Origin of the sequence: Phycicoccus sp. 3266 (assembly GCF_031456495.1) — a bacterium.
In the GTDB taxonomy this organism is placed as follows: domain Bacteria; phylum Actinomycetota; class Actinomycetes; order Actinomycetales; family Dermatophilaceae; genus Pedococcus.
In genome coordinates this window covers 561,830-618,689 of record NZ_JAVDUW010000003.1, presented here as the reverse complement: position 1 = coordinate 618,689, position 56,860 = coordinate 561,830, and the positions used below count along the sequence as shown (strand labels likewise).

Sequence of the window (56,860 nt, the reverse complement as noted above, 5' to 3'; positions counted from 1 at the left end):
GCGCCCACGACGCCACCGACCGCGCCGACCGCCATCACGGCACCGACGGCTCCCTCGTCGAGGTGGACGTCGCGCACGAGGAAGAGCACGAGCAGCGCGCCGTAGCCGGTGAGGCCGAAGTTGCTGGCCCCGCCCATGAGGGTGAAGAACCGCAGCATCCGGTCGTGGCGGATGTAGTCGATGCCCTCGCGGATCCGGGTCCACAGCGAGGCGGCGTCGTCGCGGCCGGCGTCGTCGCGGCCGGCGTGGACCGGCTCGGTGCCGGGTCGGTCGAGCCGCAGCCGCAGCAGGCAGGCGGCCGACACCAGGAAGCTGAGCGCGTCGGCGGCCAGCCCCCAGGCAGCCGAGAGCAGCTGGGCGAGCAGGCCCCCGAGGCCGGGCCCGGCGACCTGCATCGCCGACTCGGTGCCGAAGAGGCGGGCGAAGGCGGACTCCTGCTGGTGGCTCGGGGCGACCTGCCGGACCAGCGACGGGTACGCGGCCCGGAAGAAGACGGTGCAGACGCCGTTGGCGAACGCGGCGGCCGCGAGGTGCGGCAGGGTCAGCAGGTCCAGGGCCCAGGCCGCGGGGACGCTGGCCAGGGTCAGGGCGGCGACCACGTCGCTCGCGACCATGACGCGCCGCGCCGGGAGCCGGTCCACCCACGCCCCGGCCGGCAGGCCCACGAGCAGCCAGGGCGCCCAGGCGGCGGCGGTGAGCAGGCCCATCCACCCGGGACCGGCGTCGAAGCCCACCACCGCGAGCAGGGGCAGCAGGACGGACGTGGTCGCGTTGCCGAGGACGCTGACGCCCTCGCCGAACCAGAGCAGGCCGAAGTCCCGGTTGCGCGACAGCGGGGGAGCGGGCGCAACCGGTGCGGGACGGGTCGTCACGGCTGCGCCGGGAAGCCTCGGGCGAACACGAGCACCGGTTCGCGCTCGGCCCCGTCGTCGGGGACCTCTCGGTTGCCCCAGCGCATGAGCACGTCGACGATCTCCTCGGCCACCTGCCCGAGCTCCTCCGGCGTGAGGCGGAGCCAGTTCTGGGTGGCGAACGACGCCGCGTCCCACTCCGGCACGTCGGGGGCCTGGGCGTTCCACTGCTGCACGCGCTCGAACTGCCTCTGCACGTGCAGGGCCTCGGCGGCGTGGGCCGCCGTCACCGCGGCGGTGTCGTCGGCGAAGTCCGCCCGGGACCACCGCGTGCCGGCGTCGACGAGCCGCCACCACCGCTCCCGCCGGTCCCGGGCCAGCTCAGGGGCCTCCTCGACGAGGCCGGCCTCGGCCAGGACCTTGAGGTGGTGGCTGGCGCTGCCGACGGCCTGGCCGGTGCGCTGGGCGAGGTGCGACGCGGTCGAGGGTCCGTCGACCTTGAGCGCGTCCATCATGCGCGCGCGGAACGGGTTGGCCATGGCCGAGAGCGCCTTGGCGTCGGTGACCGCCCGGACGCCGGGGCGAGGGGGACGCGGGGTGGGAGAGGCTGGCATACCCGCGAGAGTAGTTGTGCAAGGTGAGTTGCACAAGAGGTCTTGTGGACCGTTCAGGCGGGAGACGTCTCCGTCGCGCGCAGGGCCACGACGGCCCGGGTGAGGGCCACGACCAGCAGGGTGGCGAGCAGCATGTGCACGAGCACGACACCCCACGGCAGGCCGGTGAAGTACTGCGTGTACCCGACGACCCCCTGCAGGGCCGTCACGCCCAGCACGGCGAGCCAGGCCTTGGCCGAGGCCGTCTCGGTGCCTGTGAGGCGCGCGGCCAGCCAGACGGCCAGCACGAGCCCCACGAAGAGCATGACGGTGTCGGCGTGCAGCCAGGAGACGGTGCGCGGGTCGAACCCGAACCGGGCGGGCTCGTTCGCGTCGCCGGAGTGCGGCCCGCTCCCCGTGACGACCGTCCCCAGCACCAGGACCACCGCGCCGACCGCGCAGGTCAGCCAGCCGAGGCGCTCGACGACCGGGTGCACCACGAGCGGTCGGGGACCGGCCGGGGCCGGGCGGCGCGCGACCAGGTAGGCCGCGCTGGCCACGAGCACCATCGACACGAGGAAGTGCAGCGAGACCGTGATCGGGCTCAGTCCGGTGAGCACGGTGATGCCGCCCAGCACGGCCTGGACGACGACCCCGCCCAGGACGACCAGGGCCGGGACCATGAGCTCGCGCCGCGAGCCGCCGCGCTCCCACACGGCATACCAGCGGGTGCGGGTGGGGCCGCTCCAGCGCCACACGGCGTACACGGCCAGGAGGGCCACCACACCGACCACGCTGGTGAGCGTCCGGTTCCCGAACTCGATGAACCGGTGGTATCCCTCGGCCTGGTGCGGGACTGGAGTGTAGGAGCCCGGGACGCACTGCGGCCACGTCGGGCACCCCAGGCCGCTGCCGGTGAGGCGGACGAGGCCGCCGGTGACGACGATGAGCACCTCGACCACGAGGTTGAGCAGGAGGATGCGCGCGAGCCACTCCGACCCGGGGGTCGTCACCGAGGGGGCGCGGGGCGGTGCGGGTGCTGCTGTGGCCACCCCACGAGGGTACGTCTCAGGGCCGTCCCCGAGGCCGCTGGGGGTCGGCTCCGGGGTCCACCTGATGGTGCGCGCCCTCCGCGGCTGGCTGACTGGTCCCATGCTGAGGAACGCGTGGCGGGGGAGTGCCGGGTGGATGCTGCTGTTCGCGGCGGTCCACACCTACTGGGGGTTCGGCGGGACGGCGCTGCTGCCGGCGGGGGTCTCGGTGCTCGACAGCACGGCCCTGTTCGTCATCGACCTGCTGGCGATCCCGCTGTGCCTGGCCGGCGCCGTCGTGTCGTGGCTGCTGCGGCCCGACCAGCGGGCCGCCAAGCTCGCCTCACGCTCGTGGCTGGTGTGGCCGGCGACCCTCGGGTACGTCGTGATGCTGGGGCACGTGGCCTCGACCGCCGTCTTCGCGGGCGGGACGAGCGGCGTCCCCGACGGGGTGCGGTGGTCGCTGGGCGTCTACGAGCCGTTCTGGCTCGTGGGCGGGCTCGCCCTGCTCGCGACCGTGACGGCCTTCCGGCGCGCCCTGGGGGCTCAGTCGCTCCAGCGGAACAGCCGGCGCGCGAGCGCGGTCGCGGCGACCGCCCAGACGAGCAGCACGAGCCAGGCGCCGGCGTCGACGCTGCCGTGGGCCAGCGCGGCCCGCAGGCCGTCGCCGAGCGCGGCCGACGGGAGCAGGCGCACCACCCCGGCATACCGGCCGGGGAGCTCGGACCCGGCGACCATGACGCCGCCGAGGCCGAGGAACGCGATCCACAGCAGGTTCGCCAGCGCGAGCACCCCCTCGGCGCGGACGGTGCCGCCGAGCAGCAGGGCGAGCGCGGCGAACGCCCAGGTGCCCAGCAGCGTGGTGAGCACCGCAGCCGGTATGCCGGCGGGCGCCGGGTGCCAGGCCATGGCCAGGCCGACGCCGCCCACGACGACGACCTGGAGCGCGACGACCGAGAGCACGGCCACGGCCTTCGCGGCGAGCAGGCCGGTGCGACCGAGCGGGGTGACGCCGAGCAGGCGCAGGACGCCGTAGCGACGGTCGAACCCGGTGGCGATGGCCTGACCGGTGAACGCCGATGAGATGACGCACAGGGCCAGCACGCCGGGCACGGCCAGGTCCACGCGCGCCCCGCTGCCGAGCGAGACGGCGCGCACGTGCACGACGGCGACCAGCACGGCGACGGGGAGGACGAGCGCGACGAGCAGCTGCTCGCCGTTGCGCAGCAGGCTCCCGGCCTCGAACCGGGCCTGGGCCAGCACACGCTGCAGCGGCGGGGCGGCCTCGCCGCCGCCGGTGAGGGCCGGGCTGGGTGCGGTGGCGCTCACGCGGCGGACCTCCGGGTCAGGTCGAAGTAGCGACGCTCGAGGGTCTCGCCCGCGGCGACCTCGGCGACGGTGCCCTCCGCGACGGTGCGGCCGGCCGCCACGATGACGACGCGGTCGGCGAGCCGCTCGGCCTCCTCGAACGAGTGGGTCGTCAGCACGACGGCGGCACCGGCGTCGGCCACCGAGCGCACCAGATCCCAGACGTCGAGGCGGGCGTGCGGGTCCAGGCCGGCGCTGGGCTCGTCGAGGAAGGCGACCTCGGGCCGGCCGACGAGCGCGGCGGCGAGGGCGACCCGCTGGCGCTGGCCGCCGGACAGCCGGCGCACCGAGGTGCCCGCGAACCCGCCGATGCCGAGGCGCTCGGTGAGCTCGGCGACCGATGCCGGCGCGGCATACATCCGGGCCAGGTGGTCGAGCAGCCGCACGGGCCGCGCGGAGCCGGGGAGCCCGCCGTCCTGGAGCATGACGCCGACGCGGGCGCGGTGGGCGGCCGAGGCGTGCCAGGGGTCGGTGCCGAGGACCCGCACCTCGCCCGAGTCGGGCCGGCGCAGCCCCTCGCAGCACTCCACGAGCGTCGTCTTGCCCGCGCCGTTTGGCCCCAGGACCGCCGTGACCTGCCCGGACCCGGCGGTCCAGGTGGCGCCGTCGAGGGCGCGGACGGAGCCGTATCGCTTGGCGACGGCGGTGACGGAGACGGCGGGCTGCACGACCTCGAGTCTAGGTCGGTCCCGTTGCGGCCCCCGCCCCGGGCGGTGGTCCCGTGACGAGCGCCACGTGAGGTCCCGGCCGCCGCGGGACTGGGCATCCGCCCCATGTGGCGGGGGGCCTCAGGGACGGAGCGTGGACGACGTCGCCCACCCCGGGCGGCGCCAGCGACAGGAGAGTGCCATGAACCTCACCGCCCATCCCCTCACGGTCGCCGCCGAGCTCGCCTGGAAGCAGGAGTCTCTGGGGCACGCCAACGCCGCCCGTCCGCGGACGCCGGGCCGCCGCTCCTCCGCGGGGTGGCAGCTGCCCTGGCGGCGGCGCCCCGGCCGCCGGCCGGCACGCCCGACACCGCGTCCGGCCTGAGCCGCCGCCCGGTCGGGCGCCGCCCGGTCGGGCGCCTAAGGCCCCCCACGTCCGGCCCGTCGTAGGGATAAGGCATCCGCCCCATGTGGCGGTCCACCTCAGCCGACGAGCGTGGAGCCATCAGCACAGGAGCAGGAACACCGAAGGAGCAGGAACCATGAGCACCACCGCAGACCCCATCTTCCTCCAGGCCGAGATCGCCTACCGCCGCGAGAGCATGCTGGCCGGAACCGGCGCGAGCGCCCACGCGGCCGCGGGTCGTCACCACGCGGGCCGCATCCGCGAGGCACTGCGGGGCGTGCGAGCCGGCCACCGGCACGGCCGCACCAGCCCGCGACCGGCCTGAGCGTGGCCCCGACCTCCGGCACCGTGTCGGACCGCTCCGACATAATCGGGGTCGTGGGTCTGGACGGTGCCGCCGGGGGAGTGTTCGTGGGGCGCGAGGCGGATGCCGCGCGGCTCACCGACCTCGTCGGCCTCGGACCGCGCGACGACGCCTCCGGCCTCGTCCTGCTCTCCGGCGACGCCGGCATCGGCAAGACCCGGCTGCTCGCCGAGGTCGCGGGCCGGGCCCGCGGGGCCGGCTGGGCGGTCCTCGTGGGCCACTGCCTCGGCGAGGCGGGCCAGGCGCTCCCGTACCTGCCCTTCAGCGAGATGCTGGGCCGCCTCGAGGTGCACGAGCCCGAAGCCGTCGAGGGCCTGCTGCTCTCGCACCCGCACCTCGCCGGCCTGTTCCCGAGCCGCCGGCGCCGGGCCGACGAGCTGACCGCCGGGCCGGGGCGCGAGGTCATCGACCGCGGCGAGCTCGTCGAGGCCGTGCACGCCGCGCTCGAGGACCTCGCCCGGGAGCGCCCGGTCCTCGTCGTGGTCGAGGACGTCCACTGGGCCGACCAGTCCTCCCGCGACCTGCTGACGCTGCTCTTCACCCGGGGATTCAGCGGTCCCGTCGCCGTCGTCGCCTCCTACCGCAGCGACGACCTGCACCGGCGTCACCCGCTGCGCGCCACCCTGGCGCACTGGTCCCGCCTCGGCGACCTGCACCGGCTCGAGCTCGAGCCGCTGCCCGACTCGGCGGTCCGCGAGCTGGTGCACGGGATAGCACCGCAGCCCCTGACCGAGGGGCAGGTCCGGGCCGTGGTCGAGCGCGCCGAGGGGAACGCCTTCTTCGCCGAGGAGCTGGTGGCCGCGAGCTCGCTGGGGCACCAGGGCGTCGCCGAGGACCTGTCCCGGCTGCTGCTCGTCCGGTTCGACCAGCTCGGCCCGCACGGCCAGCACGTCGTCCGCATGGCGTCGGCCGCCGGCCGCCAGGTGCACCACCTGCTGCTCGCCGCCGTTGCGGGGCTCGACGAGGCGGAGCTCGACCAGGGCCTGCGCGACGCGGTCGAGCAGCACGTCCTCGTCCCGACCGAGACCGGCGGCTACGCCTTCCGGCACGCCCTGCTCGCCGAGACCGTCTACGACGACCTGCTGCCCGGGGAGCGCGTGCGCGCCCACGAGCGCTACGCCGCCGCGCTGGGCTCCGACCCCTCGCTGGGCACCTGGGCCGACGTGGCGCGGCACGCCGCGGCCGCCGGGGACCGCGAGGTCGCCCTGACCGCCAGCATCAACGCCGGCGACGCGGCGATGTCGGTCGGCGGCCCCGACGAGGCGTGGCGGCACTACCAGCGCGCGCTGGCGCTCATGCCGGACCAGCACCCCGACGCCGACCGCGTGGTGCTGCGCGCCGCGGCCGCATCGACCGCGCGGGGCCGGGCCCTCAAGGCGCTGGCGCTGCTCGAGGAGCGGCTCGGGCGCAGGAGCCCGGAGGCGGGCCCGCTCGGCCGGGCCGAGCTGCTCGCCGCGCTCGCGACCACGGCCCGCCTCACCGAGAGCACCCTCGACACGCTGGCCGCGACCAAGGAGGGGCTGGGCCTGCTCGACGCGTCCGGCACCGCGGACGACTCCCGGGCCGCTCAGGTCCGGGCCCGGCTCCTCGGTGCCCGCGTTCAGGCGCTCGTCGACCGGGGCCGTGACGAGGAGGCCGTGGGCGCCGCGAGCGAGGCGGTCGAGGCCGCGACCGCTGCGGGCCTTCCCGAGGTGGCGGACGAGGTGCGGGTCGTCGAGGCCCGCGTGCTCGAGCGGGTGGGCGACCCCGACGCCAGCCAGGCCACCCTCGAGCGGATCATCGCGACGGGCGGCGCGGCCGGCGACGCCGCGCTCGTGCGCGCCCTGCACCACCTGGGGTCGCTCCACCACCGGGCGGGCCGCCTCGACCGGGCCGTCGAGGTCTACCGCCAGGGCGCGGAGGCAGGGCGCCGGGCCGGCCTCGGCTGGGCCCCCTACGCCTTCGACGCCCGGCTGCTCGCCGGCGTCGCCGCCTACGAGGCCGGTCGCTGGGCCGAGGCCGACGCCGTCCTCGACACCAGCGAGGAGGAGCCGCCCCAGCCCGCCGGTGCGCTGCTCGCCGCCGCCCGCCTGTTCCTCGCCGCCGCGCGGGGCGAGCGGGCCGATGACGACGCGGTGCGGGCCACGCGTCCGTGGTGGGAGGAGGAGGGCCTCGTCGCGGTCTTCGCCGGCGGCGCGGCGGTGGACCTGTACGGCCACTGCGGCGACCTCGCCGCCGCCGTTGCAGTCCACGACGAGGCGGTGGAGGTCCTCACCGACGTCTGGCACCGGCACTTCCAGGCCCAGACGCGGCTCAGTGCCCTCCTGCTGGGCCAGCTCGCGAGCCACGTCGCGACCGTGCCGACCGCCGAGCGGGGCGAGCTGCTCGCCCGGGGTCGCACGGCCGCCGACGACGCCGAGCAGGTGTGGGCCCGCGTGTCCGAGACGCCGGGGCAGCACGGGCCCGAGGCCCAGGCGTGGATCGCCCGCGCCCGCGCCGAGGAGCTCCGGCTGCGCTGGCTGGGTGGCGAGGCGGTGGACAGGGACGCGCTCGTCGCCGCGTGGCGCCGGGCGGTCGAGGCGTTCACCGGCTACGGGCACCGCTACGAGACGGCCCGGTCGCAGGCGCGGCTCGGGGCCGCCCTCCAGGCGGTCGGCGACCCGGCGGCGTCGACGGTCCTGCAGGCCGCGCTGGCGACCGCGCGCGACCTCGGGGCGGAGCCCCTGCGGGCCGAGATCCGGGCGGGTGGGGGAGCCCGCGGGTCCTCCTCGACCCGGCCGGCCGACCGCCACGGTGAGGCGCTGACCCCGCGCGAGCGGGAGATCCTGTCCCTGGTGGCGCTCGGGCGCAGCAACCGCCAGATCGGCACCCAGCTGTTCATCAGCGCCAAGACCGCGAGCGTGCACGTCTCGAACATCCTCGCCAAGCTGGGCGTGGCCGGCCGCGGCGAGGCGGTGGCCGTCGCGCGCGACCGCGGACTGCTCGACGAGGCGCCCCACGGGTAAGGGTGGCCTTCCTTTCCCTCATCCGAGGTAATTACGTAACATCGGTGTTGTGAATATCGCGGTCGCCCCCCAGGTGCTCGAGTCGCGCACGCGCGACCGGGTTCTCCAGGCGATCAGCGAGCACGGCCCGATCACCGCCGGGACGCTGGCCGAGGACCTCGGCCTCACCGTCCCGGCCGTCCGCCGCCACCTCGAGAACCTCGCCGACGCCGGCCTCATCGCGGAGCGGGAGTCGGCCCACGGCTCCCGTGGCCGTGGCCGCCCGGCCCGTGCGTACGTGCTCAGCGACGCCGGCCACGCAGCCCTCGAGTCCGACTACGACCACCTCGCCACCCAGGCGCTGCGCTTCCTCGCAGCCGAGGCCGGCGACGGTGCCGTGCGCCGGTTCGCCGAGGCGCGCGTGGGCGAGCTCGAGCAGCGGTATGCCGGCGAGCTCGCCGAGGCCGGCGAGGACACGGGCGCGAGGGTCGACGCCCTGGTCGCCGCCCTCACCCGCGACGGCTTCGCCGCGACCGCCCGCCCCGTCGGCGAGCCGGGCAGCGCGAGCCCGTTCACCGGCATACAGCTCTGCCAGGGGCACTGCCCGGTCCAGCACGCGGCACGGGAATTTCCTGAGTTCTGTGACGCTGAGACTGATGCCTTCTCGCGGCTGCTGGGCGTCCATGTCCAGCGCCTGGCGACGCTGGCCCACGGCGACCACGTGTGCACCACCTTCGTCCCCACCCCGGCAGTCCCCGCTGCCACCCGACCGACTGCAGTCACCTCAACAGAAGGGTCTTCACGATGAGCACCATCGAGGAGCTGAACCCGGGTCTGAAGGACCTCGGGCGCTACGAGTACGGCTGGGCCGACAGCGACACGGCCGGCGCGTCGGCTCGCCGTGGCCTCAACGAGGACGTCGTGCGCGACATCTCCGGGCGCAAGAACGAGCCTCAGTGGATGCTCGACCTGCGGCTGAAGTCGCTGCGCCTGTTCGACAAGAAGCCCATGCCGAGCTGGGGCAGCGACCTGACCGGCATCGACTTCCAGAACATCAAGTACTTCGTGAAGTCCACGGAGAAGCAGGCGACCACCTGGGACGAGCTGCCCGAGGACATCAAGAACACCTACGACAAGCTCGGCATCCCGGAGGCGGAGAAGCAGCGCCTCATCGCCGGTGTCGCGGCCCAGTACGAGTCCGAGGTCGTCTACCACCAGATCCGCGAGGACCTGGAGGAGAAGGGCGTCATCTTCGTCGACACCGACACCGGCCTGCGCGAGCACGAGGACCTGTTCCGCGAGTACTTCGCGTCCGTCATCCCCGCCGGCGACAACAAGTTCGCCGCGCTCAACACCGCTGTCTGGTCGGGTGGCTCGTTCATCTACGTCCCGCCGGGTGTGCACGTGGACATCCCGCTGCAGGCCTACTTCCGGATCAACACCGAGAACATGGGCCAGTTCGAGCGGACGCTGATCATCGCCGACGAGGGCTCCTACGTGCACTACGTCGAAGGCTGCACCGCGCCGATCTACAAGTCCGACTCGCTGCACTCCGCGGTCGTCGAGATCGTCGTGAAGAAGAACGCCCGTGTCCGCTACACGACCATCCAGAACTGGTCGAACAACGTCTACAACCTCGTCACCAAGCGGGCGACCGCGGCCGAGGGCGCGACGATGGAGTGGATCGACGGCAACATCGGCTCCAAGGTGACGATGAAGTACCCGGCCGTCTTCCTGCTCGGCGAGCACGCCAAGGGCGAGACCCTGTCGATCGCGTTCGCCGGCGAGGGCCAGCACCAGGACGCCGGCTCCAAGATGGTCCACGCGGCCCCCAACACCTCCTCGACCATCGTGAGCAAGTCGGTGGCGCGCGGCGGTGGCCGCACCTCCTACCGCGGCCTCGTGCAGATCCTCGAGGGTGCGCACGGGTCGAGGAGCTCGGTGGTCTGCGACGCGCTGCTGGTCGACACCATCAGCCGCTCGGACACCTACCCGTACGTCGACATCCGCGAGGACGACGTGACCATGGGCCACGAGGCGACCGTCTCGAAGGTGTCCGAGGACCAGATGTTCTACCTGATGTCCCGCGGCCTCACCGAGGAGGAGGCCATGGCCATGATCGTGCGCGGGTTCGTCGAGCCCATCGCGCGCGAGCTGCCCATGGAGTACGCCCTCGAGCTGAACCGCCTGATCGAGCTTCAGATGGAAGGAGCAGTGGGTTGAGCCTGCTGGCCCAGAAGAACCCCGCCGCAGGGGCCCACACCGACTCCGCCGAGGCGTTCGTGCCCGACCAGTCGCGGGCCGAGCGCAAGACGTCCTACGAGGTCGACGACTTCGCCGTCCCGGGTGGTCGCGAGGAGGAGTGGCGGTTCACCCCGGTCGACCGCCTGTCCTCGCTGTTCCAGCCGGGCGCGACCGAGGTCGACAAGATCTCGCTCGACGTCCAGGCGCCCGAGGGCGTCACGACCGACCGGGTCGAGCCGCGGTCCACCGGCGTCCTGGTCCCCGCCGACCGCGCCGCCGCGATCGCCTGGGCCGGTGAGCCCAAGGCCACCCGCGTCAGCATCCCGGCCGAGGCCGAGCTGACCGAGCCGGTGCGCATCACCGTCGAGGCGCGCGAACTGGCCCGGGTCAACGGCCACCTGGTCGTCGAGGCCGGCCACCACTCGAAGGCGACCGTGGTGCTCACCCACCGCGGGTCCGCGGAGTGCGGCGCCGCCGTCGAGATCAAGGTCGGCGACGGGGCGGACCTCACGTTCGTCACCGTCCAGGAGTGGGACGACGACACCTTGCACGTCACGCAGAACGACGCGCTCATCGGGCGCGACGCGCGGCTGCGGCACATCGTCGTCACCCTCGGCGGCAGGATCGTGCGTGTCTCCACCAACGCCCGGTACGCCGGGCCGGGCGGGTCCTTCGAGGGCCTCGGCGTCTACTTCGCCGACGCCGGCCAGCACCAGGAGCACCGGCTCTTCGTCGACCACGAGGCGCCGCACTGCCACTCCAACGTCGAGTACAAGGGCGCGCTGCAGGGCGAGACCGCCCACACCGTCTGGGTCGGCGACGTCCTCATCCGCGCCAGCGCCGAGGGCACCGACACCTACGAGCTCAACCGCAACCTCGTCCTGACCGAGGGGGCGCGGGCCGACTCGGTCCCGAACCTCGAGATCGAGACCGGTGAGATCGTCGGGGCCGGCCACGCGTCGGCGACCGGCCGCTTCGACGACGAGCAGCTGTTCTACCTGCAGGCCCGCGGCATCCCCGAGGACGTCGCCCGACGGCTCGTGGTGCGGGGCTTCTTCGCCAGCATCGTGGCCCGGATCGGTGTGCCGGAGGTGTCCGACCACCTCATGCAGGTCATCGACGCCGAGCTCGCCGGCACCGAGCGCCCCTCGGTGACCGACAACCCGTCCGCCGAGGTTTCCGCGTGAGCAGCGCCGCCGAGGTGACCGAGTCCGACGACGTCGACTTCGTGCGGGTCTGCCGGGTCGACGAGCTGCCCGCCGTCGGCGCGGCGGCGGCCGACGTCTACGGCCAGCTCATGGCGATCGTGCGCACCCGCTCCGGAGAGGTCTACGCGCTCGACGACACCTGCAGCCACGCCAACGTCTCGCTCTCCGAGGGCGAGCTCGACGACCACACGCTCGAGTGCTGGCTGCACGGCTCGCGCTTCGACGTCCGCACCGGGAGGCCCTCGGGCCCGCCCGCGACGGTCCCGGTGAACGTCTACCCCGTCAAGGTCGAGGGCGACGAGGTCTTCGTCGGCACGACCCCCCTGAACGCCTGAGCCTCCCGAGAAGAAGAACGAGGAACACACCGCATGTCCACTCTTGAGATCCGCAACCTGCAGGTCACGGTCGAGACCGAGAACGGCACCAAGGAGATCCTCCGCGGCGTCGACCTGACGGTGACGTCGGGGCAGACCCACGCGATCATGGGCCCCAACGGCTCGGGCAAGTCGACCCTGGCGTACTCCATCGCCGGTCACCCCAAGTACACCGTCACCGGCGGCACCGTCACCCTCGACGGCGAGGACGTCCTCGCGATGAGCGTCGACGAGCGCGCCCGCGCGGGCCTGTTCCTGGCGATGCAGTACCCCGTCGAGGTCCCGGGCGTCACGGTCTCCAACTTCCTGCGCACCGCAAAGACCGCGGTCGACGGCGAGGCCCCCAAGCTGCGCACCTGGGTCAAGGACGTCAAGGGCGCCATGGCCAACCTGCGCATGGACGAGGCGTTCGCCGAGCGCAACGTCAACGAGGGCTTCTCCGGTGGCGAGAAGAAGCGCCACGAGATCCTCCAGATGGAGCTGCTCAAGCCGAAGATCGCCGTCCTCGACGAGACCGACTCCGGCCTCGACGTCGACGCGCTGCGCATCGTCTCCGAGGGCGTCAACCGGGCCAAGGAGTCGACCGAGGTCGGCGTCCTGCTCATCACGCACTACACGCGGATCCTGCGCTACATCAAGCCCGACTTCGTGCACGTGTTCGTCGACGGCAAGGTCGTCGAGGAGGGTGGTCCCGAGCTGGCCGACCGCCTCGAGGCCGAGGGCTACGACCGCTACGTCGCCGCGGCCAAGGCCTGAGCGAGCATCCGCCCCACCAGCGACCCACCTGACGAGAGCGACCGCATGAGCACCCCCTTCGGTGACGAGGAGCTGGCCCGCATCCGGGCCGGCTTCCCGATCCTGTCGCGCACCGTGCGCGACGGGAAGCCGCTGGTCTACCTCGACTCCGGTGCCACCTCGCAGCGGTATGCCGGGGCCCTGGACGCCGAGCGCGCGTTCAACGAGCACGTCAACGCCGCGGTGCACCGCGGGGCGCACCAGCTCAGCGAGGAGGCCACCGACGCCTACGAGGGCGCCCGGGCGACGGTCGCCCGCTTCGTCGGCGGGGAGCAGGACGAGGTGGTGTTCACCAAGAACGCCACCGAGGGCCTCAACCTCGTCGCGTACGCCTTCTCGGGCACGGTGGCCGGCCAGGCCAAGGACCCGCGCCTCACGCTCGGCGAGGGCGACGAGGTGCTGGTGACCGAGATGGAGCACCACGCCAACCTCGTGCCGTGGCAGGAGCTCTGCCGTCGCACCGGCGCCACCCTGCGCTGGGTCGGCGTCACGGACGAGGGCCGCCTCGACCTCGACGGGCGCCACGGCCCGGCGCTGGGGGAGCTGCTCACGGAGCGGACCAAGGTCTTCGCCTTCACCCACGTCAGCAACGTCCTGGGCACCATCAACCCGGTGCGCCGGCTGGTCGACGCGGCCCGCGGCGTCGGCGCCCTCACGGTGCTCGACGCCTGCCAGTCGGCTCCTCACGTCGCGCTCGACGTGGCCGACCTCGGCGTCGACTTCGCGGCCTTCTCGGGCCACAAGATGTTCGGCCCCACCGGGGTCGGTGTGCTCTGGGGTCGCAGCGAGCTGCTGCACGCGATGCCGCCGTTCATCACGGGCGGCTCGATGATCGAGACCGTCCGGATGGAGGGCTCGACCTACGCGGCACCGCCGCAGCGGTTCGAGGCCGGGTCGCCCAATGCCGCGCAGGCCGTCGGCCTCGGCGCCGCCATCGACTACCTCGGCGAGCTCGGCATGGACCGCATCGCCGCCCACGAGCACGCGCTCACGGAGCGGCTCCTCGCCGGCCTGGCGGAGCGCCCATGGGTGCGCGTCGTCGGACCCGCGGAGGCCGTCGACCGGGTCGGTGCCGTCGCCTTCGACGTGCAGGGCGTCCATGCCCACGACGTCGGGCAGGTGCTCGACGACCAGGGTGTCGCGGTCCGCGTCGGTCACCACTGCGCGTGGCCGCTGCACCGCCGGATGGGCGTCACCGCGAGCACGCGCGCCTCGCTCGCGGCATACACGACCCCGGCGGAGGTCGACGCCATGCTCGACGCGCTCGACCGGGTGCCCGACGTCTTCGGGGTGGCGGTCTGACGTGGACCTCTACCAGGAGCTCATCCTCGAGCACTCCAAGCGCCCGCACCACGCCGGGCTGCGCGAGCCTTTCGGCGCCGAGGTGCACCACGTCAACCCGACCTGCGGCGACGAGGTGACCCTGCGCGTCCAGGTCGAGGGCGAGGGCGCCGACGCAGTGATCCGCGACGTGTCCTACGACGCCCTGGGCTGCTCGATCTCGACCGCGTCGACGAGCGTGCTCACCGACGAGGTCATCGGGCACACGGTCGCCGAGGCCATGGCGACCCACGAGGCCATGCGCAGGATGCTGACGTCGAAGGGGCAGGACCCCGGGGACGAGGACGTGGTCGGTGACGGCGTCGCGTTCGCCGGCGTCTCGAAGTACCCCGCGCGCGTCAAGTGTGCTCTGCTGGGATGGATGGCCCTCACCGACGCGTTGCACCAGGCAGGGACCGACACCACCGCGGTCACGAGCCGCAGCCAGAAGGACGAGGACAAGGTAGGACGATGAGCGAGACCACGACCACCCAGCCGAACGTCGCGGACGTCGAGGAGGCCATGCGCGACGTCGTCGACCCCGAGCTCGGGATCAACGTCGTCGACCTCGGCCTCGTGTACGGCATCACCGTCGACGCGCAGAACCACGCCGTCCTCGACATGACGCTCACGTCGGCGGCCTGCCCGCTCACCGACGTCATCGAGGACCAGACCGCCCAGGCGCTCGAGGGACTCGTCGCGACGCACCGGATCAACTGGGTCTGGATGCCGCCGTGGGGCCCGGACAAGATCACCGACGACGGCCGCGAGCAGCTGCGCGCGCTCGGCTTCAACCTCTGACCTGCCGACTGCGGGCCGCTCGGTGAGCACTCGCGTCGTCGAGGTGGACCCCGAGCGGTTCGAGGGCTGGCTGGAGCGGTTCGCCGCCAACAACCCCGGTCCCGACGCACCCCAGCGGGTGGTCGGGACCGAGCGGTTCGACCACGCGCCGCTCGCCGTGGTCCTCGTGCGCCGCGGCGGGTATGCCGTGGGGCTGGCCGAGGGCGCGGCATACGCCGCGTCGAAGGTGGGGACCCGGCACGTCCAGTCGCGCACGGCGGCCGGCGGGTGGTCCCAGCAGCGGTTCGCCCGCCGCCGGGGGAACCAGGCGGACGAGCTCGTGCGTGCCGTCGCGGACCATGCCGTGCGCCTGCTCGTGCCCCGGGCACAGGGAGGCGGGTCCGACGCGGCCGCGCCCACGGGGCTCGTCGTCGGGGGCGACAAGGCCCTCGTGCGTGACGTGCTGGCCGACCCGCGCCTGGCTCCTCTGGACGGGCTGCCGCGCCGCGAGCTCTACGACCTGCCCGACCCGCGGCGGTCGGTGCTCGAGGACGCCCTGCGGCGGGGCCGGGCCGTCCGCGTCACCGTCGAGGACGGCCCAGCCGCCGGTTGACACCGCGGCCCAGCCACCGGCTGACACCGCGGCCCGGCCGCCGGCTGAGACCGGGGCCAGGCGGCCTCACTCGACCTTGTCGACGCTGAAGGTGTCGCACTGGTTGAGGTCACCGGACCTGTAGCCGGTGGTGAACCACTTCTGCCGGGCGGCGGCCGACCCGTGCGTCCACGTCTCGGGGCTCACCTGGCCCTGCGTCTTCTGCTGGATCCGGTCGTCGCCGACCGAGGAGGCCGCGGAGAGCGCATCCTTGATGTCCTGCTCGGTGAGCGGCTTGAGGAACGCCACCTGGCCGCCGCTCGTGCTCTCGCCCTTGGTCTCGGTGGCGTGGTTGGCCCAGACGCCGCCGAGGCAGTCGGCCATGAGCTCCACCCGCACGCCACCGCTCTGAGCGCCCTTGGGGTCCTGCTGCGCGCGGTCGAGCAGGCCGAGGATGTCCTGGATGTGGTGGCCGTACTCGTGCGCGACGACGTACTCCTGGGCCAGCGGGCCGCTGCTCGAGCCGAACTGGTCGGACAGGATCTGGAAGAAGCTGGCGTCGATGTAGACCTGCTTGTCCAGAGGGCAGTAGAACGGCCCGACCTGGTTGGAGGCCGTGCCGCACGCGGACTGCGTCGAGCCGCTGTAGAGGATCGTCTTGGCCGGCGTGTAGTTGCGGCCGTAGCGCGGGAGCTCGGTGCTCCAGAACGCGTTGACCGAGTTCACCGTGGCGATGACCCGGCAGGTGTCGTTGCGGTTGGCGTCGGCGCCGGTCTTGCACTGGGAGAACTGCGAGGGATCGGTCGAGCCGCCGGGCTGCACGGACCCGCTGCCGCCGTCGCTGCCCGAGCCGGGGCTGCTGGGCACCGAGCCGGGGTTGATGCCGAAGATCAGCATGATGATGAGCAGGATGATGCCGCCCACCCCACCGCCGACCACCAGGCCACCGGGGGCGCCGCCGCCACCGCCGCCCCCGACCTGCGAGGTGTCGAGTTTGACGTCGTCGTTGAAGCTCATCGGTCCTCCACGGCCTGTGGGCGTGTGCTCAGTGCCGGCGCACGCTCGCTAGACTAGGAATCTCAGTCCTCAGTCGGCGCCCACGCAACTTCGCGGAGGGCGCCCCCTTGTGCCGTGCGAAGAGCCATGGCGCCCGTCGACGTCAGGAGCCCCGTCGTGATCGCCGCCAGTGGAGTCGAGCTGCGCGCCGGTTCCCGCCTCCTCCTCGACGGAGCCACCTTCCGGATCGCCGCGGGTGACCGCGTCGGCCTGGTCGGGCGCAACGGCGCCGGCAAGACCACCCTCACCAAGGTCCTGGCCGGCCAGGGGCAGCCCGCCGCCGGCTCCGTGACCAGCTCGGGGGAGGTCGGCTACCTGCCGCAGGACCCGCGCACCGGCGACCTTCAGGTCCTGGCGCGCGACCGGATCCTGTCCGCGCGCGGCCTCGACCGGATCGTCCGCGAGATGCGGGCCGCCGAGGGCGGCATGGCCAGCGCCGACGACGAGACCCGCGAGAAGGCCATGCGGCGGTACGCGCGGCTCGAGGGCGAGTTCACCACGCGTGGCGGGTATGCCGCAGAGTCAGAGGCCGCCTCGATCGCCAGCGCGCTGGGCCTCGACGAGCGCATCCTGGGGCAGACGCTCGGCACCCTCTCCGGTGGCCAGCGGCGGCGGGTCGAGCTGTCGCGCATCCTGTTCTCGGGCGCGGAGACCCTGCTGCTCGACGAGCCGACCAACCACCTCGACGCCGACTCGATCGCGTGGCTGCGCGACTACCTCAAGGGGTACTCCGGTGGCCTCGTGGTCATCAGCCACGACGTCGAGCTGCTCGACGCGGTCGTCAACCGGGTCTTCCACCTCGACGCCAACCGGGCTGAGCTCGACCTCTACAACGTCGGCTGGAAGGCCTACCTGCAGGCCCGCGAGACCGACGAGCGCCGCCGCAAGCGCGAGTACGCCAACGCGACGAAGAAGGCCGCGGCCCTCATGGAGCAGGCCGAGAAGATGCGCGCCAAGGCCACCAAGGCCGTCGCCGCCCAGAACATGATCAAGCGCGCCGAGCGGATGCTCGCAGGCATCGAGGGGGAGCGGGTCACCGACAAGGTGGCACGCCTGCGCTTCCCCGACCCGGCGCCGTGCGGGCGGACGCCGCTGCGCGCGAGCGGGCTGTCGCGGTCCTACGGGTCGCTCGAGATCTTCACCGACGTCGACCTCGCCATCGACCGCGGGTCGCGCGTCGTCGTGCTCGGCCTCAACGGCGCGGGCAAGACCACGCTGCTGCGCATGCTGGCAGGGGTCGACGAGCCGGACACCGGGCAGGTCGAGCCGGGCCACGGCCTCAAGCTCGGCTACTACGCCCAGGAGCACGAGAACCTCGACGTCAGCCGCTCGGTCCTCGAGAACATGAAGTCGGCGGCGCCGGCGAGCTTCGGCGAGACCGAGGTGCGCAAGGTGCTCGGGTCGTTCCTGTTCAGCGGCGACGACGTCGACAAGCCGGCCGGCGTGCTGTCCGGTGGCGAGAAGACCCGGCTGTCGCTCGCCATGCTGGTGGTCTCCAGCGCCAACGTGCTGCTGCTCGACGAGCCGACGAACAACCTCGACCCGGCGTCGCGCGAGGAGATCCTCGGGGCCTTGCGCACGTACAAGGGCGCTGTCGTCCTCGTGACGCACGACGAGGGTGCGGTCGACGCGCTCGAGCCCGAGCGGATCCTGCTGCTGCCCGACGGCGTCGAGGACCTCTGGGGCCAGGACTACCGCGACCTCATCGCCCTCGCCTGATCTCCGCCACCCCGACTTCTTGCCCGGGAGCGACCTCCAGAGGCCTGCTGACCGGCGAAACCGGTCCGGAACGAGCACGAAGTCGGGGGAGTGACGGGTCGGCTGCAAATCCTGCCGGCTCCGTGGGAATTGCGGTCGGATAATGGACGGTTATGCGATCCATAACGAACGGTGCAGAATAGGTCGGGTGACGCAGACCCCCACCCGACCCCGGCGGCAGGCCGGCAAGGCCACCGGCGCTTGGGCCGACGGCGACCGCACCCCGCTCAACGCCAACGAGGAGCTCAAGCAGGCCGACGACGGCCTCAACGTGCGGGCGCGGATCGAGCAGGTCTACGCCAAGGAGGGCTTCGCCAGCATCCCCGGTGAGGACCTGCGCGGGCGGATGCGCTGGTGGGGCCTGTACACCCAGCGCAAGCCGGGCATCGACGGCGGCAAGACGGCCAGCCTCGACCCGGCCGAGCTCGACGACGAGTACTTCATGCTGCGGGTCCGCAGCGACGGCGGTGCTCTCTCCGGCGAGCAGCTGCGCACCGTCGCGGGGATCAGCCGCGAGTTCGCCCGCGACACCGCCGACATCACCGACCGCCAGAACATCCAGCTGCACTGGATCCGCGTCGAGGACGTCCCGGAGATCTGGCAGCGGCTGGAGGCAGTCGGGCTCACGACCGCCGAGGCCTGCGGTGACACGCCCCGCGTCATCCTCGGGTCGCCGGTGGCCGGGATCGCTGCCGACGAGGTGGTGGACGGGACGCCGGCCGTCGAGGAGATCCGCAGCCGGTACATCGGCAGCCCCGAGTTCTCCAACCTGCCGCGCAAGTTCAAGACCGCCATCTCGGGCAGCCCCAGCCTCGACGTCGCCCACGAGGCCAACGACGTGTCCTTCGTCGGGGTCGTCCATCCCGAGCACGGCCCCGGGTTCGACGTGTGGGTCGGCGGTGGCCTGTCGACCAACCCGATGTTCGCCCAGCGCCTCGGCGCCTGGGTGCCGCTGGCCGACGTGCCCGAGGTGTGGAAGGGCGTCGTCTCGATCTTCCGCGACCACGGCTACCGGCGGCTGCGCAACCGCGCCCGGCTGAAATTCCTCGTCGCCGACTGGGGTGTCGAGCGGTTCCGTGAGGTGCTCGAGCAGGAGTACCTGGGTCGCGCGCTCGTCGACGGCCCGGCGCCCGAGGCCCCGAGCGCCCACCGGCGCGACCACGTCGGCGTGCACACGCAGCAGGACGGTCGCTTCTGGGTGGGAGTCGCCCCGCTGGCCGGTCGCGTCAGCGGGACCACGCTCGAGGCCGTCGCCGACCTCGCCGAGCGCCACGGCTCCGGCCGGGTGCGGCTGACCGCCCACCAGAAGCTGCTCGTCCTCGACGTGCCGCAGGCCGAGGTCGCTGCGCTCACCGAGGGCCTGGACGCCCTGGGGCTGCCCTCGGACCCTTCCGAGTGGCGCCGCGGCGTCATGGCCTGCACGGGCATCGAGTTCTGCAAGCTGGCGCTCGTCGAGACCAAGGGCCGCGCGAACACCGTCATCGCCGAGATGGAGCGCCGCCTCCCGGACTTCGACGTGCCCTTCACGATCCACGTCAACGGCTGCCCGAACTCCTGCGCCCGCTTCCAGGTCGCCGACGTCGGCCTCAAGGGCATGGTGCAGACCGACGAGGACGGCACCCTCGTCGAGGTCTTCCAGGTCCACCTCGGCGGTGGCCTCGGCACCGAGCCGCAGCTGGCCCGCAAGACCCGTGCGCTCAAGGTCCGCGCGCTCGACCTGCCCGACTACCTCGAGCGCCTGGCCCGCACCTTCCTCGCGCAGCGTGACGGCGAGGAGTCCTTCGCCCACTGGGCTCACCGCGCGGACGAGGACGACCTGCGATGAGGACGCCCCTGGGCACCATCACGATGGACGAGGACGACCTGCGATGAGCGACAGCCCCCGCGGGGTCGTCCGGCACTGCCCCTTCTGCGCCGAGGAGGACCTCTGGCCGGTCGAGGAACCAGCCGGCGGCTGGGAGTGCCGGGCCTGTGCCCGCGTCTTCACCGTGCGGCTCGACCGGGTCGAGGCGCAGCACATCCCCGGGCGGGTGGCCGAGGAGGCCGCCCTCGGACGAGAGGAGCAGCCGTGAGCATCGACGCAGCAGCATCCGACGCAGCAGCATCCGAGGCCGCAGCACCCGACGCCGCCACGCGCCGGGACCCGGCCGAGCTGGAGGCCCTCGCCCTCGAGGCGCAGCAGCGCTTCGCCGCGCTGGAGCGCGAGCCGGAGCACGCGGCATACGAGGGACGCGTGAGCCTGGCCGCGCAGGCGCTGCGCTGGGCGCACGAGACCTTCGGCGAGCACCTCACCGTCGCGTCGTCCATGGGTGACGAGGTGCTCGTGCACCTCGTCGGCACCACCCTCACCGGCGCGGACGTGTTCTTCCTCGACACCGGCTACCACTTCGTCGAGACGCTCGGCACGCGCGATGCCTACCAGGCGATGCTGCCGATCGAGATCCGCACGATCCTGCCGTTGCTCACCGTGCCGCAGCAGGACGAGGAGTACGGGGCGAAGCTGCACGACCGCGACCCCGACGCCTGCTGTGCCATGCGCAAGGTCGAGCCGCTCAACCGCGCGCTCGAGGGGTACGAGTCGTGGGTCACCGGCATGCGACGGGCCGACGCCCCCACCCGCACCGACATCGACCTGGTCACCTGGGACGCCCGGCGTGGCCTGGTCAAGCTCAACCCGATCGCGGCGTGGAGCGACGACGACGTCGACCGCTACGTCGCCGAGCACGGCGTCTTCCTCAACCCGCTGCGGCAGGAGGGCTACGCGTCGATCGGCTGCGCGCCCTGCACCCGGCCGGTGGCCGAGGGCGAGGACGCACGGGCCGGGCGCTGGTCCGGCAAGGACAAGACCGAGTGCGGGCTGCACACATGACCACGACCGAGACGGAAACCGTTGTGACCACGACACATCCGGCCACCGACCCCACTGCCCGGGCCAGCGCCGCGCCGCTCGTCCTCGACCACCTGGACCACCTCGAGTCCGAGGCGATCCACATCTTCCGTGAGGTGGCGGGGGAGTTCGAGCGCCCGGTCATCCTCTTCAGCGGCGGCAAGGACTCGGTCGTCATGGTGCACCTGGCGATCAAGGCGTTCGCGCCCGCGCCGCTGCCCTTCGCGCTGCTGCACGTCGACACCGGGCACAACTTCCCCGAGGTGCTCGAGTACCGCGACGCGACGGTCGAGCGCCTGGGCGTGCGGCTCGTCGTCGCGAACGTCCAGGACTACATCGACGACGGCCGGCTGCGCGAGCGCCCCGACGGCACGCGCAACCCCCTGCAGACGGTCCCGCTGCTCGACGCGATCGAGGCGGGGAAGTTCGACGCCGTCTTCGGCGGCGGCCGCCGCGACGAGGAGAAGGCCCGGGCGAAGGAGCGGGTGTTCAGCCTGCGCGACGCGTTCGGCGCGTGGGACCCCCGACGCCAGCGGCCCGAGCTCTGGGACCTCTACAACGGCCGCCACGCCCCGGGCGAGCACGTCCGTGTCTTCCCGCTCTCCAACTGGACCGAGCTCGACGTCTGGCGCTACATCGAGCGCGAGCGCATTGCGCTGCCGGAGCTGTACTACGCCCACGAGCGCGAGGTCTTCCGCCGCGACGGCATGTGGCTGACCCCGGGCGAGTGGGGCGGCCCGAAGGACAGCGAGCCGGTCGAGACGCGGCGGGTCCGCTACCGCACCGTCGGCGACATGAGCTGCACCGGTGCGGTCGAGTCCGACGCCGGTGACGTCGCCGGGGTCATCCTCGAGCTTGCCGCCTCGCGGCTCACCGAGCGCGGGGCGACCCGCGCCGACGACCGCCTCTCCGAGGCCGCCATGGAGGACCGCAAGAAGCAGGGGTACTTCTGATGACCGTCGACGCCGACCAGGAGGCCGCCGTGACCGCTCCCGGAGCCGCAGCGCCCGCCGACACCCGAGCGCCCGCCGGCACCGCAGGGCCCGCCGCCGAGGCGCCCGCCGCCCGGCACGACCTGCTCCGGCTGGCCACGGCCGGCTCGGTCGACGACGGCAAGTCGACCCTCGTGGGCCGGCTGCTCTACGACACCAAGTCCGTCCTCGCCGACCAGCTCGACGCGGTCGAGCGGGTCAGCCGGGAGCGCGGCCTCGACGCCGCCGACCTGGCGCTGCTGACCGACGGCCTGCGGGCCGAGCGCGAGCAGGGCATCACGATCGACGTCGCCTACCGGTACTTCTCGACGGCCACGCGGTCGTACGTGCTCGCCGACACCCCGGGACACGTCCAGTACACCCGCAACATGGTGACGGGCGCCTCGACCGCCGAGCTCGCCCTGATCCTCATCGACGCCCGTCACGGCGTCGTGGAGCAGACCCGACGGCACCTCGCGGTCACCGGTCTGCTCGGCGTGCGGCACGTCGCGGTCGCGGTCAACAAGATGGACCTGGTCGACTGGTCGCAGGAGCGGTACGACGCCATCGTCGCCGAGTTCGCCCGCCACGCAACGCGTTTCGGCATCGAGGACGTCGTCGCCGTACCGGTCTCGGCTCTCTTCGGCGACAACGTCGTCGACCGGTCCGACCGCGCGGCCTGGTACACCGGCCCCACCCTGCTCGAACACCTCGAGTCCGTGCCGGTCGGCACCGACCCCTCGACGCAACCCCTGCGGCTGCCGGTGCAGTACGTCATCCGCCCGCGGACGCCCGAGCACCCCGACTACCGCGGGTATGCCGGGCGGCTCGCCTCCGGCGTGGTCCGCCCCGGCGACCGCGTGACGGTCCTGCCCTCCGGTCGCACGACCACGGTCGAGGCCATCGACCGCACCCGGCCCGACGGCTCGCTCGAGCAGCTGGACGTCGCCTTCGCGCCCCAGTCGGTGACGCTGCGGCTGTCCGACGACGTCGACGTGTCGCGGGGCGACCTCATCGCCGCCGCCGACGAGCCGGGCCTGCTGACGCGGTCCATCGCCGGCACGGTCGCCGTGCTCTCGGACCGTCCGCTGCGCCAGCGTGACCGGGTGCTCCTGCGCGTCGGCACCCGGACCACCCGGGCCCTGGTCGAGGACGTCGTCGACCAGCTCGACATCGAGACGATGGAGCACCGCACCGCCCCGGACGGCCTGCCGCTCAACGCGATCGGGCGCGTCCGCATCCGCCTCGCCGAGGACGTGCCGGTCGACGACTACCGAGTCCTGCGCCGCACCGGCGCCTTCCTGCTCATCGACGAGTCCGACGGCGCGACCCTCGCCGCCGGCATGGCCGACGCGCCGGACCGCGCGGTCGGCGAGGGCATCTGATGACTGCCGCGGCGGACTACCCGCTGACCCTCGACCTCCACGGCCGTCGCGCCGTGGTGGTGGGCGGGGGTCCCGTGGCAGCGCGTCGGGCCCGCGGGCTCCTGGACGCCGGCGCCGACGTCCACGTCGTGGCGCCCTGGGCGTGCGAGGACCTTGCCGCTGCAGCCGCCGCCGGCCAGGTCCGGTGGCACCAGCGCGAGTACGTCGCCGGCGACCTCCTGGAGCCCGAGTCGGCCTGGCTCGTGCACACCGCCACGGGCGACCCTGTGACGGACTCGCAGGTGGCTCGCGAGGCCGAGGCGGCGCGGATCTGGTGCGTGCGGGCCGACGACGCCGCGGCGTCGAGCGCCTGGACGCCCGCCGTCGCCCGCGGTCGCGAGGGCACCGCGGCCGAGGGCCTCACCGTCGCCGTCAACGCCGGGGGAGACCCGCGTCGCGCCACGGCCGTGCGCGACGCGGTCCTGGCCGCGCTCGACTCCGGCACGCTGCCCGTGCGTCGCCACCGCGTGCCGGGGGCGAACGCGGCCCCGTCCCGTCCGGGCCGCGTGGCGCTCGTCGGGGGCGGCCCCGGCGCCGACGACCTCATCACCGTGCGGGGACGCGCCCTGCTGGCAGCCGCCGACGTGGTCGTCACCGACCGGCTCGGCCCCCGTGGGCTGCTCGACACGCTGGCCTCCGACGTCGAGGTGGTCGACGTCGGCAAGACGCCCGGGAACCACCCCACCAGCCAGCAGCGGATCAACGAGATCCTCGTCCACCACGCCTCGCAGGGCCGCAACGTCGTCCGGCTCAAGGGCGGTGACCCCTTCGTCCTCGGTCGGGGTGGCGAGGAGGCGCTGCACTGCGCCGAGCACGGCATACCGGTCGAGGTGGTCCCCGGCGTGACCTCGGCGGTCTCCGTCCCCGCCGCCGCCGGCATCCCCGTGACCCACCGCGGCATCACCGCGTCGTTCGTCGTCGCCTCCGCCCACGAGGGTGCCGACCACGTCCTGTCGGCAGCGGCCGACGCCGCACCGGACGCGACGCTGGTGCTGCTCATGGGCGTGACGCGGCTCGCCGAGACCGCGGAGGCCCTCATCGCCGCCGGTCGGCCCGCCACCACCCCCGTAGCCCTGGTGGAGCGTGGCTGGACGCCGGAGCAGCGCACCACCGTGAGCACCCTCGAGCACGCCGCCGCTGACGCGGCCCGGGCCGGTGTCCGCGCCCCCGCGGTCGTGGTCGTCGGCGACGTCGTGTCGGTGCGTAGCCGCCTCGGTGACCTCGCAGGGGAGTAGCGTCCCTACGGTGAGTGCACCCGACATCGTGCTGCTGGCCCACGGCTCGCCGGACCCCCGGCACGCCCGTGGCGTGGAGGAGCTGGCCGGACACGTGCGGGCGCTGGCGCCCGCGCGGCCGGTCCACACGGCATACCTCGACCACCACGAACCGACCCCCACCGCGGCGGCGTCCGCCCTCGGTGACCACGCGGTCGTGGTGCCGGTGCTGATCACCCCGGCGTACCACGCACGTGTGGACGTGCCGGCCGCGGTCGAGCAGATCGCGTCGACGTCCGGCGCCCGGGTCGCCCTCGCCGAGCCGCTCGGGCCCCACCCGATGCTGCTCGACGCCGCGGAGGAGCTCCTGCTCGCGCACGGCGTCGCGCCCGACCCGCACACCGCCGTGCTGCTGTATGCCGCGGGGTCCAGCGACAGCGACGCCGTCGCCGCCGTGACCCACGTCGTGCAGGAGCACCCCCGCGAGGGCTGGGGGCGCTGGGACGTCGCCGCCCTCGACGGGGGTGCCACGCTGGAGCAGGTGCTGCGTCGGCTGCCCGACGAGACCGACCGCACGGTCGCCGTGTCGTTCATGGTGGCCGAGGGCATCCTGCGCGACCGGATGGCCCAGGAGTGCGGGCGGCACGGTGTCACCATGGTGCCGGGCGCACTGGCGCAGACCGACGCGGTGGCGCAGCTGGTGCTGACCCGCGCCGACAGCCTGGCCGCCGATAGCCTGCCCGGGTGAGCGACACCCCCGACCGGCCGCACCCGCACCTGCACGTCGCCCGCGTGGGCGACGTCGTGACCGTCAGCCTCGACCGGCCGGAGCAGCGCAACGCGCAGACGCCGAGCCTGTGGGCAGCCCTCGCTGGCGTCGCCGAGGCGCTGGACCCCTCCGTGCGGGTCGTGGTGCTGCGCGGGGAGGGCCAGTCGTTCTCGGCCGGCCTGGACCGCGGCATGCTGCGTCCGGGTGGCATCGAGGGGGAGCAGGACATCCTCGCCCTGGCCGTCGGCGGCCCGGACGCCGCGGCCGACGCGATCGAGGCGTTCCAGCGCGGGTTCACCGCGTGGGCGTCGGTGCCGGCCGTGGTCGTGGCTGCCGTCCAGGGCCACGCGATCGGGGCCGGGATGCAGCTCGCCCTGGCCGCCGACCTGCGCGTCGTCGCCGACGACGTCCAGCTCGCCATGCGGGAGACGTCCCTCGGTCTCGTGCCCGACCTCGGCGGCACGGGACCGCTCGTGCGGCTCGTGGGCCCGGGCCGGGCGCTGGAGATCTGCGCGACGGGGCGCTTCGTCGGGGCGCAGGAGGCCGTCGCGACCGGTCTGGCCAACGTCGCGGTGCCCCGCGCCGAGCTCGAGGCCACGACGGCCGACCTCGTCGCCGCGCTGCTCGCCGCCCCGCCCACGGCGCTGCGCGAGCTCAAGCCGCTGCTGGCGGCCGCCGCGACGAGCGACCGCGACACCCAGCTCAGGCTCGAGCGCGAGGCCCAGGGCCGACTGCTGCACGGCATGCTCCAGCGCGCGCGGAGCTGACCCACCCGCCGGCCTGTCGGTGCCGGGCGGCACCATGGGAATGCGACCCGGGGCGTGGGCGTTGTCCCGCCGGAACGATCGGAGGTGGCGCATGAGCATGTCTGGCTGGATGGCCATGCGTTCGCTGACCCGTGACGACTCGGTCAAGGACCGCAAGCTGGCCCCCGGAACGGCCCGGCGCACCCTGTCGTACGCCCGGTCGTTCAAGCGCGAGATCGCCGTCTTCGTCGTGGTCGTCGTGCTCGACGCGGCGCTCGTCGTCGCCACCCCGCTGCTGCTCAAGGACATCGTCGACCGCGGCATCATCCCCAAGGACCGCGGCGTGGTCGTCGAGCTGGCCCTGCTGGTCGCGGTGATCGCGCTGGCGGACGGCGTCCTGACGCTGGTGCAGCGGTGGTACTCCGCCCGGATCGGCGAGGGGCTGATCTACCACCTGCGCACCGAGGTGTTCGCGCACGTGCTGCGCCAGCCGATCGCGTTCTTCACCCGGGCACAGACCGGTGCGCTGGTGAGCCGGCTCAACTCCGACGTCCTCGGCGCCCAGCAGGCGTTCACGTCCGTGCTGTCGAGCGTCGTCAGCAACGTCGTGTCGCTCGCCCTGATCATCGGCACGATGGCGACGCTGTCCTGGCAGCTGACGCTGGCGTCGCTGGCGCTCGTGCCCTTCTTCATCATCCCCGCGCGCTGGATGGGGCGCCGGCTCGCCGGCCTCAGCCACGCCCAGATGGGGCTCAACGCCGACATGGGCACCCGGATGACGGAGCGGTTCAACGTGGCCGGCGCGCTGCTCGTCAAGCTCTTCGGCGACGCCCGCCGCGAGGACGAGGAGTATGCCGTGCGTGCCGCCGGCGTGCGCGACATGGGCGTCAAGATCGCCATGAACCGCAGCATCTTCTTCGTGGCGCTCACCCTCGTCGCCTCCCTGGCGACCGCGATGGTCTACGGCTTCGGCGGCCTCATGGCCGTCAGCGGCACCCTCACGGTGGGCACGCTGCTCGCCCTCACCGCGCTCCTGGCCCGCCTCTACGGGCCGCTCACCGCGATCTCCAACGTCCGCGTCGACATCATGACGGCCCTCGTGTCGTTCGAGCGGGTCTTCGAGGTGCTCGACCTCGAGCCCCTCGTGCAGGAGCGGCCGGGCGCCCGCCCGCTGCCCGACGGCCCGGTCTCGGTCGAGCTCGACGGCGTGGGGTTCCGGTACCCCTCGGCGGACGACGTCTCCCTGGCCTCACTGGAGAGCACCGCGGTCGGCGACCGCAAGGGCTCGGGGCCGGTCCTGCGGGACGTCACGTTCACCGTCGAGCCGGGGCAGCTCGTCGCCCTCGTCGGCCCGAGCGGCGCCGGCAAGACGACCATCACCAGCCTCGTCGCGCGCCTGTACGACCCCAGCACGGGCGCCGTGCGCATCAACGGGCTCGACCTTCGCGACGCCACGCTCGACTCGGTCCACGCGACCGTCGGGGTCGTGACTCAGGAGGCGCACCTCTTCCACGACACCATCCGGGCCAACCTCGCCTACGCCGCCCCCGACGCCACCGAGGAGCAGATGGTGGCCGCCCTGCGGGCCGCGCACGTCTGGGCCCTCGTCGACGCCCTGCCAGAGGGCCTCGACACCGTGGTCGGCGACCGGGGTCACCGCCTCTCCGGCGGCGAGAAGCAGCGCCTCGCGCTGGCCCGCCTGCTGCTCAAGGGCCCGGGCCTCATCGTCCTCGACGAAGCGACCGCGCACCTCGACAGCGAGTCCGAGGCGGCCGTCCAGCGCGCCCTCGACACCGCCCTGACCGGCCGCACGGCGCTCGTCATCGCGCACCGCCTGTCGACTGTCCGCGGCGCCGACCAGATCCTCGTCGTCGACGGCGGCCGGGTCGTCGAGCGCGGCACGCACACCGAGCTGATGGCGCGGCGCGGCCTCTACCGCGACCTCTACACGACCCAGTTCGCGGACCAGGAGTCCGACGTCCCGGCCTAGGACGCCATCGCCCGGCCCGGGACCGCTCACGTCCCGCAGGCCTCCTCAGCGCGAGGGCACCACGTCGGGCGCGGAGGCCGCCTGGTCGGCGCCGCGGCGGACGGGCCGGGGACGGCGTCGGGTCAGGACCACGCCGACGACGCACAGGGCGCCGCCCACGTACGCGCCCGCCGGGGGCAGCTCGTCGAGGAACAGCCAGCCCAGGCCGGTGGCGATGACCGGCACCAGGAACGTCGTCAGGGCAAGCGTGCCGGCGTTCGTCCGCGAGAGCGCGAACGCCCAGAGCAGGAACGCGACGGCCGTGGGGAAGACCCCGAGGTAGGCGACGAGCAGCAGCGTCGTCGCGCTCCCGTGGCGCACGGTGTCGACGAGCTGCGGGGTGAAGGGCAGGCACACGACCGCGCCGATGACGCAGGCGAGGAACGTCACCTCGAGCCCGGGCAGCCGTGACAGCAGCGGCTTCTGCGTGACCACACCGGCCCCGTAGGTGAGGGCGGCCACGACGGCGAGCAGCACCCCGCCCAGGTCGCCGCCGGCGTGGCCGGACTTGGCGAGGCCGATCACGACGACGCCCGCGAAACCCACGACCGCCCCCGCCACGAGCCACCGGGTGAGCTGCTCGCCGAGGAAGACCGCCGCCAGCAGGGCCACGACGATCGGGCCGATCTGCACCAGCATCGCGGCAGTCCCGGCGTCGATGCGGCGCTCCGCGGCGTTGAGCGTGATGTTGTAGACGCCGAACCACAGCACCCCGCACGTCACGAGCAGCGGCAGGTCGCGCCGGCTCGGCCACGTCCGGGGACGGGTCAGCATCATCGCGCCGAGGACCACGGACGCGACCAGCAGCCGGCCGAGCGACAGCGCGCCGGGGGAGACCGACGGCCCGAGGTGGCGGATGGCGACGAACGCCGACGCCCACAGGACCAGGACGACCGGGACGGTCAGGAGGCTGAGCGTGCGGGTGCGGTCGGGCGTCGTCACAAGCAGGACCGTATGCCGTGCCGCGCGCGGCCACGACGGCGCCGGTGCCAATCTGCGCGCAATGCCTGCCAGTTCCCGCTCAGCAGGTGCCGGGCGTCCGCTCAGCCGTCCTCCTCGTCCCAGATGCGCACCTTCTTCGGCTTGGCGGGACGGCCGCCGCGAGCAGTCCGGGCGCCCACCGGCTCTGCCGACCTGTCGCCCGCGGGGGAGTGCGCCGCGGGGTCGCCGGTGCCGACCCCGTCAGCCTTCGCTGGACCGTCGCCGTCGTCTCCGCCCGGGCCGCCGGCGGGGGCGACGGGCTCCAGCGACTCGAGGTACTCGCGCCGGGCGCCGAACCAGACGAGGACGAAGCCCGCGACCATCGCGAGCCACCACTGGAACGCGTACGCCTGGTGCGGACCGAGGTCGGTGTCGGGGGCCTCGAGGGCAGCCGGCCGTGGTGGGGTGCTGCCGTCCGCCGCCCGCTCGCTCTGGACGATGACGTACCCCCCGAGCAGCGGCGTGCCGGCCGCGGCCGACGCCTCGCGCAGGTTGATGCTGGCGAGCTGGCCCGGCTGCATCTTGCGGCCCAGCGAGGGCTCGCCCTGGCGCGCCCACCCGGTCACGGTGACCTGCCCGGTCGGCACGGGGGGCACGTCCGGGCGCGTCTCCGCGGTGGCCCCGTTGGGCACCCAGCCCCGGTCGAGCAGGACGGTGCCGGCGCCGTCGGCCCGGAACGGCACGACGACCTCGTAGCCGTAGACGGACTCGTGCGGGCGGTTGCGCACGAGGAGCTGGCTGTCCGCGGCATACGTCCCGGTCATGGTGACGCGGGTCCAGTCGGAGGCCAGGGGCATGGGCGACGCGCTCAGCACCTGCCCGACCGGGCGCGGTGTGGCGCCGTAGTGGGAGTGGATGCGGTCGGCCCGCGCGGACTTCGCCTCGTACCGGTGCCACTGCCAGCGGCCGAGGAAGAACGCCGCCACGGCGAACACCGCGGCCACCGCCAGGGCGCCCAGCCAGCGCCGCGAGGTGAGCGTCCTGAACACTTCTTCACGGTACCCGGCCTAGGCTGGGGGGCATGACCGGCCTCCCCTTCCCGACGGTGCGCGACAGCGCGCACCCGCCGGCCGACCTGCCGGGGCTGCCCGACCGGCACGGACGGGTGGCCCGGGACCTGCGCGTCTCGGTGACCGACCGGTGCAACCTGCGCTGCCGCTACTGCATGCCGGCCGAGGGGCTGCCGTGGCTGGCCAAGCCGGAGATGCTCACCGACGACGAGCTCGTGCGCCTCGTGGGCATCTTCGTGGGGCTCGGCGTGCGGCAGGTCCGGCTGACCGGCGGTGAGCCGCTGCTGCGCCGCTCCCTGGTCGACGTCGTCCGCCGGATCGCCGCCCTGGAGCCCCGCCCCTCGATCGCGATGACCACCAACGGCGTCGGCCTCGACAGGCTCGCCCAGCCCCTGGCCGACGCGGGCCTGGACCGCATCAACGTCAGCCTCGACACCGTCGACCCGCGCGAGTTCGCCGACCTGACCCGCCGCGACCGCCTGCACGACGTCGAGGCAGGGCTCAAGGCGGCCGCAGCCGCGGGCCTGACCCCGGTGAAGGTCAACGCCGTCGCGATGCGCGGCATCAACGACCACTCGGTCGCCGAGCTCCTGCAGTGGTGCCTCGACCGCGGCTACGAGCTGCGGTTCATCGAGCAGATGCCGCTGGACGCCCAGCACGGCTGGGACGCCTCGACCATGATCGGCGCGGAGGAGGTGCGCGAGCGGCTGGCCGAGCGGTTCACCCTGACGCCGCTGCCCGCGGAGGACCGGGGGAGTGCACCGGCCGAGCGCTTCCTCGTCGACGGCGGACCCGAGACCGTGGGGATCATCGCGAGCGTGTCGGCGCCGTTCTGCGCCGCCTGCGACCGCACGCGGCTCACCGCGGACGGGCAGGTGCGCAACTGCCTCTTCTCGCAGAAGGAGACGGACCTGCGGGGTCCGCTGCGCGACGGCGCGACCGACGAGGAGGTCGCCGGCCTCATCCGTGGCGAGATGTGGCGCAAGGCACCGGGGCACGGGATCGGCACGGACGCGTTCGTGCAGCCGGCCCGCCCCATGTCCTCGATCGGCGGCTAGCTGTACTGCCCTGGCAGGTTGGTCGGGCGGGTGATGGCTGGCTTGTTCCTGCGAGGACGCCTAGCCGGCGTCGGCGGGGATGGCGTCGGCCGCGACGGTCTGCTTGAGGAAGCCCCGGACGGACAGGAACTCACCCAGGGAGTCCCGGTGGTCCTCGCACGCCAGCCAGACCTTGCGCCGTCCGGGGGTGTGCAGCTTCGGGTTGTTCCACAAGTGCGCCCAGCTGGCCTCACGGCGGCAGCCCTTGGCGCTGCAGACGAGGTCGGTCACCGCGGCCGTCACCGTGGCCCGATCTGCGGGGGGCCGTCGCCGCGGGGCAGGACCGGGCTGGTGCCGCCCGGGGCCCGGGGGCGCACGGCGTTCGCCATGACGACCGCGACGTACGGCAGCAGGATCGCCGCGATCGACAGGGTGCCCCACACCCACGGGGACGCGCCCTTGGTGGCCGTGACCGCGGCACCCACGAAGCACACGGTGCGCACGGCCATGGTCAGCAGGTACCGCTTGATCCGGTGGGCCTGCTCCTCGGCCAGCGACTCGGGGGCGGAGGTCACCGACTGGACGACGGGCTCGTCGTGGTGGTGGCGGTGTGGACGGGGCACCCTTCAACGATAAGCCGGGACGGACGACACCACCGATCTGCCCCCGGACGTTCCGGATGCGGCCTACCGATGGGTAGTCGGTAGGGTCGCAGCGGGCCCCGGACGGGGCCCGTCGCACGACCGACCGACCGCCGCGAGGCACGGAGGAGATCGATGGCTGGGCGCAACATCCTCGTCACCGGGGGCAACCGCGGCATCGGGCTCGCGATCGCCCGAGCGCTCGACGCGGCCGGTGAGAACGTCGTCGTGACGAACCGCTCCGGGGAGGCCCCCGAGGGCCTGCGGGCGGTCCGCTGCGAGGTCACCGACACCGCCAGCGTCGACGCCGCCTTCACCGAGGCCGAGGAGCTGCTCGGCGGCCCCGTCGAGGTGCTCGTCGCCAACGCGGGCATCACCCGCGACACCCTCCTGATGCGGATGAGCGACGAGGAGTTCGACTCCGTCGTCGACACCAACCTCGCCGGCGCCTTCCGGTGCGCCCGTCGCGCGGTCAAGGGCATGATCCGCGCCCGCCGCGGCCGCATCGTCTTCATCTCCAGCGTCGTGGGCCTCTACGGGTCGCCCGGCCAGGCCAACTACGCCGCCAGCAAGTCCGGCCTCGTCGGCCTCGCCCGCTCCATCTCGCGCGAGCTCGGCGGCCGCGGCATCACCGCCAACGTCGTCGCCCCCGGCTTCATCGAGACCGACATGACCGCGGCCCTGCCCGAGGACCGGCAGAAGGCCTACCTCGCCAGCATCCCGGCCGGCCGGTTCGGCCAGGCGGACGAGGTCGCCGCCGCGGTGCGCTTCCTCGCCGGCGACGACGCGGCATACATCACCGGCGCCGTCATCCCGGTCGACGGCGGCCTCGGCATGGGCCACTGACCCGACCCGACCTGTCCGACCCCCTGCAGGACCCCCACTCCACGAAGGAGAACCCCCATGTTGCTCGAGGGCAAGAAGCTGCTGGTCACCGGCGTCCTCATGGACTCCTCGATCGCGTTCCACGTCGCCAAGCTGGCGCAGGAGCAGGGGGCCGAGGTGGTCCTGACGTCGTTCGGGCGCACCTTCAAGATCACCCAGACCATCGCCAAGCGGCTGCCGACGACCCCGCCGGTCATCGAGCTCGACGTCACCAACCAGGACGACCTCGACAGCCTGGCCGAGCGGCTCGGCGAGCACGTGGACTCCCTCGACGGCGTGCTGCACTCGATCGGGTTCGCGCCGCAGGGGGCGTTCAACTTCATGGAGGGCACGTTCGAGGACGTGTCGACGGCCATGCACGCCTCGGCCTACTCGCTGAAGTCGCTGGCCGTCGCGGCGCTGCCGCTGATGCGCGAGGGCGGGGCCATCGTCGGGCTCACCTTCGACGCCAAGTTCGCCTGGCCCGTGTACGACTGGATGGGCGTGGCCAAGGCGGCGTTCGAGTCCACCAACCGCTACCTCGCCCGCGACCTCGGCCCCAAGGGCATCCGCAGCAACCTGGTCTCCGCCGGGCCGATCCGCACCACCGCGGCCAAGTCGATCCCGGGCTTCGTCGCCTTCGAGGACACGTGGGGCCAGCGGGCGCCGCTGGGCTGGGACGTCAACGACCCGGTGCCGGCTGCCAAGGCGTGCGCGGCCCTTCTGTCCGACTGGTTCCCGGCCACGACCGGCGAGATCGTGCACGTCGACGGCGGCGTGCACGCCATGGGCCAGTAGCCGCGGCGCGCGTCCCCCGGACGGGCAGTAGCGTCTGACGCCATGACGTCCGCATCCGGCGTGGCCGAGACCGTCACGGTCGACGAGGTCCGCGTCCTCGAGGGGCCGAACCTCTACTTCGCCAAGCCGGCGGTCAAGGTCACCCTCGACCTCCCGGGCTTCCTGGCGGCGGCCGAGCCCGACCTCGGTCGCCTGGCCGAGCGCGTCGGTATGCCGGGTGCCCGGCCGGGTGCGGCCGGCACCCAGGCGCGCCAGCGGTTCGTCATGCGCCTCGTGGAGCGCGCCGTCCGCGCGACCGCGGCGGCCAGCGGGACCACGCGCCTCGGCGTGCGGGTGCGGGCCGGCTCCAGCCCCGCGCAGGTCGTCGTCGCGTTCGTCTGGCGCCGCCGGGGCCGGGCGAGGGCGCTGGGCGAGGCGACCGGCCCGGTCCTGCAGGCCTGGCTCGAGGGCCGGGACGCGGTCGCCGAGCAGGCTGCCGTGGTGGCCGCGGCCGCACCCGGCGACCGTCCCGCCATCGTCCGGCCCACCATCCCCGTCGCGTCCGTGACCGGCACCAACGGGAAGACGACCACGACGCGGCTGCTCGGGCACATCGGCATGACCGCGGGCCTGCGGACCGGCTGGTCCTCGACGGACGGCATCGTCGTGCAGGGCGAGCTCGTCGAGGCCGGCGACTACTCAGGGCCGGCCGGGGCGCGAGCGGTCCTCAGTGCGCCCGGCGTCCAGCTCGGGATCCTCGAGACGGCACGTGGGGGCATGCTGCTCAAGGGCATGGGCGTCAGCCACAACGACGTCAGCGTCGTGACGAACGTGTCGGCCGACCACCTCGGCATGCAGGGCATCGACACCGTCGACCAGCTCGCCGAGGTGAAGGCCATCGTCACCAAGGCCACGCGCCCCGGCGGCTGGGCCGTGCTCAACGGCGAGGACCCCCGGGTCTGGGCGATGCGGACCGGCACCCGCGCCAAGCCGTGGGTCTTCACCCTGCGGTCCGACGCGCCGGCGATCCGCCAGGCGCTGGACCTCGGTGGTCGCGCCGTCACCGTCCTCGACGGTGACGTGACCGTGCTCGAGGCCGGCCGCGACCCCGACCGCCTCGTCAGCGTGCTCGACGTGCCCGCCACGCTGTCGGGCCTGTCGCAGCACAACATCGCGAACGTCCTGGCGGGTACGGCGGCGGCCCTCGGGCTCGGCATACCGCGCGATGCCGTCGTCGAGGGGCTTCGGACGTTCGCGCCCGACGACCGGCTCAACCCCGGGCGCATGAACACGTACACGCTGCGGCGCCCCGACGGCGCCGAGATCACCGTGATCGTCGACCTCGCGCACAACGAGGCCGGCCTCGAGGCGCTGCTCGACGTGGCGCACGGCCTGACCGTGCCCGGCGGCCAGGTGCACCTCGGCCTCGGCCTGGCCGGCGACCGCACCGACGAGCTGCTCGAGGCCATGGGCGAGATCGCCGGGCTGCGGGCCGACCGGGTCGTCGCGGCGCACAAGGCGCACTACCTGCGCGGGCGCACCATGGAGGAGCTCGAGAGCCACCTGCGCGCCGGGCTGGCCCGGGCCGGCGTGGCCGACATCGAGTCCTACGACACCGAGCTCGGCGGCCTGCAGGCGCTGGTGCCGGGGGCCGCCGACGGCGACGTCGTGGCCCTGATGTGCCACTCGGAGCGGGCGCAGGTCGCGGCGTGGCTGGGGGAGCAGGGCGCCACTTCCGACACGGCCGCGGACGTGCGGCGCAAGGTCGTGGCAGCCCGGGGTGAGCACGAGCAGGAGGCCGAGATCACCGCCCTGTGGGCGCTGGAGGACGACACTGCTCGCGTCGAGGCCGCCCGGTCCCTGCGCGACCGTCGCCCGGAGGACCCGCGGCTGGTCTACGAGTACGCCTCAGCCCTCGATGCGGCCGACCGCGAGTCCGAGGCAGTCGTGGCGTACCGCGCCGCCCTCTCGGGAGGCCTGCGGGAGCCGCACCGGCACCGGGCCCGGATCCAGCTGGCCTCCAGCCTGCGCAACACCGGTCAGGCCGAGGCGGCCTACGACCTGCTCACCGAGCTCGAGTCGGAGCGTCCGGGTTCCGCTGCGGTGGCGGCGTTCCGGGCCCTGGCGGCCTTCGACTGCGGCCGCCCCGGCGAGGCCGTGGCGGACCTCCTCGAGGTCCTGCTGCACCACGCCGGGGACGACGACACCCAGGGCTACCGGGGCGCGCTGTCGCGGTATGCCGCGGAGCTGCGCGGGCGCTGAGGCACCCCACCGCAGCCCTCAGGCGGTGACCGGCTCGCCCTCCGCTCCCTCGGCGGCGGCCTCGTTGCCGGCCACCTCCGCCTCGCTCTGGAGCTCGACCGGGTCGAGGTCGGGGTCGCTCACGCCGTCGCGGTTGTGCGCGCCCGCCTGGGCCGACTGCGTCATCGTCTCGAGCTCGGCCAGCACCTCGGCGTGCTGGTCCACGCAGAGCACGACGACGTCGCCGGGGTTGGCGCGGGCCATGCAGTGCCGCACGGCGTCGACCTCCGCCAGCACGACCTCGACCTGGCGACAGCGCACACCCTCCTTGCCCATCTCGGCGCGCACGCCGTCGGCGATGAGCTCGGCCGTCTCGCCGAGCGGCCGGCCCCGCAGGCGCTTGTCCTCGCGGACGACGACGACGTCGAAGTGGCGTGCCGCGATGGCGCCCAGCTCGCGCATGTCGTCGTCGCGGCGGTCGCCGGCGGTCGACACCATGCCGATCCGCGAGACCTTGCCCAGGTCCGCCTGACCGGACTTCTGCTCGGCATACCGGTCGACGAACTCGCCGAGCACCCGCATGCCGGGGGCGTTGTGGCAGTAGTCGACGAACACGTCGACGTTGTGCACGTTGACGAGGTTCATCCGGCCCGGGGAGAGGTAGTAGCTCGTCGTGAAGGTGCGCAGGCCCTGGCGGATCTCGTGCAGCCCGGCCCCGGCGGCGAAGGCGGCACCCGCTGCCGCCATGGCGTTGGCGACGTTGAACTTCGCGGTGCCGCCGAAGGTCGCCGGCAGCAGGTGCGTCCAGGCGAGCTGCATCGAGCGGCGCCCGTGCTTGATGGTGATCATGTCGCCGCGGTCGGTCGGCTCGAGCACCACGGCCCTGCCCCCACGGCGGCAGTGGTCGTCGATGTACTCGCGCACCTTGGTGCCCGGCGGCTGGAGCGAGAACCACACGACGCTGCCGGAGCAGCGCCGGCGCATCTTGCGCACGAGGTCGTCGTCGGCGTTGAGGACCGCGAAGCCGTCCCGTGGCACGGCCTCGACGATGACCGCCTTGACGTCGGCGAGCTGCTCGAGGGTGTCGATGCCCTTCATGCCGAGGTGGTCCGGCGCGATGTTGGTGACGACGGCGACGTCGTTGCGGTCGTAGCCGAGCCCCTCGCGCAGGATGCCGCCGCGGGCGACCTCCATGACGGCGAAGTCGACGCGCGGGTTCTGCAGGACCATCCGCGCGGACCGCGGGCCGGAGGCATCGGCCTTGTAGACGAGCCGCTCGTCGATGACGATGCCGTCGGTCGAGGTCATGCCGACCTTGCGCCCGATCCCCTTGAAGATGTGGGCGATCATGCGCGACGTGGTCGTCTTGCCGTTGGTGCCGGTGACCGCCACGATCGGCACGCGGGACGGGGAGCCGGGCGGGAAGAGCAGGTCGACGACGGGTCGCGCGATGTACTGCGGCTCGCCCACGGTCGGGTGGGTGTGCATCCGGAACCCGGGCGCCGCGTTGACCTCGCAGATGGCACCGCCGGTCTCGCGCACGGGTGAGGCGATGTCGGGGCAGATGAAGTCGATGCCGGCGACGTCGAGCCCGATCATCCGGGCCGCCTCCTCGGCGATCTCGACGTTGTCCGGGTGGGCCTCGAAGGTGCGGTCGACGGAGATGCCTCCGGTCGACATGTTGCCGGTGAGCGCGAGCTTGACCATCTGCCCCTCCGGCGGCACCTGGTCCATCTCCCAGCCCTGGTCGCGGACGAGCGCCACGGCTGCGTCGTCGACCTTGATCCGGGTGAGCACCTTCTCGTGGCCCACGCCGCGACGGGGGTCGGCGTTGGTGAGGTCGACGAGCTCGGTGACGGTGTGCAACCCGTCGCCGACCACGTGGGCCGGCACGCGCTCCGCGATGGCCTGCATCTTCCCGCCGACGATGAGGCAGCGGTAGTCGCGGCCGGTGATGAACGACTCGACGATGACGTAGCCGCGCCGCGACTCGCCCTCGGCGACGACGAATGCGTCCCGGACCTCGTCCTCGGACTGCAGGTCGAGGACGACACCGCGGCCGTGGTTGCCGTCGAGCGGCTTGACCACGACGGGGAAGCCGATACGCCGAGCGGCGGCGGCCGCCCCATCGGCCGACCGCACCGTCTCCTGCTTCGGGACCGGCAGCCCCGCGGACCCGAGCAGCCGCGTCGTCATGTCCTTGTCGGAGGCGATGTCGACGGCCAGCGCACCGGTCTTGGAGGTCATCGTCGCCCGGATCCGCTGTGCGTGGACCCCCTGGCCGAGCTGGACGAGGGAGGCGCTGTTGAGGCGGATGTACGGGATGTCCCGGGAGATGGCCTCCTCGAGGATCGCCTGCGTCGAGGGCCCGAACGCTGCACGTTGGGCCTGGCGGAGGAACACGTCGAGCGCCTCGGCGAAGTCGAAGCCCTCCTCGGCGCGCACGAGGTGGTTCACCAGCCGCACCGCCAGGGTGCCCGCGGCCAGGCCCACCGTCTCGTCGTTGTAGTCGTAGATGACGTTGTAGCGGCCGGGCTGGCCCTTGACCGCGCGCGTCTTGCCGCGTCGCAGGTCGTGGCCGGCCTCCTGCTGCAGCTGCAGGGCGACGTGCTCGGCGACGTGCCCGAGCCAGGTGCCCTCACGCAGCCGCTCGATGAACCCGCCCTTCACCCCTCGGGAGCACGTGTGGTTCTCCAGGCCGGGGAGCAGCTCGACCAGCCGGTCGGTGAAGCCCTCGATCGTGTCGCTGGGGTACCCCTCGAGGACGCCGAGGTCGACGACGAGGTGGATCGCCGGGTTGTACGACCACACGTTCCCACCGCGGTAGACCCGCGACTCGACGATCCGCAGGTCCGGGGCGGCGGGTCCGGTCGGGGTGGGACGGTCTGCCATGGGCACTCCTCGCTGGTCAGCAGGACGGACGGGGGCAGTGACGTCGTCGGCACGCGCTCCGGTGGCGGTCAGGCCTTGGCCGTCGCCAGGGCGACCGCGGCGTCCGGGTGCTTCTCGACGAACTCGACGAGCCGCACCTCGGCGAGGTCGAACGTAGCGCCTGCGGGCAGCGAGTGCACCACCGCTCCGGAGACCATGAGCGGGGCGCCCCGGCGGGCGTCGGGGGCGTCGGACTGGGCGGTGCGGCAGTCGAGCACGAACACCGCACCCGAGCCGTGCACCGTGAAGGTGCGGCCGTCGACGAGCTCGACGGCGGTGTCCTCGTCGATGCCGATCCCGAGCAGGCTGGGGGAGGCCGCCACCATCGACATGAGCCGCCCGTAGCGCGACCGCTGGGCGAAGTGCTGGTCGATGATCACGCCCTCGACGAGGCCGAGTCCGGCGCTGAGCTGGCTGTGCCGCTGGCGAGGGGTGATGCCCTCGTCGCCCATCGAGATCATGAACTGGCTCATGATCGACGCGCCGGCCGAGGTGCCGCCGACGACCGCGCCCCGGGCGTGTGCCCGGTGGATCGCCTCGCCGAGCGGGGTGCCGGGGAAGCGCTGGCTCAGCTTGAGCTGGCTGCCGCCGCTCATGAACACGCCGGTGGCCCCGTCCACGAGGGCGACGAGCTCCTCGTCGTGGGCCGCCGTCCGGTCCTGGGGGTCGACGACCGAGGGAGCCGGGGCACCGAGACGGGTGAAGACGTCGGTGTACGAGGCGGTCACCTCGTCGGGGAACGAGGACGCCGTCGGGATGAGCACGATGCGGGCGCGCCGTCCGCCCGCGAGGCGGACGAAGCGCCGCAGCACGGTCGCCTTGCCGACGCGGTCCTCAGCGCCCCCGATGACGAACAGGGTGGGTCGGCCGCGCTTCGTCGGGGATGCCATTACGCCAGCCTAGGAGCCGGGCTGCGGGATCGGCGGAGCCGGTGTCGGCGTGCCGTCCGCAGCGTCCGCCTCCTCGATCTCCTCGCGGGTGATGCCGAGCAGGTAGAGGACCGCGTCGAGGTAGGGGACGGTCACCGAGGTGTCCGCCTGCTCGCGCACCACCGGCTTGGCGTTGAACGCGACCCCGAGGCCGGCGGTCTCGAGCATGTCCAGGTCGTTGGCCCCGTCACCGATGGCCACGGTCCGCGACAGCGGCAGCCCTGCCTCCTCGGCGAACCGGCGCAGCGCACGGGCCTTGCCCTGCCGGTCGACGATCTCGCCGAGCACGCGGCCGGTGAGCAGGCTGTCGCGCACCTCGAGGCGGTTGGCGTGGGCGTGGTCGATGTCGAGCTCGCGAGCCAGGTCCTCGACGACCTCGAGGAAGCCACCGGAGACGACCGCCACGGTGAAGCCCAGACGCTTCAGGGTGCGCACGAGGGTCCGGGCGCCCGGCGTGAACCGCACGGCGGCGCGCACGTCGTCCAGCACCGACACCGGCAGGCCCTCGAGGACCGCCACCCGCTGGCGCAGGCTCTCGGCGAAGTCGAGCTCCCCGCGCATGGCCGCCTCGGTGACCTCGGCGACCTCGCGCTCCTTGCCCGCGTGCCGGGCCAGCAGCTCGATGACCTCGTCCTGGATGAGGGTGGAGTCCACGTCCATGACGACGAGGCGCCGCCCGCGCCGGGCCAGGCCGCCGGGTGCGACGGAGATGTCGATGCCGTGGATGCTGGACTCGAGGGCGAGCTCGCGGCGCAGCCGCTCCACGTCGGCGCCCGAGACGTCGAACTCGACGGTCGTGACCGGGTAGCGCGCCAGGCGGCGGATGCGGTCGATGTTGGCACCGTGCGAGGCGATCCGGGCCGTCACCGAGGCCACCGCGCTGGCCCGCAGCGGGGACCCGAGCACCACCACGGCGACCCGGCCCTTGCGCTGGCGCAGGCTGTCACCGGTGCCGCTGCGCAGCTTGACCTTGAGGCCCAGGTCGCGGCCGACGGCGGTGAGCACCTCGCGCAGCCGGTCCTCCCCGGCACCAGGAGCGAGCAGCATGGCCAGGGTGAGGTGGCCGCGGACCACCACCTGCTCGAGGTCGCGCACCTCCGCCCCGACGTCGGCGATGGCGTCGAAGAACGCGCTGGTCACGCCCGGGCGGTCGTCGCCGCTGATCGTGACGAGCAGGGTCGCGACGTCCTCGGCGGTGCCGGCGGCCGCGCTGGTGCCATGGGCGGCCGTGGGGCCGGGGACGCCCGTCGTGCCGGTGGTCGGGACGCCCCCGGGCGCCTGCTCGGGGTTCGGCTCGGTCACGCCGTCACGATATCGACGCGGGTCAGGACCCCTGGCGCGAGTCTCGCCATGCGACCAGGTCTCGCAGCGGCCCGAGGTCGTAGTGCGGGCCCCCGATGCCGACGGTGAACAGGCGCGTGCCCACGGCATACAGCGCCTCCGCGCCGGCGGCGTAGTCCTTGACGTCCTCGGGGTGGCGACCGGGCTTGGGGGAGACGCCCGCGGAGCGCTCGATCTCGTCGGGGTCGCGGCCGATCTTCTCGCACCACTGGTCGAGGACGGCGTGCTTGTGCGCGATGGTGTCCGCGCCGCCGAACCCGTGCCAGATGTTCGCGTGCCGGGCGACGATCTTCAGGGTCTTGCGCTCGCCCCCACCGCCGATCAGGACGGGGATGGGCCGGGTGGGCGGGGGGTTGAGCTGGGCCCACCGCTGCTCGATGAGCGGCAGGTCGTGGGCCAGCCGGTCGAGCCGGCCGCCCGCGGTCCCGAACTCGAAGCCGTACTCGTCGTAGTCCCGCTCGAACCAGCCCGAGCCGATGCCGAGGATGAGGCGGCCGTCGCTGATGTGGTCGACCGTGCGGGCCATGTCGGCGAGCAGCTGCGGGTTCCGGTAGCTGTTGCAGGTGACGAGGGCGCCGATCTCGACGCGCTCGGTCGCCTCGGCCCAGGCACCGAGCATCGTCCAGCACTCGAAGTGCGCGCCGTCGGCCTGGCCGTAGAGCGGGTAGAAGTGGTCCCAGTTGAAGACGACGTCGACACCGATCTCCTCCGCCTCCGCCGCGGCACGGCGGATCGCGGCGTACTCGGCGTGCTGGGGCTGGAGCTGGACGGCGATCCGGATCGGACGCTCGCTCACGCGGGGACCTCCTGCTGCTTCGCGACGACGGTGAGCCCGGACTCGGTGACCATGAAGCCGCGCGCCAGGTCCTTCTCCCGGTCCACGCCGATGGTGGTGTCCGGTGGGACGACGACGCCCTTGTCGATGATGGCGCGCTTGATGACGCAGCCCCGGCCGACCTCGACGCCGTCGAGCAGGACGCTGTCGTCGATCGTCGTGCCACTGTGGATGTGGCAGCGCGGCGACAGCACCGAGTTCGTGACTGTCGCGCCGGAGATCACGACGCCGGGGGAGACCGCGGAGTTGTGCGCCTCGCCGAACTTGCCCGCCGCGCCGTGGACCAGCTTCGCCGGCGGGTACGGGCCGTAGTCGGTGTAGATCGGCCAGTCGTAGTTGTAGAGGTTGAAGACCGGGTGGATGGACACGAGGTCCATGTGGGCCTCCCAGTACGAGTCCATCGTCCCGACGTCGCGCCAGTACGCCTGGTCGCGCTCGGTCGCGCCCGGGATCACGTTGTCCTTGAAGTCGTAGACGTAACCGCGCCCCTCGGCGACGAAGGCCGGCACGATGTCGCCGCCCATGTCGTGCTTGCTGCCCTCGCGGTCGTTGTCCTGCGTCACCGCCTCGACGAGGACGTCGGCGTCGAAGACGTAGTTGCCCATCGAGGCCAGCACCTCGTCGGGGGAGTCGGGCAACCCCTTGGCGTCCTTGGGCTTCTCGCGGAAGGCGCCGATCTTGCGACGGTCCTCGTCGTCGACCTCGATGACCCCGAACTGGTCGGCCAGGGAGATGGGCTGGCGGATCGCCGCGACGGTGACGCCTGCACCGGTCTCGATGTGCTGCTTGACCATCTGGGAGAAGTCCATGCGGTAGACGTGGTCCGCGCCCACCACGACGACGATGTCGGGCTGCTCGTCGTGGATCAGGTTGAGGCTCTGGAAGATCGCGTTAGCCGAGCCGAGGTACCAGTTCTTGTCGATGCGCTGCTGCGCAGGCACGGGGGTGACGTAGTTGCCGAGCATGTTCGACATGCGCCACGTCTTGGTGACGTGCCGGTCGAGGCTGTGCGACTTGTACTGGGTCAGCACGACGACCTTGAGGTAGCCGGAGTTCACCACGTTGGAGAGGGCGAAGTCGATGAGCCGGTAGATGCCGCCGAACGGCACGGCCGGCTTGGCGCGGTCGGCGGTGAGCGGCATGAGCCGTTTGCCTTCCCCTCCCGCAAGGACGATGGCCAGGACTCTCGGGGCTCCGCGGCGGTACGGCATACCGCTGACCCTAGGGAATCCGAGCCCTCGCGGCGACCCCATCCCACCACTAGTCTCACGGGCGTGAGAGTGGACATCCTCAGCAAGGAGTACCCGCCCAACATCTACGGCGGCGCGGGGGTCCACGTCGCCGAGCTGGTGCGCGCGCTGCGCGCCCGCGGCGACATCGACACGAGGGTGCGCGCGTTCGGCGAGCCCGTGGCCGAGGAGGGCACGACGGGGTATGCCGACCTGCCGGACCTCGCGGGCGCGAACGCCGCGGTGCGGACCATGGGCGTCGACCTGTCGATGGCTGGTGACTGCGTCGGCGCGGACGTCGTCCACTCGCACACCTGGTACGCCAATTTCGGCGGCCACGTCGCCTCGCTGCTCGGTGGCATGCCGCACGTCGTCACCGCCCACTCGCTGGAACCGATGCGCCCGTGGAAGGCGGAGCAGCTCGGCGGCGGGTACCGGCTGTCCTCGTTCGTGGAGCGCACGGCATACGAGGCGGCGGACGCGGTGATCGCCGTCAGCGAGGGGATGCGGCAGGACGTCCTGCGCTCCTACCCGCAGGTCGGCCCGGACCGGGTCGCGGTGGTGCACAACGGCATCGACTCCGAGCTGTGGCAGCGCCACGAGGACCTCGACACGGTGCGTCGGCACGGCGTGGACCCCGACCGTCCGTCGGTGGTGTTCGTCGGGCGGATCACCCGGCAGAAGGGGTTGCCGTACCTGCTGCGGGCGGCGGCGCAGCTCCCGCCGGAGGTGCAGCTGGTGCTGTGCGCAGGGTCGCCGGACACCCCCGAGATCAAGGCCGAGGTCGAGGGCCTGATGGAGGAGCTGCGGACGAGCCGGACCGGGGTGGTGTGGATCCCCGAGATGCTGCCGCGCGCCGAGGTCGTCGCCCTGCTGTCCTCGGCGACCGTCTTCGCCTGCCCGTCGATCTACGAGCCGCTCGGCATCGTCAACCTCGAGGCCATGGCCTGCGAGGCGCCCGTCGTCGCGACCGCCACCGGGGGCATCCCCGAGGTCGTCGTCGACGGCGAGACCGGCTGGCTGGTGCCGATCGAGCAACGGCAGGACGGCAGCGGCATCCCGCTCGACGCCGACCGGTTCGTCGCCGACCTCGCGGCCGCCCTGACCGAGGCGGTGAGCGACCGCGACCGCGCCCGTCGGATGGGGCTGGCCGGCCGCCAGCGCGCGGTCGAGGCGTTCTCGTGGGCGTCGATCGGCGAGCAGACCCTCGACGTCTACCGGTCCGTCCTCGCCCGTCGCTGAGGTCTGGTGTCCCAGCCCGACGCACCGCGGTCGCGTCGGTTGTCGCTGACCGCAGCGGGATCAGGCGCGATGGAGACGTTCTCGCAGGGCCGAGTAGAGGGTGTCCGGGTCGTCGAGGGCTGACGCAGCCTGGCTGAGGGCGCCGAACACGGCGACCGCGGAGTCCTGGTTTCCGGCCGCCAGCAGGGCGGCCAGAGCGGCTGCCGGGGCCGCGACGGCGGGTCGGCGGGTGCTCGTGGCGGCCTCGCTCATCACGACGGTCGCGACGGTTGTCGTTCGGTGCGGCGGGTACAACCGGGCCCACGCCTGCGCTGGTTCGTCGAACGGCGGTGGCAGCGCGTGGTCGTCGTCGAGTGCCTCGAGGGCCGCCGACCAGTCCAGCGGGCCCGGCCCGGCCAGGTCGCAGGCTGACCGAGCAGCCCAGACGGCGGTACGGCGCTGTGCGGAACGGTCCAAGCTGGCGACGCGCTCTGCGAGAGCCCGGTCCACCCGCGCCAGGGCCGCGGCGCCCTCGCCACCCGCCCGGAGGGCCTCGTCCGGAGGCGAGCCGACCCAGCGCACCAGCTCCTGCTGCCGCTGGTGCTCGGCGAGCCGCGCATCCCTCTCCGCCTGCTCGCGTGCGGCAGCGGCCGCCAGCTCCTCGGGCGTCGGTTGCGGAGGAGGGGGTGCCGACGTGCGCGCGATCCTGTGCCAGTACGACGCCACCGAACTCGTCTCCCGCACCACCGCGTCCGGGGCGGCCGGCGCGGGCCACAGCTCGAGCAGGTACCGGTCGATGACCGGCTCGTCCTGCATCCGGGTGTCCTGCTCGCGCGCGGCGTCCATGGCCGACGCGCTGTACCTCGCCCGGTACGTCGTCGCCTCGGGCAGGGCGATGCGGTGGGCGTCGTCGAACGTCGTCAGCAGGCAGTCAGGACCCAGGGCCTCGAAGGAGACCTCGACAACGTCCTCCCAGTCCTCCGCCAGGGGCGGTGGCTGCGCGCCGACGGCGACCGTGAACGGGACGGTACCTGTGTGCAGCCCCGTCACCATGGCGAGCGTGCCGGGGTAGCGCGCGCCGCACAGCCCGTTCGCCTGACCGCCACGCGCCGTGACCAGGTCCGCGGGGGCCTGCCCGCCCGACTGCAGGTCCACGAACCCGTAGTGCACGTGCAGCTCGAAGCTCCAGGTCTCCCCCCATGCACCGCTCATCGCCCGCACCCTGCCACACGTGGGTTGCACTCGGGGAGTCTTTGCGGCCCGGCGGATGACTCAGTGAGTTGGTGTGGTCCCGACCGCACGAGGTTGCACCGGTGCACGCGATCGTTCGGGTGCGAGCTGGCTGTCCGGGAGGAGCTCGAGGTCCTGCCAGCGCACCGCCTCGCCGGTCGGGGGCCGGTAGGCATCACGAGGGACCGGTGGGTCGCCGCCCGGTGGCGGTCTGGTGTCGACGGGCCGCGGTGGCCGGATGCGTATGCCGTACCGGTTGGTGGCGACGAGCCCGTCCGGTCGCGTCGGGTCGCCGGTCAGGCTGAAGTCGCCCCGGTCGAGCGCGTCGTGGTGGTGCGGGCACAGGCTGACCTGGTTGCCCTCGTCGGTGGCGCCGCCGTCGGCCCAGGCCCGGACGTGGTGGATCTCGACGAACCGGGTGGCCCCGCACCCGGGGAACCGGCAGCCGCGGTCACGGTCCTCGACCAGCCGGCGCGTCCGCTCGGGCAGGATGCGCATGCCGCGGCCCACGGAGACCGGCCGGCCCTCGGTCTCCCACACGGGCTGGACGATCCCGTCGCTGACGAACCGCCCCAGCAGCCGCAGCGGGATGGCGTGGCCGCCCGAGGCCCAAGCGCCGTCGGTCGAGAGGTGCAGGTAGACGCGGTAGTGCGACGCGCGGCTGGTGGAGGCGATCGATGCCAGGGACCGGTTGGCCAGCTCCTCCAGCGCATCGGCATACGTCGGGTGTCCGGCACGACGGTCGTCGGTCGGCCGGACACGGCCACGCTGGACGGAGGTGCCGACCGCGTCCGCCGGCTCGTCCAGGGCCGCCGCGTCGCGGGTCCGGGTGAAGAGCGCGTCCTTGGCCTCCTTGATGGCCTGCTCGACGAGCGCACCGACCGTGGCGGGGGCCGAGTACCGCAGGTGGAACCGGCCGTCGGCGTCGTAGTGCATGGCGAGCTCTGGCCTGGCGCACGCTCGGCGCTCCGGTGCCGACTGCCCGGCCAACGAGTCACGGACCATGCTGAGCCGACTGTCGGCCGGCGGGTCCTGGGCCTCGGCCGGCATCCCGCCGGGCTGGTCGAAGGCGTGCGGCGCAGCCATCCGGCGCAGCTGCGGCACGGTGGCGTGCCGCGCCAGGCGGGTCATCTGCTCCTGGTGCGTGGACGGTACGCGCCTGGCCACGACGGCGACCTGGTCGAGCGAGAGCTCACCGGCACCCAGCGCCTGCACTGCTGCTGGGAGCTCCTCGCTGCGACGCGCGACGCGCACCACATCGGCCGCGTGTTCGGGAGAGAGGCCGGCCCGCACCACGAGGTAGTGCTCCGGCGACCGGAACCCACCGTCACCCCAGTGCCGGTCGTCGATGAGCTCTCGGGCGACCTCGACGAGCTCCGACTGCGCCCGGTTGAGCCTCCCGGCCACCTGCGCCGTGCGCGCCCACAGCTCACGCTGCCGGGCGTCCCGGACCAGTGCGAGCGGGGTGGGTGACATATCCCCATCGTACACCTGTTCGAACGCCCTGGGAAGGTTCTCCACCGCGAATGTGATTGCCGCCCAATGGAATTCGCGGCGGAGCCGTTCCTCCAACACCGTCGCCGGGCAGCGGTCGGGGACCCGGGTGCACAATCGGCGCATGCACTTCCGCCCGGCCACCGACGCCGATCTCGACGAGCTCGTCACGGTGCAGGCCGAGGCCTCGGTGGCCGCCCTGGCCGACGTCTTCCCGCAGGCGACGCACCCCTTCCCGCACGCGGAGATCCGGGAGCGGTGGCAGGCAGAGCTCGCCGACCCGGACGTCGCCGCCTACGTCAGCTCCGGCAGCTCCGGCAGCGCCGGCCGCGTCACGGGCTTCGCCGCCCGCCGACGCGACGAGCTCCTCCACTTCGGGACCGCGATCGACACATGGGGAACGGGACTGGCCGGCGACCTGCTCGAGGCGCTGGTCGACACCTACCCGCCGGGCACCGACCGCATCTGGCTCACCGTCTTCGAGCGGAACCCGAGGGCCCGCCGGTTCTGGGAGAAGAACGGCTGGGCGCCCACCGGACGCTCGTCACGCACCCAGTACCCGCCACACCCCGTCCTGCTCGAGTACGAGCTCCTCCGGTAGGTCAGGCCGGGCGCCAGCCGGCGATCACCGCACAGGCCGCGTTGGTGGCGTCGGCGAGCGTCCGGTCGGCGCTGCGCTGCAGCCGCAGCAGCAGGGCATGGCGCCGCCCGGCATCCGTGGCCGTCAGCGCGCCGTCACCCGCAGCAAGCGCCACGTCGACGATCTGGCCCACCGTCCCCGCGAGCGCGATGACCCGTGCCGCGCGTCCCGGCATACCGGACGGCAGCCCCCAGGCCCCGCCCAGCGCGGCGTCGGCGAGGTCACGGGCGGCGGAGCCGGCGAACGGCTGGCCGCCCACCGCGTCGAACGCCTCGGTGGCGGTGAGCAGCTCCTCGCGCAGGTGGCGCTCGAGCTGGGAGGTGTCGAGCGCCTCGACCCGGTGCCGTGGCACCGGCGCACTGTCGTATGCCGTCCAGTCGACCCTGGTCCCCGTGTCCAGCCCGTCGCGGGCACGGCCCTGGGCACCACCCGCGGCGGCCGTCGTGTCCGCGCCGTAGGTCGACACCGTCGGGACCAGCATCCCGCCGATGCCCGGCACGAAGACGCACTCACCGGCGGCCGCTGCCGCCCCCTGCGCCTCCGCCGGCGCCTTCGGCACGCCCGTCAGGTCGCCCGCGGCGGGCAGCGCCACGAGCAGCGCCTGCTCCCCGAGGTCGCGCCAGAGCGAGAGCCGGTCGAGGTCACCGGCGACGTGGTCGACGTCCGGGGTGGCCAGGCGCATCGCGTCCTCGAGCCGGCCGCCGGTCGACGACACGTGCGTCGTCCACAACGCGAGGCGCACGGAAGCGGGTAGCTCGGGCATCCAGCCATGCTAAGCCGATAGGGTCGCGAGCCATGAGTGACGTCCTGGAGTTCGCCGGCGTCAGCGTCGTCCGTGGTTCGACCGTGCTGCTCGACGACATCACCTGGGAGGTCGAGGAGGGCCAGCGCTGGGTGGTGCTCGGCCCCAACGGCGCAGGCAAGACGACGCTCCTGCAGCTCGCCGCCGGCCGGATGCACCCGACCAGCGGCGTCGCCGGCGTCCTCGGCGAGGTCCTCGGTGCCGTCGACGTCTTCGAGCTCCGGCCCCGGATCGGCCTCGCGTCGGCCGCGCTGGCCGAGCGGATCCCCGCCCATGAGGCGGTCCACAACGTCGTCGTCACCGCCTCGTACGGTGTCGTCGGCCGCTGGCGCGAGGACTACGACACCCTCGACCACGTCCGGGCCTCCGAGCTGCTGGGCGCGCTGGGGGCCGAGCACCTCGCCGACCGCACCTTCGGCACCCTGTCGGAGGGCGAGCGCAAGCGCGTGCAGATCGCCCGCGCACTGATGACCGACCCCGAGCTCATGCTCCTCGACGAGCCGGCTGCCGGACTCGACCTCGGAGGCCGCGAGGACCTCGTCCGGCGGCTGGGTGAGCTGGCCGCCGACCTCGAGGCGCCGGCCCTCGTCCTGGTGACCCACCACGTCGAGGAGATCCCGCCGAACTTCACCGACGTGCTCCTGCTGCGCGAGGGCCGGATCGTCGCCCAGGGACCGGTCGAGATCACCCTGACCGCGGAGAACCTGTCGGAGACGTTCGGCATGCCGCTGGAGCTGGAGAAGCGCGGGGAGCGGTTTGCCGCGCGGCTGCGCACCGGCGCGGGAACGACCGGAGCGGCCGGAGCGTCCTAGGGTTTGGGAACCGGTTGCAGGTGCCGGTTTCCGCGTGCGCGCACGCTGAGCGCACTGGGTCGTCAGGAGGGGACGGATGAACTGGATCGGTGACAGCCCGTGGCTCGCGTGGCTGGGCGTGGCGCTGGTGCTGGGGGCCATCGAGGCCGCGACCGTGGACTTCGTCTTCGTGATGCTGGCCGCCGGGGCGCTCGCCTCGGCGGTCGCCGCTGCGATGGGTGCAGGCTTCGCCCTTCAGATCGTCGTCGGCATCATCGTCGCCGTCGTGCTGCTGGTCGTCGTGCGGCCGTTCCTCAAGCGCAAGTTCAACGAGAACTACGCGGCCGACACCATCGGGGCGCGCGGCCTCGTCGGCCGCACGGCATTCGTGCTCCAGACGGTGACCGACACCGAGGGGCGCGTGAAGCTCGGCGGCGAGACGTGGTCCGCCAGGGTCGCGGACGCGGCCGACCGGATCGCACCGGGTGAACAGGTGCGCGTGGTGTCGATCCAGGGGGCGACCGCCTTCGTGGACCGGGTGTCCGACCAGCACGTGTCGGACAAGACAGGGGAGTGACCGATGGACTTCAGTGCAGGCTTCATCGTCCTGGTGCTGCTGATCGTCTTCGCGGCGATCGTCATCATCAGGACGGTCCGGATCGTGCCGCAGCAGACGGCCCTGATCATCGAACGGCTGGGGCGCTACTCGCGCACCCTCGAGGGTGGCATCCACTTCCTCGTGCCGTTCGTCGACAAGGTGCGGGCCAACGTCGACCTCCGTGAGCAGGTCGTGTCGTTCCCACCACAGCCGGTGATCACGAGCGACAACCTCGTCGTCAACATCGACACGGTCATCTACTACTCGGTCATCGACGCCAAGTCCGCCGTCTACGAGATCGCCAACTTCATCCAGGGCATCGAGCAGCTCACCGTCACCACGCTCCGCAACGTCATCGGCTCGCTCGACCTCGAGCAGACGCTGACCAGCCGTGACCAGATCAACGCCCAGCTGCGCGGCGTCCTCGACGAGGCGACCGGCAAGTGGGGCATCCGCGTCAACCGCGTCGAGCTCAAGGCGATCGACCCGCCCATGTCGGTCCAGGAGTCGATGGAGAAGCAGATGAAGGCCGAGCGGGAGCGGCGCGCGCAGATCCTGTATGCCGAGGGCACCAAGCAGTCCGCGATCCTCACCGCCGAGGGCGAGAAGCAGAGCCAGATCCTGAGAGCCGAGGGCTCGGCCCAGGCCCGGATCCTCGAGGCACAGGGTCAGGCCCGCGCGATCCAGCAGGTCTTCGACGCGATCCACCGCGGCAAGCCGACGCAGAAGCTGCTCGCCTACCAGTACCTCCAGGTGCTGCCGCAGATCGCCCGCGGCGACTCCAACAAGATGTGGATCATCCCCAGCGAGCTCACCGACGCCCTGCGCGGCATCGGCGGCGCGCTCGGCGCCCCCGACAAGGGCAACGGCCCGGACGGCGGCGGCGAGGACGAGTGGGTGGATCCAGGCCAGCTCCAGGACGCGTTCGACGAGACCGTGCTTGAGGACCCCATGCAGGCCCTCGCCGAGGCGCGCGGCCTCGCCGGGAAGGCCAGCCAGGAGGCGACCGAGCACGCCGCGCCCGTCCAGCGAGTGCAGCCGCCGATCGGGCGACCGGCGGACGCCGTGCCCGAGCGTGAGCCCGGCGCCGCTCCCGGTGCCGCTCCTGACTCCGCACTGGACCCGGCGCCCGCCGCGGACCTCCCCGCGGCGCCGCCCGTGCCCCCGGGCCCGCCCCCGGTGGAGGGCACGGAGCCGCCGCGCGCCTGAGGCGCCTGCCCGACCCGGTCCGTGTGCCGTGTGCCGCCCCTCGACCTCGTGTCGGGCGGGCGGCACACCGCTGTGCGGGTGGCCACATGGGGGACACCGTGTCCGGTTCGTCCCCCTGGTGGCTAGGGTGGCGCGGTGTCCGCCTTCGAAGCCCTCGGCATCCTCCTCGCGGGCATGGCTGCCGGCACCATCAACACGGTCGTCGGGTCCGGCACGCTGGTGACCTTCCCGACCCTGCTGTTCTTCGGCTACCCGCCCGTGGTCGCCAACGTCTCCAACACGGTCGGACTTGTCGCGGGTGGCGTCACCGGCGTCCACGGCTACCGCCACGAGCTGCGCGGTGCCGGCGGGACGTTGCGCCGACTGGCCCCCGCCTCGTTCATCGGCGGCGTGGTCGGCGCGGTGCTCCTGCTCGTCCTGCCGGCCAAGGCGTTCCAGGCCATCGTGCCGGTGCTCATCCTGCTCGGCCTCGTGCTCGTGGTCCTCGGCCCCCGGCTGCAGGCCCGCGCGCTGGCCCGGCACGAGGCCGGTGTCCCGCCGGCGTCCTGGCACGGAGCGGCGCTCGTGGGCGGCACGTTCGTCGCGGGCGTCTACGGTGGCTACTTCGGCGCCGCCCAGGGCGTCATCCTCATGGGCATCATGAGCGCCCTGTCGACCGAGCCGATCCAGCGCCTCAACGGCTACAAGAACGTCCTCGCGACGATCGTCAACGCCGTCGCGGCGATCACCTTCATGCTCGTGGCGTGGGACCGGATCAGCTGGCTCGCCGCCCTGCTCGTGGGTGTCGGCGCGTTCATCGGTGGCATCATCGGCGCGCGTGTCGGGCGACGGCTCCCGCCCCTCGTCCTGCGGTCGTTCATCGTCCTGGTCGGCGTCGTCGGGATCGTCAAGATCGTCTGGTTCAGCTGATGGGCGCGCGGTGAGGCCGACGTTCGGGCGGGGCGCCTGATGGACTGGCTTCCCGTGCTGCTCCTCGGCCTCGCCCTCTTCGCGGGCGCGTTCGTGCAGTCCTCAATCGGGTTCGGGATGGCCGTGGTCGCGGCACCCTTCGTCGTGCTGGTCGCCCCCGAGCTGATGCCGGGGAGCCTGCTCGTAACCAGCTTCGCCCTGCCGGTGGTCCAGCTGTCCCACGGCGTGCGTGACATCGCCTGGCGCCCCTTGGGCTGGGCGCTTGGCGCGCGGCTGCTGCTGACGCCGCTCGGTGTGCTGCTCGTGGCCACCCTCTCTGTCCGGGCGATCTCCGTGGTGGTGGGCGTGCTGATCCTCGTCACGGTCGCGGCGTCCGTGTCGCGGCTCGACGTGCGCGCGACCCGCCCCAACGCGGCGATGGCCGGCGCCGTGGCGGGCGTGTCCGGGACGGCGGCCTCGATCGGCGGCCCGTTCCTCGCGCTCGTCCTGCAGCACGAGCGGCCGGAGCGGCTGCGCTCCACCCTCGCGGCGTTCTTCCTCGTGGGGACCGGGATGGCCATCGGTGGCCTCCTCGTCGCGGGCGAGTTCACGTGGCACCAGCTCGTGTCCGGGCTCGTCTGGCTGCCGTTCCTGGGCCTCGGGTATGCCGCGGCAGCGCCGGCCCGCGCCCGCCTGGACCGCGACCGGCTGCGCCGCATCGTCCTCGTCTTCTGCCTGGTGGCGGGCGCCAGTGTCATCGTCCGCGCGCTGGTGTCCTAGCCTGCCTGCGTGCCGACCGAGATCCTCCGTGCCGACGACGAGCGGCTCGCCGACTACGTCGCCCTGACCGACGTGGCCCTGCGGCGACGCACCGAGCCGGAGCGGGGCCTGTACATCGCGGAGTCCGAGAAGGTCATCCGGCGGGCACTCGCCGTGGGGCACCGCCCGCGCAGCTTCCTCATGGCGAGGCGGTGGCTCACGGACCTCGCCGACGTCGTCGAGCGGGCCGAGGCCGACGGGGTGCCGGTCTTCGTGGGGGAGCACGACGTCATCGAGCAGCTCACCGGGTTCCACCTGCACCGGGGTGCCCTCGCGGCCATGCAGCGGCCGGAGCTCCCCACGCCGGCGTCCCTGCTGCAGGGCGCGCGACGTGTGCTCGTCCTCGAGGACGTCGTCGACCACACCAACGTCGGTGCCGTGTTCCGCTCGGCCGCGGCGCTGGGCGTCGACGCGGTCCTCGTCACGCCGCGGTGCGCGGACCCGCTGTACCGCAGGTCGATCCGCGTCTCCATGGGGACGGTCTTCCAGGTGCCGTGGACGCGGATCGAGCCGTGGCCGGCCGGCATCGCCGACCTGCAGCGGCACGGCTTCACCGTCGCGACGCTCGCCCTCGCGGACGACGCAGTCTCGCTCGACGAGCTGGCGGCGGACCCGCCCGAGCGCCTCGCCCTGGTGCTGGGCACCGAGGGTGACGGCCTGTCGCACCACACGCTCGCCGCGGCCGACCTCACCGTGACCATCCCGATGGCCGGGGGAGTGGACTCCCTGAACGTGGCTGCGGCGGGAGCCGTGGCCGCGTGGGCCCTGCGCCCGCCGCAGCGGGACGGTTCCTGACCGGTCACCCGTGGGGACGACCGGTCAGGCGCCGGTCACTTCGTGGAGTCGTTGTACGTCTTGGCCTGCGCCGCGACCGCGTCGGCGGCCTTGGTCATGGCCGCCTTGGGGTCGGCGCCGTTGAGGGCGGACTCCAGGCCGTCCTCGGAGGCCTTGCGCGCCTGCGGCATGACGCCGAGCAGGCAACCCTGGGTCGCAGTGGTCAGCTTGGTGGAGTCGAGCTGCTGCACCGCGACGTCGAACAGCGGGTTCGCCTTGCGGTACTCGACGTCGACCGGCTGGTTCAGCGCGCCCTTGGAGTTCGGGAAGTACCCGGTGCCCGTGTGCCAGGTCGCCTGGCTCTTGGGGCTGCTCAGGAACTTCACGAACTGCCAGGCGGCCTCCTTGTTGGCGTCCTTGTGGTTGACGCCGTTGATCCACAGCGAGGCGCCGCCGATGATCGGCCCACCGGTCTCGCCGGCCTTGACGTGCGGGTAGTTGGTCGCGCCGAGCTCCCAGCCGCCGGCCTTGGCGGCCTGGCTGTACCCGCCGAGCTGGCCCGTGGACTCGAGGTTCATCGCGACCTGGCCCGACTTGAACGCCGCCTGGGCGGCCTTGGTGTCGCGGCCCGTGTTGGCGGCCAGGCCGTCCTTGACCATCTTCTGCCACCACGACACGACCGCGAGGTCGGTGTCGGAGGCGAGGTTGACGCTGGTTGCCCGGCCGGTGCGGCCGTTGCCGTTGTTGCAGTACTCCTGGCCGCTGGTGGCCATGAACTGCTCGAGCAGCCACCCGTAGATCGCGGCGCCGAAGCCGTAGTCGGCCGGGCCGCCGTTCTTCTTCGACAGCTTCTCCGCGGCTGCGCGGATCTCGTCGAGGTTCGTCGGCGGCTTGTTCGGGTCGAGGCCGGCCTTCGTGAAGAGCGACTTGTTGATGTACAGCAGCGGCATCGACGTGTTGAACGGCATCGAGTTCAGCTTCTTGTCGACCGAGTAGTAGCCGGTGATGTTCGGCTGCAGGTCGGAGACGTCGAGCTTGTCGCGGTCGATGAACGACTGCATCGGCACCGTCTGCTTGGCGTCGATCATGAACTGCGTGCCGATGTCGTAGATCTGGATGACGTCGGGCGTGGACTTGCTCTGGATCGCGGCCTTGTACTTGGTGATCGCGTCGTCGTACTTGCCCGCGTAGGTCGCCTTCACCTCGATCTTGCCCTTGTTCTGGTCGTTGAACTCCTTGACCAGCTGGGTGAGGACCTCGGCGTTCTTGCCGTCCATCGCGTGCCAGAACGACACGGTCGTGACGCCCTTGGCGGCCTTGAGGACGTCCGCCTTCGGGGCGCCGGCGCCGTCGGAGGAGGAACCGTTGCCCCCGCCACAGGCGGCAAGGACCAGGGACGTCGCGAGCACGCCAGCGGGCACGGCATACCGGAGCCCCCTGGGTCGCGTCGTGGCTGTCTTGCTTCTCAACACGTCGACCACTCCTTGTTGTCTGCGTGACCGTGCGCCACGTGGCGGCGCACTACTTGACTGCACCCGCGGTGAGCCCGCGGACGATGAACCGCTGCCCGAAGATGACGAGCAGCAGGGTCGGGAAGAGGGCGAGCATCACACCCGCGAGCACCATGCCGGGGCTGTCGCTGTCGGACGACTGCAGCTGGCTGATGCCGATCTGGATGGTCTGGTGACGCGGGTCCTCCGTCGCCAGCAGGGGCCAGAAGTACATGTTCCAGGCCGACAGGGCCGACCAGATGCCCAGCGCGGCGAGGCTCGGCCGGCTCAGCGGAGTGAGGATCGAGACCAGGAAGCGCAGGTGACCGGCGCCGTCGACCCGGGCGGCGTCGCGCAGCTCGGTAGGGAAGGACAGGAACGACTGCCGCATCAGGAAGGTCCCGAAGCCGGTCGCGAGGAACGGCAGGGTCAGGCCGGCGACGGTGTCCTTGAGCCCCAGGCTCGAGATCAGCAGGTAGTTGGGGATGATGATCGACTCGAAGGGGATCATCATCGTCGACAGGAACACCCCGAACCAGAACCCGCGCCGGCGCAGCGGCAGGAACACGAAGGCGTACGCGGCGAGCACGCTCGTGACGAGCTGGCCGAGGGTGATCCCGATCGTCTGCAGGACGCTGGTGAGGTACTGGCTGCCCAGCGGGATGATGTCCAGGGCTTTGCCGTAGTTGTCGGGGTGCAGTCCGTGGACCGGCCACAGCGCCGGCGGGAAGCTGTTGGTGTCGCGCTCGCCCATGACCGACCCGACCAGCCCGTAGTAGACCGGGAACAGCAGGACGACGATCATCAGCGCCAGGACGACGTAGGTGGGCCACGCAGTGGCCCGGCGGCCGGTCCTCATCGGTAGAACACCTTCCGCTCGAGCACGCCGAACTGCAGCGCGGTGATGACCAGCACGACGAGGAGCAGCACCATCGCCTGCGCCGACGCGTACCCATAGTTGGAGTTGTTGTTGGCGAACGCCTGCTCGTAGATCGAGTACACGAGCGTGGTGGTCCGGCCCTCTGGACCGCCGACGGTGAGGATCTTGATCTGCCCGAAGCTCTGCAGCGAGTGGATCGTGCCGACGACGACGAGGAAGAACAGCTGCGGGGTGATCAGCGGCATGATGATCGAGCGCTGCAGCCGCAGCCCCGAGGCACCGTCGAGGCGGGCGGCCTCGATGACGTCGTCGGGCAGGGCGCCGAGGCCGGCCGAGATGACGAGCAGGTTGTAGCCGACCTGCATCCAGACCGTGGCAGCGGACACCGACCAGAGCGCGAGGTCGGGGTCGGTGAGCCAGTGCACCTTGTCGACGCCGACGTGCGACAGCAGCCCGTTGAGGACACCGCTGGCCGGGTTGTAGAGGACGCCGAAGATGACCGAGGCGGTCGCGACGGAGAACGCGAACGGCAGCGCGAAGGCGGTGCGGAAGAAGCGGACGCCACGGATCCTGCTCTGCAGCAGCAGCCCGAGGAACAGCGCGATCGCGATGCTCGGCAGGACGGTGAGGACCGTGAAGGCGAAGGTCACCCACAGGACCTTGAGGAAGTCCTCGTCCGAGAAGAGCTTGGAGTAGTTGACGAAGCCGACGAAGCCGCTGGGGTTGCCGAGGATGTCGGTGCCCTGGACGGACAGCAGCACCGACTTGACCAGCGGCCAGAAGATGAAGACGCCGAAGACGGCCAGGGCGGGCAGCAG

At 72.9% G+C, this 56,860-nt stretch carries 55 protein-coding genes (2 of these 55 cut by a window edge); 34 read left to right on the top strand and 21 right to left on the bottom strand.

From position 1 onward, the window contains the following. The 5 genes from J2X64_RS17380 to J2X64_RS17360 form a co-directional block, all read right to left on the bottom strand. Positions 1-872 carry the 5' portion of an MFS transporter gene (locus tag J2X64_RS17380; protein ID WP_310157172.1) on the bottom strand. It extends 451 nt beyond the left edge of the window, so the window shows 872 of its 1,323 coding nt (coding positions 1-872); the start codon lies at positions 870-872; the stop codon falls past the left edge of the window. Next, complete coding sequence (locus J2X64_RS17375; RefSeq protein ID WP_310157170.1) at positions 869-1,465, bottom strand: winged helix-turn-helix domain-containing protein; 597 nt, start codon at positions 1,463-1,465, stop codon at positions 869-871. Before J2X64_RS17375 ends, J2X64_RS17380 begins: the two co-directional genes overlap by 4 nt. A 53-nt stretch (positions 1,466-1,518) precedes the next feature. Further along, positions 1,519-2,496, bottom strand: coding sequence for a COX15/CtaA family protein (locus tag J2X64_RS17370; protein ID WP_310157168.1), 978 nt, complete (start codon positions 2,494-2,496; stop codon positions 1,519-1,521). 525 nt (positions 2,497-3,021) lie between these two features. Continuing rightward, positions 3,022-3,804, bottom strand: coding sequence for an ABC transporter permease (locus tag J2X64_RS17365; RefSeq protein ID WP_310157165.1), 783 nt, complete (start codon positions 3,802-3,804; stop codon positions 3,022-3,024). Next, the gene (locus J2X64_RS17360; protein WP_310157163.1) at positions 3,801-4,511 is read right to left on the bottom strand and encodes an ABC transporter ATP-binding protein; all 711 of its coding nucleotides are present in this window, start codon (positions 4,509-4,511) and stop codon (positions 3,801-3,803) included. The genes J2X64_RS17365 and J2X64_RS17360 overlap by 4 nt, the downstream gene beginning before the upstream one ends. A 181-nt stretch (positions 4,512-4,692) precedes the next feature. On the opposite strand from J2X64_RS17360, the gene J2X64_RS17355 reads away from it, so the two are divergent. From J2X64_RS17355 to J2X64_RS17300, 12 genes are all read left to right on the top strand, one after another. Further along, positions 4,693-4,875 carry a hypothetical protein gene (locus tag J2X64_RS17355; protein ID WP_310157161.1) on the top strand — a complete coding sequence of 61 codons (183 nt, stop codon included), beginning with the start codon at positions 4,693-4,695 and terminating at the stop codon, positions 4,873-4,875. Positions 4,876-5,032: 157 nt separating this feature from the next. Continuing rightward, a complete protein-coding gene (locus J2X64_RS17350) occupies positions 5,033-5,221 on the top strand; it encodes a hypothetical protein (protein ID WP_310157158.1) in 189 nt (62 codons plus the stop codon). A 53-nt stretch (positions 5,222-5,274) separates the two neighbouring features. Next, positions 5,275-8,244, top strand: a complete 2,970-nt coding sequence (locus tag J2X64_RS17345; protein ID WP_310157155.1) for an AAA family ATPase — start codon at positions 5,275-5,277, stop codon at positions 8,242-8,244. Positions 8,245-8,293: 49 nt separating this feature from the next. Continuing rightward, complete coding sequence (locus J2X64_RS17340) at positions 8,294-9,031, top strand: helix-turn-helix domain-containing protein (protein ID WP_310157153.1); 738 nt, start codon at positions 8,294-8,296, stop codon at positions 9,029-9,031. Continuing rightward, positions 9,028-10,446 (top strand): Fe-S cluster assembly protein SufB, encoded by a 1,419-nt coding sequence (sufB, locus tag J2X64_RS17335; RefSeq protein ID WP_310157152.1) that lies wholly within the window; start codon positions 9,028-9,030, stop codon positions 10,444-10,446. Before J2X64_RS17340 ends, sufB begins: the two co-directional genes overlap by 4 nt. After that, on the top strand, positions 10,443-11,654 hold the full coding sequence (sufD, locus tag J2X64_RS17330; protein WP_397444078.1) for a Fe-S cluster assembly protein SufD: 1,212 nt from the start codon (positions 10,443-10,445) through the stop codon (positions 11,652-11,654). The genes sufB and sufD overlap by 4 nt, the downstream gene beginning before the upstream one ends. Next, positions 11,651-12,010 carry a non-heme iron oxygenase ferredoxin subunit gene (locus J2X64_RS17325; protein WP_310157150.1) on the top strand — a complete coding sequence of 120 codons (360 nt, stop codon included), beginning with the start codon at positions 11,651-11,653 and terminating at the stop codon, positions 12,008-12,010. The genes sufD and J2X64_RS17325 overlap by 4 nt, the downstream gene beginning before the upstream one ends. Positions 12,011-12,043: 33 nt before the next feature. After that, positions 12,044-12,805 (top strand): Fe-S cluster assembly ATPase SufC, encoded by a 762-nt coding sequence (gene sufC, locus J2X64_RS17320; RefSeq protein ID WP_310157149.1) that lies wholly within the window; start codon positions 12,044-12,046, stop codon positions 12,803-12,805. A 45-nt stretch (positions 12,806-12,850) separates the two neighbouring features. Further along, positions 12,851-14,146, top strand: coding sequence for a SufS family cysteine desulfurase (locus J2X64_RS17315; protein WP_310157146.1), 1,296 nt, complete (start codon positions 12,851-12,853; stop codon positions 14,144-14,146). Position 14,147: 1 nt separating this feature from the next. Next, positions 14,148-14,639, top strand: coding sequence for a Fe-S cluster assembly sulfur transfer protein SufU (sufU, locus tag J2X64_RS17310; protein WP_310157144.1), 492 nt, complete (start codon positions 14,148-14,150; stop codon positions 14,637-14,639). Then, entirely contained in the window at positions 14,636-14,965 is a 330-nt protein-coding gene (locus tag J2X64_RS17305) for a metal-sulfur cluster assembly factor (RefSeq protein ID WP_310157142.1), read from the top strand. The genes sufU and J2X64_RS17305 overlap by 4 nt, the downstream gene beginning before the upstream one ends. 22 nt (positions 14,966-14,987) lie before the next feature. Next, the gene (locus J2X64_RS17300; RefSeq protein ID WP_310157140.1) at positions 14,988-15,557 is read left to right on the top strand and encodes an acVLRF1 family peptidyl-tRNA hydrolase; all 570 of its coding nucleotides are present in this window, start codon (positions 14,988-14,990) and stop codon (positions 15,555-15,557) included. Between the two features lie 66 nt (positions 15,558-15,623). Here the strand turns inward: J2X64_RS17300 and J2X64_RS17295 are convergent, their stop codons facing one another. Beyond that, a complete protein-coding gene (locus tag J2X64_RS17295; RefSeq protein WP_310157138.1) occupies positions 15,624-16,553 on the bottom strand; it encodes a neutral zinc metallopeptidase in 930 nt (309 codons plus the stop codon). Positions 16,554-16,709: 156 nt separating this feature from the next. Here J2X64_RS17295 and J2X64_RS17290 point away from each other — a divergent pair, with 156 nt between their 5' ends. From J2X64_RS17290 to J2X64_RS17245, 10 genes are all read left to right on the top strand, one after another. Further along, positions 16,710-18,311: an ABC-F family ATP-binding cassette domain-containing protein gene (locus J2X64_RS17290; protein ID WP_310157135.1), complete on the top strand. Its 1,602-nt coding sequence runs from the start codon at positions 16,710-16,712 to the stop codon at positions 18,309-18,311. A 142-nt stretch (positions 18,312-18,453) separates the two neighbouring features. After that, positions 18,454-20,175, top strand: coding sequence for a nitrite/sulfite reductase (locus tag J2X64_RS17285; RefSeq protein WP_310157133.1), 1,722 nt, complete (start codon positions 18,454-18,456; stop codon positions 20,173-20,175). Between the two features lie 43 nt (positions 20,176-20,218). Beyond that, positions 20,219-20,422 carry a hypothetical protein gene (locus tag J2X64_RS17280; RefSeq protein WP_310157132.1) on the top strand — a complete coding sequence of 68 codons (204 nt, stop codon included), beginning with the start codon at positions 20,219-20,221 and terminating at the stop codon, positions 20,420-20,422. After that, the gene (locus tag J2X64_RS17275; protein ID WP_397444077.1) at positions 20,419-21,219 is read left to right on the top strand and encodes a phosphoadenylyl-sulfate reductase; all 801 of its coding nucleotides are present in this window, start codon (positions 20,419-20,421) and stop codon (positions 21,217-21,219) included. The genes J2X64_RS17280 and J2X64_RS17275 overlap by 4 nt, the downstream gene beginning before the upstream one ends. Next, entirely contained in the window at positions 21,216-22,190 is a 975-nt protein-coding gene (gene cysD, locus J2X64_RS17270; RefSeq protein ID WP_310157130.1) for a sulfate adenylyltransferase subunit CysD, read from the top strand. The genes J2X64_RS17275 and cysD overlap by 4 nt, the downstream gene beginning before the upstream one ends. Continuing rightward, entirely contained in the window at positions 22,190-23,593 is a 1,404-nt protein-coding gene (locus J2X64_RS17265) for a GTP-binding protein (protein WP_310157127.1), read from the top strand. The genes cysD and J2X64_RS17265 overlap by 1 nt, the downstream gene beginning before the upstream one ends. Continuing rightward, a complete protein-coding gene (cobA, locus tag J2X64_RS17260) occupies positions 23,593-24,867 on the top strand; it encodes a uroporphyrinogen-III C-methyltransferase (RefSeq protein WP_310157126.1) in 1,275 nt (424 codons plus the stop codon). The genes J2X64_RS17265 and cobA overlap by 1 nt, the downstream gene beginning before the upstream one ends. Positions 24,868-24,877: 10 nt before the next feature. Then, positions 24,878-25,594, top strand: coding sequence for a CbiX/SirB N-terminal domain-containing protein (locus tag J2X64_RS17255; protein WP_310157124.1), 717 nt, complete (start codon positions 24,878-24,880; stop codon positions 25,592-25,594). Beyond that, on the top strand, positions 25,591-26,382 hold the full coding sequence (locus J2X64_RS17250) for an enoyl-CoA hydratase/isomerase family protein (protein ID WP_310157122.1): 792 nt from the start codon (positions 25,591-25,593) through the stop codon (positions 26,380-26,382). The genes J2X64_RS17255 and J2X64_RS17250 overlap by 4 nt, the downstream gene beginning before the upstream one ends. A 91-nt stretch (positions 26,383-26,473) precedes the next feature. Next, on the top strand, positions 26,474-28,351 hold the full coding sequence (locus tag J2X64_RS17245; RefSeq protein ID WP_310157121.1) for an ABC transporter ATP-binding protein: 1,878 nt from the start codon (positions 26,474-26,476) through the stop codon (positions 28,349-28,351). A gap of 45 nt (positions 28,352-28,396) precedes the next feature. Here the strand turns inward: J2X64_RS17245 and J2X64_RS17240 are convergent, their stop codons facing one another. Both J2X64_RS17240 and J2X64_RS17235 read right to left on the bottom strand, forming a co-directional pair. Further along, positions 28,397-29,332, bottom strand: coding sequence for an EamA family transporter (locus J2X64_RS17240; RefSeq protein ID WP_310157119.1), 936 nt, complete (start codon positions 29,330-29,332; stop codon positions 28,397-28,399). A 101-nt stretch (positions 29,333-29,433) separates the two neighbouring features. Beyond that, positions 29,434-30,360 carry an SURF1 family protein gene (locus tag J2X64_RS17235; protein ID WP_310157116.1) on the bottom strand — a complete coding sequence of 309 codons (927 nt, stop codon included), beginning with the start codon at positions 30,358-30,360 and terminating at the stop codon, positions 29,434-29,436. Positions 30,361-30,392: 32 nt separating this feature from the next. Here J2X64_RS17235 and moaA point away from each other — a divergent pair, with 32 nt between their 5' ends. Then, the gene (gene moaA, locus J2X64_RS17230) at positions 30,393-31,439 is read left to right on the top strand and encodes a GTP 3',8-cyclase MoaA (protein ID WP_310157113.1); all 1,047 of its coding nucleotides are present in this window, start codon (positions 30,393-30,395) and stop codon (positions 31,437-31,439) included. Positions 31,440-31,499: 60 nt separating this feature from the next. Here the strand turns inward: moaA and J2X64_RS17225 are convergent, their stop codons facing one another. Then, positions 31,500-31,709, bottom strand: a complete 210-nt coding sequence (locus tag J2X64_RS17225; protein ID WP_310157111.1) for a hypothetical protein — start codon at positions 31,707-31,709, stop codon at positions 31,500-31,502. Between the two features lie 8 nt (positions 31,710-31,717). Then, the gene (locus J2X64_RS17220; protein ID WP_310157109.1) at positions 31,718-32,041 is read right to left on the bottom strand and encodes a DUF3099 domain-containing protein; all 324 of its coding nucleotides are present in this window, start codon (positions 32,039-32,041) and stop codon (positions 31,718-31,720) included. A gap of 153 nt (positions 32,042-32,194) precedes the next feature. Between J2X64_RS17220 and fabG the strand changes: the two genes are divergently transcribed. The 3 genes from fabG to J2X64_RS17205 are packed head-to-tail and all read left to right on the top strand — an operon-like array spanning position 32,195 to position 35,962. After that, positions 32,195-32,905 (top strand): 3-oxoacyl-ACP reductase FabG, encoded by a 711-nt coding sequence (fabG, locus tag J2X64_RS17215; RefSeq protein WP_310157106.1) that lies wholly within the window; start codon positions 32,195-32,197, stop codon positions 32,903-32,905. A gap of 57 nt (positions 32,906-32,962) precedes the next feature. Continuing rightward, on the top strand, positions 32,963-33,721 hold the full coding sequence (gene fabI / locus J2X64_RS17210) for an enoyl-ACP reductase FabI (RefSeq protein ID WP_310157104.1): 759 nt from the start codon (positions 32,963-32,965) through the stop codon (positions 33,719-33,721). Between the two features lie 42 nt (positions 33,722-33,763). After that, positions 33,764-35,962, top strand: coding sequence for a tetratricopeptide repeat protein (locus J2X64_RS17205; RefSeq protein ID WP_310157103.1), 2,199 nt, complete (start codon positions 33,764-33,766; stop codon positions 35,960-35,962). 18 nt (positions 35,963-35,980) lie between these two features. On the opposite strand, the gene cphA is transcribed toward J2X64_RS17205, so the two are convergent. From cphA to glgC, 5 genes are all read right to left on the bottom strand, one after another. After that, positions 35,981-38,833 carry a cyanophycin synthetase gene (gene cphA / locus J2X64_RS17200; protein ID WP_310157102.1) on the bottom strand — a complete coding sequence of 951 codons (2,853 nt, stop codon included), beginning with the start codon at positions 38,831-38,833 and terminating at the stop codon, positions 35,981-35,983. A 68-nt stretch (positions 38,834-38,901) separates the two neighbouring features. Continuing rightward, on the bottom strand, positions 38,902-39,762 hold the full coding sequence (locus tag J2X64_RS17195) for a cyanophycinase (RefSeq protein ID WP_310157099.1): 861 nt from the start codon (positions 39,760-39,762) through the stop codon (positions 38,902-38,904). 9 nt (positions 39,763-39,771) lie between these two features. Next, positions 39,772-41,103, bottom strand: a complete 1,332-nt coding sequence (gene serB, locus J2X64_RS17190; RefSeq protein ID WP_397444076.1) for a phosphoserine phosphatase SerB — start codon at positions 41,101-41,103, stop codon at positions 39,772-39,774. Between the two features lie 22 nt (positions 41,104-41,125). Further along, on the bottom strand, positions 41,126-41,938 hold the full coding sequence (locus J2X64_RS17185; protein ID WP_310157096.1) for an LLM class F420-dependent oxidoreductase: 813 nt from the start codon (positions 41,936-41,938) through the stop codon (positions 41,126-41,128). Then, on the bottom strand, positions 41,935-43,188 hold the full coding sequence (gene glgC, locus J2X64_RS17180) for a glucose-1-phosphate adenylyltransferase (protein ID WP_310157094.1): 1,254 nt from the start codon (positions 43,186-43,188) through the stop codon (positions 41,935-41,937). Before glgC ends, J2X64_RS17185 begins: the two co-directional genes overlap by 4 nt. A gap of 63 nt (positions 43,189-43,251) precedes the next feature. Here glgC and glgA point away from each other — a divergent pair, with 63 nt between their 5' ends. Then, positions 43,252-44,448 carry a glycogen synthase gene (gene glgA, locus J2X64_RS17175; protein ID WP_310157092.1) on the top strand — a complete coding sequence of 399 codons (1,197 nt, stop codon included), beginning with the start codon at positions 43,252-43,254 and terminating at the stop codon, positions 44,446-44,448. A gap of 60 nt (positions 44,449-44,508) precedes the next feature. Here the strand turns inward: glgA and J2X64_RS17170 are convergent, their stop codons facing one another. Together J2X64_RS17170 and J2X64_RS17165 are read right to left on the bottom strand one after the other, a co-directional pair. Beyond that, positions 44,509-45,639: a hypothetical protein gene (locus J2X64_RS17170; protein WP_310157090.1), complete on the bottom strand. Its 1,131-nt coding sequence runs from the start codon at positions 45,637-45,639 to the stop codon at positions 44,509-44,511. Between the two features lie 60 nt (positions 45,640-45,699). After that, positions 45,700-47,133 carry an HNH endonuclease gene (locus J2X64_RS17165; protein ID WP_310157088.1) on the bottom strand — a complete coding sequence of 478 codons (1,434 nt, stop codon included), beginning with the start codon at positions 47,131-47,133 and terminating at the stop codon, positions 45,700-45,702. A 142-nt stretch (positions 47,134-47,275) separates the two neighbouring features. On the opposite strand from J2X64_RS17165, the gene J2X64_RS17160 reads away from it, so the two are divergent. Then, the gene (locus J2X64_RS17160; protein WP_310157086.1) at positions 47,276-47,752 is read left to right on the top strand and encodes a GNAT family protein; all 477 of its coding nucleotides are present in this window, start codon (positions 47,276-47,278) and stop codon (positions 47,750-47,752) included. Position 47,753: 1 nt separating this feature from the next. On the opposite strand, the gene J2X64_RS17155 is transcribed toward J2X64_RS17160, so the two are convergent. After that, positions 47,754-48,554, bottom strand: coding sequence for a hypothetical protein (locus tag J2X64_RS17155; protein WP_310157084.1), 801 nt, complete (start codon positions 48,552-48,554; stop codon positions 47,754-47,756). 32 nt (positions 48,555-48,586) lie between these two features. Here J2X64_RS17155 and J2X64_RS17150 point away from each other — a divergent pair, with 32 nt between their 5' ends. From J2X64_RS17150 to J2X64_RS17125, 6 genes are all read left to right on the top strand, one after another. Next, complete coding sequence (locus J2X64_RS17150; protein ID WP_310157082.1) at positions 48,587-49,405, top strand: ABC transporter ATP-binding protein; 819 nt, start codon at positions 48,587-48,589, stop codon at positions 49,403-49,405. A 76-nt stretch (positions 49,406-49,481) separates the two neighbouring features. After that, entirely contained in the window at positions 49,482-49,961 is a 480-nt protein-coding gene (locus J2X64_RS17145; protein ID WP_310157081.1) for an NfeD family protein, read from the top strand. 3 nt (positions 49,962-49,964) lie between these two features. Further along, the gene (locus J2X64_RS17140) at positions 49,965-51,191 is read left to right on the top strand and encodes an SPFH domain-containing protein (RefSeq protein WP_310157079.1); all 1,227 of its coding nucleotides are present in this window, start codon (positions 49,965-49,967) and stop codon (positions 51,189-51,191) included. A 135-nt stretch (positions 51,192-51,326) separates the two neighbouring features. Then, positions 51,327-52,100, top strand: coding sequence for a sulfite exporter TauE/SafE family protein (locus J2X64_RS17135; protein ID WP_310157077.1), 774 nt, complete (start codon positions 51,327-51,329; stop codon positions 52,098-52,100). 39 nt (positions 52,101-52,139) lie between these two features. Further along, complete coding sequence (locus J2X64_RS17130; protein WP_310157075.1) at positions 52,140-52,859, top strand: TSUP family transporter; 720 nt, start codon at positions 52,140-52,142, stop codon at positions 52,857-52,859. A 9-nt stretch (positions 52,860-52,868) separates the two neighbouring features. Continuing rightward, on the top strand, positions 52,869-53,693 hold the full coding sequence (locus tag J2X64_RS17125) for an RNA methyltransferase (RefSeq protein WP_310157073.1): 825 nt from the start codon (positions 52,869-52,871) through the stop codon (positions 53,691-53,693). Between the two features lie 35 nt (positions 53,694-53,728). On the opposite strand, the gene J2X64_RS17120 is transcribed toward J2X64_RS17125, so the two are convergent. The 3 genes in view from J2X64_RS17120 to J2X64_RS17110 are tightly spaced (at most 49 nt apart) and all read right to left on the bottom strand, a layout consistent with a single transcriptional unit that may run on beyond the window. Further along, positions 53,729-55,144 carry an ABC transporter substrate-binding protein gene (locus tag J2X64_RS17120; protein WP_310157072.1) on the bottom strand — a complete coding sequence of 472 codons (1,416 nt, stop codon included), beginning with the start codon at positions 55,142-55,144 and terminating at the stop codon, positions 53,729-53,731. Between the two features lie 49 nt (positions 55,145-55,193). Next, entirely contained in the window at positions 55,194-56,021 is an 828-nt protein-coding gene (locus J2X64_RS17115) for a carbohydrate ABC transporter permease (RefSeq protein WP_310157070.1), read from the bottom strand. Next, positions 56,018-56,860, bottom strand: the 3' portion of a protein-coding gene (locus J2X64_RS17110) for a sugar ABC transporter permease (RefSeq protein ID WP_310157069.1). The gene runs 66 nt beyond the window's last position; 843 of the gene's 909 nt are visible here — the last part of the coding sequence; the start codon falls outside the window, past its right edge; the stop codon is at positions 56,018-56,020. The genes J2X64_RS17115 and J2X64_RS17110 overlap by 4 nt, the downstream gene beginning before the upstream one ends.

What these genes read in the sequence shown, in the direction of transcription:
- glgC (WP_310157094.1), bottom strand. Translation starts at nt 43,188, where the DNA reads ATGCCGTACCGCCGCGGAGCCCCGAGAGTCCTGGCCATCGTCCTTGCG.
- J2X64_RS17205 (WP_310157103.1), top strand. Translation starts at nt 33,764, where the DNA reads ATGACGTCCGCATCCGGCGTGGCCGAGACCGTCACGGTCGACGAGGTC.
- fabG (WP_310157106.1), top strand. Translation starts at nt 32,195, where the DNA reads ATGGCTGGGCGCAACATCCTCGTCACCGGGGGCAACCGCGGCATCGGG.
- J2X64_RS17280 (WP_310157132.1), top strand. Translation starts at nt 20,219, where the DNA reads ATGAGCGACAGCCCCCGCGGGGTCGTCCGGCACTGCCCCTTCTGCGCC.
- cphA (WP_310157102.1), bottom strand. Translation starts at nt 38,833, where the DNA reads ATGGCAGACCGTCCCACCCCGACCGGACCCGCCGCCCCGGACCTGCGG.
- cobA (WP_310157126.1), top strand. Translation starts at nt 23,593, where the DNA reads ATGACTGCCGCGGCGGACTACCCGCTGACCCTCGACCTCCACGGCCGT.
- J2X64_RS17245 (WP_310157121.1), top strand. Translation starts at nt 26,474, where the DNA reads ATGAGCATGTCTGGCTGGATGGCCATGCGTTCGCTGACCCGTGACGAC.
- J2X64_RS17145 (WP_310157081.1), top strand. Translation starts at nt 49,482, where the DNA reads ATGAACTGGATCGGTGACAGCCCGTGGCTCGCGTGGCTGGGCGTGGCG.
- J2X64_RS17375 (WP_310157170.1), bottom strand. Translation starts at nt 1,465, where the DNA reads ATGCCAGCCTCTCCCACCCCGCGTCCCCCTCGCCCCGGCGTCCGGGCG.
- J2X64_RS17140 (WP_310157079.1), top strand. Translation starts at nt 49,965, where the DNA reads ATGGACTTCAGTGCAGGCTTCATCGTCCTGGTGCTGCTGATCGTCTTC.
- J2X64_RS17115 (WP_310157070.1), bottom strand. Translation starts at nt 56,021, where the DNA reads ATGAGGACCGGCCGCCGGGCCACTGCGTGGCCCACCTACGTCGTCCTG.
- J2X64_RS17195 (WP_310157099.1), bottom strand. Translation starts at nt 39,762, where the DNA reads ATGGCATCCCCGACGAAGCGCGGCCGACCCACCCTGTTCGTCATCGGG.
- cysD (WP_310157130.1), top strand. Translation starts at nt 21,216, where the DNA reads ATGACCACGACCGAGACGGAAACCGTTGTGACCACGACACATCCGGCC.
- J2X64_RS17285 (WP_310157133.1), top strand. Translation starts at nt 18,454, where the DNA reads ATGGACGGTTATGCGATCCATAACGAACGGTGCAGAATAGGTCGGGTG.
- moaA (WP_310157113.1), top strand. Translation starts at nt 30,393, where the DNA reads ATGACCGGCCTCCCCTTCCCGACGGTGCGCGACAGCGCGCACCCGCCG.
- J2X64_RS17355 (WP_310157161.1), top strand. Translation starts at nt 4,693, where the DNA reads ATGAACCTCACCGCCCATCCCCTCACGGTCGCCGCCGAGCTCGCCTGG.
- J2X64_RS17130 (WP_310157075.1), top strand. Translation starts at nt 52,140, where the DNA reads ATGGACTGGCTTCCCGTGCTGCTCCTCGGCCTCGCCCTCTTCGCGGGC.
- J2X64_RS17295 (WP_310157138.1), bottom strand. Translation starts at nt 16,553, where the DNA reads ATGAGCTTCAACGACGACGTCAAACTCGACACCTCGCAGGTCGGGGGC.
- fabI (WP_310157104.1), top strand. Translation starts at nt 32,963, where the DNA reads ATGTTGCTCGAGGGCAAGAAGCTGCTGGTCACCGGCGTCCTCATGGAC.
- J2X64_RS17315 (WP_310157146.1), top strand. Translation starts at nt 12,851, where the DNA reads ATGAGCACCCCCTTCGGTGACGAGGAGCTGGCCCGCATCCGGGCCGGC.
- J2X64_RS17155 (WP_310157084.1), bottom strand. Translation starts at nt 48,554, where the DNA reads ATGCCCGAGCTACCCGCTTCCGTGCGCCTCGCGTTGTGGACGACGCAC.
- J2X64_RS17170 (WP_310157090.1), bottom strand. Translation starts at nt 45,639, where the DNA reads ATGAGCGGTGCATGGGGGGAGACCTGGAGCTTCGAGCTGCACGTGCAC.
- J2X64_RS17165 (WP_310157088.1), bottom strand. Translation starts at nt 47,133, where the DNA reads ATGTCACCCACCCCGCTCGCACTGGTCCGGGACGCCCGGCAGCGTGAG.
- J2X64_RS17265 (WP_310157127.1), top strand. Translation starts at nt 22,190, where the DNA reads ATGACCGTCGACGCCGACCAGGAGGCCGCCGTGACCGCTCCCGGAGCC.
- sufC (WP_310157149.1), top strand. Translation starts at nt 12,044, where the DNA reads ATGTCCACTCTTGAGATCCGCAACCTGCAGGTCACGGTCGAGACCGAG.
- J2X64_RS17305 (WP_310157142.1), top strand. Translation starts at nt 14,636, where the DNA reads ATGAGCGAGACCACGACCACCCAGCCGAACGTCGCGGACGTCGAGGAG.
- J2X64_RS17150 (WP_310157082.1), top strand. Translation starts at nt 48,587, where the DNA reads ATGAGTGACGTCCTGGAGTTCGCCGGCGTCAGCGTCGTCCGTGGTTCG.
- J2X64_RS17350 (WP_310157158.1), top strand. Translation starts at nt 5,033, where the DNA reads ATGAGCACCACCGCAGACCCCATCTTCCTCCAGGCCGAGATCGCCTAC.
- J2X64_RS17160 (WP_310157086.1), top strand. Translation starts at nt 47,276, where the DNA reads ATGCACTTCCGCCCGGCCACCGACGCCGATCTCGACGAGCTCGTCACG.
- sufB (WP_310157152.1), top strand. Translation starts at nt 9,028, where the DNA reads ATGAGCACCATCGAGGAGCTGAACCCGGGTCTGAAGGACCTCGGGCGC.